This is a genomic window from Mycobacteroides franklinii (assembly GCF_002013895.1).
In the GTDB taxonomy this organism is placed as follows: domain Bacteria; phylum Actinomycetota; class Actinomycetes; order Mycobacteriales; family Mycobacteriaceae; genus Mycobacterium; species Mycobacterium franklinii.
In genome coordinates this window covers 171,070-228,740 of sequence record NZ_MAFQ01000005.1, presented here as the reverse complement: position 1 = coordinate 228,740, position 57,671 = coordinate 171,070, and the positions used below count along the sequence as shown (strand labels likewise).

57 protein-coding genes and 1 pseudogene (2 of these 58 only partly in view) are annotated in these 57,671 nt (G+C 63.5%); 29 read left to right on the top strand and 29 right to left on the bottom strand.

What is annotated here, in order from left to right; genetic code table 11:
- Positions 1-367 carry the final stretch of an NAD(P)H-dependent amine dehydrogenase family protein gene (locus B4393_RS08010; protein ID WP_078333671.1) on the top strand. 707 nt of this gene lie to the left of the window's left edge, so only the last 367 of its 1,074 coding nucleotides appear in the window; its start codon lies beyond the left edge, outside the window; it ends in the stop codon at positions 365-367.
- On the opposite strand, the gene B4393_RS08005 is transcribed toward B4393_RS08010, so the two are convergent.
- On the bottom strand, positions 364-954 hold the full coding sequence (locus B4393_RS08005) for a TetR/AcrR family transcriptional regulator (RefSeq protein WP_078281007.1): 591 nt from the start codon (positions 952-954) through the stop codon (positions 364-366). The two genes, B4393_RS08010 and B4393_RS08005, sit on opposite strands and share 4 nt — an antisense overlap.
- 117 nt (positions 955-1,071) lie before the next feature.
- Between B4393_RS08005 and B4393_RS08000 the strand changes: the two genes are divergently transcribed.
- The 9 genes from B4393_RS08000 to B4393_RS07960 all read left to right on the top strand — a co-directional run bounded on the left by B4393_RS08000 (position 1,072) and on the right by B4393_RS07960 (position 9,201).
- Positions 1,072-2,325: an NADH:flavin oxidoreductase/NADH oxidase family protein gene (locus tag B4393_RS08000; RefSeq protein WP_078333670.1), complete on the top strand. Its 1,254-nt coding sequence runs from the start codon at positions 1,072-1,074 to the stop codon at positions 2,323-2,325.
- A complete protein-coding gene (locus B4393_RS07995) occupies positions 2,322-2,738 on the top strand; it encodes a nitroreductase family deazaflavin-dependent oxidoreductase (protein WP_078281005.1) in 417 nt (138 codons plus the stop codon). The genes B4393_RS08000 and B4393_RS07995 overlap by 4 nt, the downstream gene beginning before the upstream one ends.
- 86 nt (positions 2,739-2,824) lie before the next feature.
- A complete protein-coding gene (galT, locus tag B4393_RS07990; protein WP_078333969.1) occupies positions 2,825-3,868 on the top strand; it encodes a galactose-1-phosphate uridylyltransferase in 1,044 nt (347 codons plus the stop codon).
- Positions 3,865-4,959 (top strand): galactokinase, encoded by a 1,095-nt coding sequence (galK, locus tag B4393_RS07985; protein WP_078333669.1) that lies wholly within the window; start codon positions 3,865-3,867, stop codon positions 4,957-4,959. Before galT ends, galK begins: the two co-directional genes overlap by 4 nt.
- The gene (locus B4393_RS07980; protein ID WP_078333668.1) at positions 4,956-6,611 is read left to right on the top strand and encodes a sodium:solute symporter family protein; all 1,656 of its coding nucleotides are present in this window, start codon (positions 4,956-4,958) and stop codon (positions 6,609-6,611) included. Before galK ends, B4393_RS07980 begins: the two co-directional genes overlap by 4 nt.
- 19 nt (positions 6,612-6,630) lie before the next feature.
- Complete coding sequence (locus B4393_RS07975) at positions 6,631-6,855, top strand: hypothetical protein (protein WP_078333667.1); 225 nt, start codon at positions 6,631-6,633, stop codon at positions 6,853-6,855.
- Positions 6,856-6,956: 101 nt separating this feature from the next.
- A complete protein-coding gene (locus B4393_RS07970) occupies positions 6,957-7,886 on the top strand; it encodes an oxygenase MpaB family protein (RefSeq protein ID WP_078333968.1) in 930 nt (309 codons plus the stop codon).
- Between the two features lie 11 nt (positions 7,887-7,897).
- The gene (locus B4393_RS07965) at positions 7,898-8,500 is read left to right on the top strand and encodes a TetR/AcrR family transcriptional regulator (protein ID WP_078333666.1); all 603 of its coding nucleotides are present in this window, start codon (positions 7,898-7,900) and stop codon (positions 8,498-8,500) included.
- 80 nt (positions 8,501-8,580) lie between these two features.
- Complete coding sequence (locus tag B4393_RS07960) at positions 8,581-9,201, top strand: TetR/AcrR family transcriptional regulator (RefSeq protein WP_078333665.1); 621 nt, start codon at positions 8,581-8,583, stop codon at positions 9,199-9,201.
- Here the strand turns inward: B4393_RS07960 and B4393_RS07955 are convergent.
- From B4393_RS07955 to B4393_RS07945, 3 genes are all read right to left on the bottom strand, one after another.
- Positions 9,191-9,745, bottom strand: coding sequence for an SRPBCC family protein (locus tag B4393_RS07955; RefSeq protein ID WP_078333664.1), 555 nt, complete (start codon positions 9,743-9,745; stop codon positions 9,191-9,193). The genes B4393_RS07960 and B4393_RS07955 overlap by 11 nt on opposite strands.
- A 159-nt stretch (positions 9,746-9,904) precedes the next feature.
- Positions 9,905-10,807: a hydroxymethylglutaryl-CoA lyase gene (locus B4393_RS07950; protein ID WP_109558217.1), complete on the bottom strand. Its 903-nt coding sequence runs from the start codon at positions 10,805-10,807 to the stop codon at positions 9,905-9,907.
- Between the two features lie 29 nt (positions 10,808-10,836).
- On the bottom strand, positions 10,837-12,036 hold the full coding sequence (locus B4393_RS07945; RefSeq protein ID WP_078333662.1) for a CaiB/BaiF CoA transferase family protein: 1,200 nt from the start codon (positions 12,034-12,036) through the stop codon (positions 10,837-10,839).
- Between the two features lie 140 nt (positions 12,037-12,176).
- Here B4393_RS07945 and B4393_RS07940 point away from each other — a divergent pair, with 140 nt between their 5' ends.
- The 5 genes from B4393_RS07940 to B4393_RS07920 all read left to right on the top strand — a co-directional run bounded on the left by B4393_RS07940 (position 12,177) and on the right by B4393_RS07920 (position 15,307).
- Entirely contained in the window at positions 12,177-12,731 is a 555-nt protein-coding gene (locus B4393_RS07940) for an RNA polymerase sigma factor (protein ID WP_078333661.1), read from the top strand.
- Positions 12,728-13,423: a Rieske (2Fe-2S) protein gene (locus B4393_RS07935; protein WP_078333660.1), complete on the top strand. Its 696-nt coding sequence runs from the start codon at positions 12,728-12,730 to the stop codon at positions 13,421-13,423. Before B4393_RS07940 ends, B4393_RS07935 begins: the two co-directional genes overlap by 4 nt.
- A 353-nt stretch (positions 13,424-13,776) precedes the next feature.
- Positions 13,777-13,971: a plastocyanin/azurin family copper-binding protein gene (locus B4393_RS28050; RefSeq protein WP_236737595.1), complete on the top strand. Its 195-nt coding sequence runs from the start codon at positions 13,777-13,779 to the stop codon at positions 13,969-13,971.
- The gene (locus B4393_RS07925; RefSeq protein WP_078333658.1) at positions 13,968-14,897 is read left to right on the top strand and encodes a metallophosphoesterase family protein; all 930 of its coding nucleotides are present in this window, start codon (positions 13,968-13,970) and stop codon (positions 14,895-14,897) included. The genes B4393_RS28050 and B4393_RS07925 overlap by 4 nt, the downstream gene beginning before the upstream one ends.
- Positions 14,894-15,307, top strand: coding sequence for a hypothetical protein (locus B4393_RS07920; protein ID WP_078333657.1), 414 nt, complete (start codon positions 14,894-14,896; stop codon positions 15,305-15,307). Before B4393_RS07925 ends, B4393_RS07920 begins: the two co-directional genes overlap by 4 nt.
- Here the strand turns inward: B4393_RS07920 and B4393_RS07915 are convergent, their stop codons facing one another.
- Positions 15,308-16,081, bottom strand: coding sequence for an SDR family oxidoreductase (locus B4393_RS07915; protein WP_043080237.1), 774 nt, complete (start codon positions 16,079-16,081; stop codon positions 15,308-15,310).
- Between the two features lie 148 nt (positions 16,082-16,229).
- On the opposite strand from B4393_RS07915, the gene B4393_RS07910 reads away from it, so the two are divergent.
- The 3 genes from B4393_RS07910 (at position 16,230) to B4393_RS07900 (ending at position 18,611) form a co-directional block, all read left to right on the top strand.
- Positions 16,230-17,234 carry a LysR family transcriptional regulator gene (locus B4393_RS07910; protein ID WP_078333656.1) on the top strand — a complete coding sequence of 335 codons (1,005 nt, stop codon included), beginning with the start codon at positions 16,230-16,232 and terminating at the stop codon, positions 17,232-17,234.
- The gene (locus tag B4393_RS07905) at positions 17,224-17,856 is read left to right on the top strand and encodes a phosphoribosyltransferase (protein ID WP_078333655.1); all 633 of its coding nucleotides are present in this window, start codon (positions 17,224-17,226) and stop codon (positions 17,854-17,856) included. Before B4393_RS07910 ends, B4393_RS07905 begins: the two co-directional genes overlap by 11 nt.
- Positions 17,857-17,951: 95 nt before the next feature.
- Positions 17,952-18,611, top strand: a complete 660-nt coding sequence (locus tag B4393_RS07900; protein ID WP_070937883.1) for a DedA family protein — start codon at positions 17,952-17,954, stop codon at positions 18,609-18,611.
- Between the two features lie 3 nt (positions 18,612-18,614).
- On the opposite strand, the gene B4393_RS07895 is transcribed toward B4393_RS07900, so the two are convergent.
- On the bottom strand, positions 18,615-19,235 hold the full coding sequence (locus B4393_RS07895) for a CGNR zinc finger domain-containing protein (protein WP_078333654.1): 621 nt from the start codon (positions 19,233-19,235) through the stop codon (positions 18,615-18,617).
- Positions 19,236-19,381: 146 nt separating this feature from the next.
- Between B4393_RS07895 and B4393_RS07890 the strand changes: the two genes are divergently transcribed.
- Both B4393_RS07890 and B4393_RS07885 read left to right on the top strand, forming a co-directional pair.
- Positions 19,382-19,696, top strand: a complete 315-nt coding sequence (locus B4393_RS07890; RefSeq protein ID WP_078333653.1) for a hypothetical protein — start codon at positions 19,382-19,384, stop codon at positions 19,694-19,696.
- A 219-nt stretch (positions 19,697-19,915) separates the two neighbouring features.
- Positions 19,916-20,200, top strand: a complete 285-nt coding sequence (locus B4393_RS07885) for a hypothetical protein (protein WP_078333652.1) — start codon at positions 19,916-19,918, stop codon at positions 20,198-20,200.
- Between the two features lie 73 nt (positions 20,201-20,273).
- On the opposite strand, the gene B4393_RS07880 is transcribed toward B4393_RS07885, so the two are convergent.
- The 3 genes from B4393_RS07880 to B4393_RS07870 form a co-directional block, all read right to left on the bottom strand.
- A complete protein-coding gene (locus tag B4393_RS07880) occupies positions 20,274-21,062 on the bottom strand; it encodes an SDR family NAD(P)-dependent oxidoreductase (protein WP_078333651.1) in 789 nt (262 codons plus the stop codon).
- A gap of 55 nt (positions 21,063-21,117) precedes the next feature.
- Positions 21,118-21,540 (bottom strand): PPOX class F420-dependent oxidoreductase, encoded by a 423-nt coding sequence (locus B4393_RS07875; RefSeq protein WP_078333650.1) that lies wholly within the window; start codon positions 21,538-21,540, stop codon positions 21,118-21,120.
- A gap of 98 nt (positions 21,541-21,638) precedes the next feature.
- On the bottom strand, positions 21,639-22,352 hold the full coding sequence (locus B4393_RS07870; RefSeq protein WP_078333649.1) for a DUF1326 domain-containing protein: 714 nt from the start codon (positions 22,350-22,352) through the stop codon (positions 21,639-21,641).
- A gap of 143 nt (positions 22,353-22,495) precedes the next feature.
- Here B4393_RS07870 and B4393_RS07865 point away from each other — a divergent pair, with 143 nt between their 5' ends.
- A complete protein-coding gene (locus B4393_RS07865) occupies positions 22,496-23,389 on the top strand; it encodes an amidohydrolase family protein (RefSeq protein WP_078333648.1) in 894 nt (297 codons plus the stop codon).
- Here B4393_RS07865 and B4393_RS07860 read toward each other — a convergent pair.
- Genes B4393_RS07860 through B4393_RS07825 form a run of 8 tightly spaced genes read right to left on the bottom strand, consistent with a single transcriptional unit; the run spans position 23,350 to position 30,966 of the window.
- Entirely contained in the window at positions 23,350-24,435 is a 1,086-nt protein-coding gene (locus B4393_RS07860) for a flavin-containing monooxygenase (protein WP_078333647.1), read from the bottom strand. The two genes, B4393_RS07865 and B4393_RS07860, sit on opposite strands and share 40 nt — an antisense overlap.
- 10 nt (positions 24,436-24,445) lie before the next feature.
- Complete coding sequence (locus B4393_RS07855) at positions 24,446-26,092, bottom strand: AMP-binding protein (RefSeq protein ID WP_078333967.1); 1,647 nt, start codon at positions 26,090-26,092, stop codon at positions 24,446-24,448.
- Positions 26,093-26,115: 23 nt separating this feature from the next.
- Positions 26,116-26,421, bottom strand: coding sequence for an acyl carrier protein (locus B4393_RS07850; RefSeq protein WP_070937874.1), 306 nt, complete (start codon positions 26,419-26,421; stop codon positions 26,116-26,118).
- On the bottom strand, positions 26,418-27,134 hold the full coding sequence (locus B4393_RS07845; RefSeq protein WP_078333646.1) for an ABC transporter ATP-binding protein: 717 nt from the start codon (positions 27,132-27,134) through the stop codon (positions 26,418-26,420). The genes B4393_RS07850 and B4393_RS07845 overlap by 4 nt, the downstream gene beginning before the upstream one ends.
- Positions 27,135-27,139: 5 nt before the next feature.
- A complete protein-coding gene (locus tag B4393_RS07840; protein WP_070937872.1) occupies positions 27,140-28,246 on the bottom strand; it encodes an ABC transporter permease in 1,107 nt (368 codons plus the stop codon).
- Positions 28,243-29,433, bottom strand: coding sequence for a cysteine desulfurase family protein (locus B4393_RS07835; protein WP_078333645.1), 1,191 nt, complete (start codon positions 29,431-29,433; stop codon positions 28,243-28,245). The genes B4393_RS07840 and B4393_RS07835 overlap by 4 nt, the downstream gene beginning before the upstream one ends.
- Positions 29,408-29,809 (bottom strand): iron-sulfur cluster assembly scaffold protein, encoded by a 402-nt coding sequence (locus tag B4393_RS07830; RefSeq protein ID WP_070937870.1) that lies wholly within the window; start codon positions 29,807-29,809, stop codon positions 29,408-29,410. The genes B4393_RS07835 and B4393_RS07830 overlap by 26 nt, the downstream gene beginning before the upstream one ends.
- Positions 29,809-30,966 (bottom strand): LuxE/PaaK family acyltransferase, encoded by a 1,158-nt coding sequence (locus B4393_RS07825; protein ID WP_078333644.1) that lies wholly within the window; start codon positions 30,964-30,966, stop codon positions 29,809-29,811. Before B4393_RS07825 ends, B4393_RS07830 begins: the two co-directional genes overlap by 1 nt.
- Positions 30,967-31,076: 110 nt before the next feature.
- On the opposite strand from B4393_RS07825, the gene B4393_RS07820 reads away from it, so the two are divergent.
- From B4393_RS07820 to B4393_RS07810, 3 genes are all read left to right on the top strand, one after another.
- Positions 31,077-32,642 carry an acyl-CoA carboxylase subunit beta gene (locus B4393_RS07820; RefSeq protein ID WP_078333643.1) on the top strand — a complete coding sequence of 522 codons (1,566 nt, stop codon included), beginning with the start codon at positions 31,077-31,079 and terminating at the stop codon, positions 32,640-32,642.
- Positions 32,643-32,715: 73 nt separating this feature from the next.
- A complete protein-coding gene (locus B4393_RS07815) occupies positions 32,716-33,135 on the top strand; it encodes a TIGR03618 family F420-dependent PPOX class oxidoreductase (RefSeq protein ID WP_078333642.1) in 420 nt (139 codons plus the stop codon).
- 11 nt (positions 33,136-33,146) lie between these two features.
- Positions 33,147-33,956 carry an alpha/beta fold hydrolase gene (locus tag B4393_RS07810; RefSeq protein WP_078333641.1) on the top strand — a complete coding sequence of 270 codons (810 nt, stop codon included), beginning with the start codon at positions 33,147-33,149 and terminating at the stop codon, positions 33,954-33,956.
- Here B4393_RS07810 and B4393_RS07805 read toward each other — a convergent pair.
- The 6 genes from B4393_RS07805 to B4393_RS07780 all read right to left on the bottom strand — a co-directional run bounded on the left by B4393_RS07805 (position 33,950) and on the right by B4393_RS07780 (position 38,729).
- Positions 33,950-34,726 (bottom strand): glucose 1-dehydrogenase, encoded by a 777-nt coding sequence (locus B4393_RS07805; protein ID WP_078333640.1) that lies wholly within the window; start codon positions 34,724-34,726, stop codon positions 33,950-33,952. The two genes, B4393_RS07810 and B4393_RS07805, sit on opposite strands and share 7 nt — an antisense overlap.
- A gap of 122 nt (positions 34,727-34,848) precedes the next feature.
- Positions 34,849-35,364: a hypothetical protein gene (locus B4393_RS07800; RefSeq protein ID WP_070937864.1), complete on the bottom strand. Its 516-nt coding sequence runs from the start codon at positions 35,362-35,364 to the stop codon at positions 34,849-34,851.
- A 408-nt stretch (positions 35,365-35,772) separates the two neighbouring features.
- A complete protein-coding gene (locus tag B4393_RS07795; protein WP_078333966.1) occupies positions 35,773-36,801 on the bottom strand; it encodes a nitronate monooxygenase in 1,029 nt (342 codons plus the stop codon).
- A gap of 8 nt (positions 36,802-36,809) precedes the next feature.
- Complete coding sequence (locus B4393_RS07790; RefSeq protein WP_109558198.1) at positions 36,810-37,826, bottom strand: alcohol dehydrogenase catalytic domain-containing protein; 1,017 nt, start codon at positions 37,824-37,826, stop codon at positions 36,810-36,812.
- Positions 37,827-38,071: 245 nt separating this feature from the next.
- Positions 38,072-38,377, bottom strand: coding sequence for a hypothetical protein (locus B4393_RS07785; protein ID WP_078333638.1), 306 nt, complete (start codon positions 38,375-38,377; stop codon positions 38,072-38,074).
- Between the two features lie 46 nt (positions 38,378-38,423).
- Positions 38,424-38,729: a hypothetical protein gene (locus B4393_RS07780; protein ID WP_078280969.1), complete on the bottom strand. Its 306-nt coding sequence runs from the start codon at positions 38,727-38,729 to the stop codon at positions 38,424-38,426.
- Between the two features lie 252 nt (positions 38,730-38,981).
- Between B4393_RS07780 and B4393_RS07775 the strand changes: the two genes are divergently transcribed.
- From B4393_RS07775 to B4393_RS07765, 3 genes are all read left to right on the top strand, one after another.
- A complete protein-coding gene (locus tag B4393_RS07775) occupies positions 38,982-39,626 on the top strand; it encodes a TetR/AcrR family transcriptional regulator (RefSeq protein ID WP_078333637.1) in 645 nt (214 codons plus the stop codon).
- Complete coding sequence (locus tag B4393_RS07770; RefSeq protein ID WP_078333636.1) at positions 39,626-40,858, top strand: glycosyltransferase; 1,233 nt, start codon at positions 39,626-39,628, stop codon at positions 40,856-40,858. Before B4393_RS07775 ends, B4393_RS07770 begins: the two co-directional genes overlap by 1 nt.
- 225 nt (positions 40,859-41,083) lie before the next feature.
- The gene (locus tag B4393_RS07765; RefSeq protein WP_078333635.1) at positions 41,084-41,704 is read left to right on the top strand and encodes a TetR/AcrR family transcriptional regulator; all 621 of its coding nucleotides are present in this window, start codon (positions 41,084-41,086) and stop codon (positions 41,702-41,704) included.
- Positions 41,705-41,720: 16 nt separating this feature from the next.
- Here B4393_RS07765 and B4393_RS07760 read toward each other — a convergent pair whose 3' ends face one another.
- From B4393_RS07760 to B4393_RS07750, 3 genes are read right to left on the bottom strand one after another with little or no spacing between them, the layout of a single operon-like run.
- Positions 41,721-42,242, bottom strand: a complete 522-nt coding sequence (locus B4393_RS07760) for an ester cyclase (protein WP_078333634.1) — start codon at positions 42,240-42,242, stop codon at positions 41,721-41,723.
- Positions 42,243-42,269: 27 nt separating this feature from the next.
- Complete coding sequence (locus B4393_RS07755; protein WP_078333633.1) at positions 42,270-43,205, bottom strand: alpha/beta hydrolase; 936 nt, start codon at positions 43,203-43,205, stop codon at positions 42,270-42,272.
- A gap of 5 nt (positions 43,206-43,210) precedes the next feature.
- Entirely contained in the window at positions 43,211-44,092 is an 882-nt protein-coding gene (locus tag B4393_RS07750) for an alpha/beta hydrolase (RefSeq protein WP_078333632.1), read from the bottom strand.
- 186 nt (positions 44,093-44,278) lie between these two features.
- On the opposite strand from B4393_RS07750, the gene B4393_RS07745 reads away from it, so the two are divergent.
- Together B4393_RS07745 and B4393_RS07740 are read left to right on the top strand one after the other, a co-directional pair.
- Positions 44,279-45,154, top strand: a complete 876-nt coding sequence (locus B4393_RS07745; RefSeq protein WP_078280962.1) for a helix-turn-helix transcriptional regulator — start codon at positions 44,279-44,281, stop codon at positions 45,152-45,154.
- A 26-nt stretch (positions 45,155-45,180) separates the two neighbouring features.
- A complete protein-coding gene (locus B4393_RS07740; RefSeq protein WP_413816140.1) occupies positions 45,181-45,603 on the top strand; it encodes a hypothetical protein in 423 nt (140 codons plus the stop codon).
- Between the two features lie 17 nt (positions 45,604-45,620).
- Here the strand turns inward: B4393_RS07740 and B4393_RS07735 are convergent, their stop codons facing one another.
- From B4393_RS07735 to B4393_RS07725, 3 genes and pseudogenes are all read right to left on the bottom strand, one after another.
- Positions 45,621-46,295 carry a methyltransferase family protein gene (locus B4393_RS07735; RefSeq protein ID WP_078333965.1) on the bottom strand — a complete coding sequence of 225 codons (675 nt, stop codon included), beginning with the start codon at positions 46,293-46,295 and terminating at the stop codon, positions 45,621-45,623.
- 14 nt (positions 46,296-46,309) lie between these two features.
- A pseudogene (locus B4393_RS07730) lies at positions 46,310-54,352 on the bottom strand (amino acid adenylation domain-containing protein); the annotation flags it as partial.
- A 116-nt stretch (positions 54,353-54,468) separates the two neighbouring features.
- Positions 54,469-57,671 carry the 3' end of a non-ribosomal peptide synthetase gene (locus tag B4393_RS07725; RefSeq protein WP_078333629.1) on the bottom strand. The gene runs 21,136 nt beyond the window's last position, so the window shows 3,203 of its 24,339 coding nt (coding positions 21,137-24,339); the start codon falls outside the window, past its right edge; the stop codon is at positions 54,469-54,471.

Sequence of the window (57,671 nt, the reverse complement as noted above, 5' to 3'; positions counted from 1 at the left end):
TTTCGATATCGCGTCAGGGCACATCCCCGCGGGCACCATGGCCGCGCTGCATTTCGAGGTGCGCGGCATCAAGGACGGTAAGGCGGTCACGGTCCTGGAGCACTTCACCCGGCTGCGCGAAGATTTGGCACCCGATTGGCCCCAGCCCGCGCATGAAGGCGGCACCTACCGTGTCGAAATCACCGGCGAGCCCAGTTACATTCTGGATCTCGGCTCATTCAGCGCGCACGGCGATCACAACTACGCCAACCTGATCGCGACGGCGATGCGTGTGGTCAACGCGGTACCAGCCGTCGTCGCCGCCGATGCCGGTATCCGCACCACGCTGGACCTACCGCTGATCACCGGCAAGGGTCGCGCGGGCTAGTCAGCGAGCGACTGCGGCTTCGCACCGGCGGGCACGTACAACCGAACCAGCTCCGCGAGCCGCTGTCCGACATCGTCGAGGGCCTCGGTCGACTGGGCCGCAATCGACATGATGACGGCGCCCTCGATCGCTGCGATCATCGTCCTTGCCAACGACCGCGCGGTCGCGCCGTCCACGTCGTAGCGCGCCAATCGGTCGGTGAGAATCTTCTGCCAGCTCTCGAACGCATCTGCTGCCACCGCGGCGGCCTCGGGCGCCTCGGTGCGTCCCAGCACCGCCGCCACCACCGGGCAGCCGGCCTGCATCTCGGTTTCGGCGAGCTGAGCCTTCCACAGTTCGATGAACAGCTGAATCCCGCGCGCGGGATCGACGTCGTCGCCGGCGGCCTTGATGATCGCCGTCAGTTCGTTCCCCGCAAGCTTGGTTGCCTCGGCGACCAATTCTTGCTTTCCGCCCGGGAAGTTCAGGTAGATGGTGCGACGGGAGACACCGCTGTCCTCGAGTAGCGCGTTGAGGCCCGTCCCTGCCACACCCCTGCGCCGCACCAGACCAGTCACGCTGGCGATCAAGGTGTCCCGTGCTGACATCGCGTACTGCCTCCAGATTTCTTTCTTGCTACACCAGTCAGTCTACTAACACTGCCCCGACATGGGGCGATATCCGACATATTGCACTATACCGATCGGTGTACTACCGTCGCCGCCATGCCCGATATTCACGATCCGCTTCCACTCGCAAGCGGTCAGGTGCTGCGCAATCGACTCATGAAATCGGCCCTCAGCGAGGGGCTCGGTGACACATCGCAGGGCCCGGACCATCGACTCGTGGAGTTGTACCGGCGTTGGGGCACCGGCGGATTCGGCCTGGTGGTGACCGGCAATGTCATGGTTGACCGTAGTCACCTCGGCGAACCGGGAAACGTCGTCATCGAAGATGACCGGCACCTCGACGGCCTGTCACGGTGGGCCAAGGCGACCAAGGACGGTGGCGGCCTGATCTGGATGCAGGTGAACCATCCGGGCAGGCAAGCCAACCCACTGGCCACCGCGTCCCAGCCGGTGGCGCCGTCGGCGATCAAGATGAACGTCCCGGGGTGGCAGGCTCCGCGTGAGCTCACTGATGACGAGATCGAGAAGATCATCGACAGGTATGCCACCACGGCATCGATCGCCGATGCCGCCGGGTTTGACGGCGTGCAGATCCACGGTGCGCACGGCTATCTGGTGGCGCAATTCCTGTCGCCGCGTACCAATCTGCGTACCGATCGATGGGGCGGCGACTCCGAACGACGGATGCGCTTCGTCCTCGAAGTCGTGCGCCGCACCCGCGCCGCCGTGAGCCCCGGATTCTCGGTGGCTATCAAGCTCAACTCTGCCGATTTTCAGCGGGGTGGCTTCACCGAGGAGGAATCGCGAGCCGTCATCGCCGCGCTGGTCTCTCAGGAGATCGACCTCATCGAAATCAGTGGCGGTACTTACGAATCGCCGGCGATGGAAGGCCGGCCGCTGGTTCCGTCTGCATCGACGCAGGCCCGCGAGGCCTACTTCCTGGAATACGCCCGCACCGCCCGTGAGGTGGCAGGCGATGTGCCACTGGCCGTCACCGGGGGATTCCGCACGGAGGCCGCCATGTCGGAGGCCATCCGGTCGGGTGATTGCGATGTCGTGGGGCTGGGACGGCCCACCACCGTCAATCCCGAGGCCGCCGACAGCCTGCTCACTGCGCGCCAGAACACACTCACGGTCCCCGATGCCGCCCTGCCCATGCCAGGATGGCTCGCGAGAACAGGTAGGGCGAAGTCGTTCCTCAGCGCGCTGGAACTCCAGTGGCACAACACCCAACTACACCGCTTGGGGGCGGGTGCCGAGCCCGACCCCACTGTCGGGCCGTGGATCACCGCACTACGGCTCCTCAAGAACAACGGTGTCGACGCGTTTCGTAGAAGGAGAAGTGCATGACCGACAAAACCTTGCGCAAGTTCCGCAGGGAGCGCGCGATGGGACGCTACCTGCTCAATCCAGCTGTCGGAGTCTTGACGAAGCTGGGGGTGCGCACCGCCCTGGCATCCGAGCTTGAGACCACCGGGCGCAAGACCGGCCAGCTCAGGCGGGTACCGGTCTCCGCACAGTTCGATTCGGCGGGCGCCTGGGTGATCAGCCAGCACGGCACTCGCTCGGGCTGGGGCAGCAACATCGCCGCCAATCCCAATGTCCGTATACGGCAAGGCAACCGGTGGCGTACCGGCAGCGCGCAGTTCCGGCCCGACGACGATGTCGTCGCGCGCGGGCGTAAGTTCGGCGCTATCGGCGCGCGTGTCGTCAAAGCGCTGGAGACCACCCCCGTCTCCGTGCGCATCGACTTCACCGACTAGGTACCGGTAGCTCGGCCGCGCCGTTTCCCAGCCACCTACCAGACAAAGCCTCTAGGCTCGTCGCCGTGTGGCAAACCCGCAGGGAATTGGCCGACGGCCGGGAGATCGTGTACTTCGACTCCACCCCCACCGAGCGGGTCACCGTAGACCAGCGCGACCTGCCCGCCACGGCCACGCAATCTCAGATACGGTTCGATCCGTTACTGGGAGACTGGGTCACCCTGGCCTCCCATCGGCAGACGCGCACGTTTCTGCCGCCGACCGATCTTTGTCCGCTGTGCCCATCCACACCTGATCGTCACACCGAGATCCCCGAGCACACCTATCAAGTGGTGGCGTTCGAGAACCGCTTCCCGTCTCTGTCGCTACATGCGCAGGCGCCCGGCCCGCCGGCGCGTCCGGGCTTCGGGCGCTGTGAGGTGGTCTGCTTCACCAGCGACCACGACACCTCCTTCGCGCAGCTGACGCCCGAACGAGCTCGCCTTGTTGTCGACGTGTGGGCCCAGCGCACAACAGAATTGAGCGCAATCAGCGGGATTCAGCAGGTGTACTGCTTTGAGAACCACGGCGAGGAGATCGGCGTTACTCTGGCACATCCGCACGGGCAGATCTACGCCTACCCCTTCGTCACCGCCAAAACGGCACGTGTCATGTCCAACGTCGACGACTACCGAAAACGGCATGGCACCAATCTTTTTGGAGAGATTCTCGCCGCAGAACGGGCCGAAGGCACTCGGGTGGTCGCCGCCAACGATGAGTGGACGGCATTTGTGCCGTCCTTTGCGCGGTGGCCGTACGAGGTTTCGCTCTATCCACACCGACAGGTCGCCGACATCCCCGATCTCGATGATCCGGCCCGTGACGCCTTCGCCGATCTGTATCTGAATATGTTGCGACGCTTCGCTTGTCGTTTCGATACCCCGATGCCGTACATCGCGGCATGGAATCAGGCGCCCACCGTCATGTCCGGCGCCAACCGCGACGATTGGTGGCTAAACCTGCAGCTGTTCTCCTTTCGCCGCGCACCCGGAAAGCTCAAGTACCTGGCGGGGTCCGAAAGCGGTATGGGTGCGTTCATCAGCGACACCACCCCTGAGCAGGTCGCTGCCGAACTGCGGGACGTCACATGACGGGCACATGGGCGGCGCCCGGGCGGGTGAACGTCATCGGTGAGCACACCGATTACAACGGCGGCCTATCACTGCCTGTCGCCATCCCCCAGCACGTTTCCTGCACGCTGACGGCGCGTGATGGCGGGACCATACGTGTTGCCTCGCAACAACACGGACGAGACTGGATCGCGATACCACTGGACTGGTTGGCCGACACCGATATCGCGGGCTGGGCCCGATACCCGCTCGGGGTCGCGCACGAATTCCGCAAGCGCGGTCACAACATCGGCGGTATGGACCTCTGGCTCGACGGCAACGTACCGGCCGGAGCCGGGCTGTCGTCCTCGGCCGCCGTGGAATGCGCTGTGGCGGTCGCCATCCGGGATACCTTCGCACCCACCGTCTCCGACGTCGAGCTTGTCGAAATCACTCACCGGGCCGAGAACGATTTCGTGGGTGCGCCCACCGGGGTACTCGACCAGTCCGCATCCATCCTGTGCACGGCCGGACACGCCCTATTTCTCGACGCGGCGACGGGCGCGCACACACAGGTCCCGTTCGATCTTGCGACGGCAGGACTTGAGCTCGTGGTCATCGACACCGGTACCCCGCACAACCATGCCACCAGCGAGTACGCCACCCGTCGACAGCAATGCGAGGCAGCAGCGCGCGCGTTGGGTGTTCATTGTCTTGGCGCCATCGCCGCGACCGGAGCCGTTGACGCGCTCACCGATCCGGTCCTGCGGGCACGCGCCAGACATGTGGTCACCGAGGACGCCCGCGTTCGAGAGGTTGTCGCGCTGCTTCAGGCGGGCGATGATCCCCGTCCGATCGGTCCGATACTGACGCGTGGACATGTCTCGCTGCGCGACGACTTCGCGGTTTCCACACCACAGCTCGACGCCGCCGTCGCGGCCTCCTGCGGGGCGGGCGCATACGGTGCGCGGATGACGGGCGGCGGGTTCGGCGGCAGTGTCATCGCACTCGCTGACACCGGCTCGTCGGTGCGAATCGGTGAAGCTGCGAGACAACACTTCTCGGTAGCCGGCTGGACCCCGCCACAGGTCTTCGTGGTGGCCCCCTCCGATGGTGCGCGGCGAGTGCGATGACCGGCTCACTTCGCCTGGATGCAGGCGCCGTCGACTACGTCCTCATCGCGATCTACTTCGTGTTCGTTCTCGGCATCGGCCTGCTTGCGCGGCGCGGAGTCTCCTCCAGCATCGACTTCTTCCTCTCGGGACGTTCCTTACCCGCCTGGGTGACGGGCCTGGCCTTTGTAACGGCCAACCTGGGCGCCGTCGAGATCATGGGTATGTCTGCCAACGGGGCTCAGTTCGGCATGGTTGGCATGCACTACTTCTGGATTGGCGCGGTACCGGCCATGCTGTTCCTCGGCATCATCATGATGCCGTTCTTCTACGGCTCACAGGTGCGCAGTGTGCCCGAATTCATGCTGCGCCGCTTCGGCGTTGGCGCACACCTTGTCAACGCCATCAGCTTTGCCATCGCACAGGTACTCATCGCCGGGGTCAATCTGTATCTACTGGGAACCATCGTGAATGTGCTGCTGGGCTGGCCACTATGGGTATCTGTCATTGCGGCGGCGGCGATCGTGTTGTGCTACATCACCCTTGGTGGTCTTTCGGCTGCCATCTACAACGAGGTGCTGCAGTTCTTCGTCATCGTGGCGGCACTGCTGCCGCTGACCATTGTTGGTCTCAACAAGGTGGGTGGTTGGGATGGGCTGCGCGAGAAGGTGTCCGCCGGGCAGATGTCCTCCTGGCCCGGCAATGAACTCAGCGGCTTCTCCGACAATCTGCTCTCGGTCATCGGCATTGTGTTCGGCCTCGGATTCGTGCTCTCGTTCGGCTACTGGACCACCAATTTCGTCGAGGTACAGCGCGCACTGGCCTCCGAGTCCTTGTCGGCCGCGCGGCGCACCCCGATTATCGGCGCCTTCCCGAAGATGTTCATCCCCTTCATCGTGGTGATCCCCGGGATGATCTGCGCGGTGCTGGTGCCGCAGATGGCCGCCTACAAGGCGGGGCAGCCCACCAACGACCCCAACCTGACGTACAGCAATTCGCTGCTGTATCTGATGAAAGAGGTTCTGCCGACCGGTGTTCTGGGGGTCGCCATTACCGGCCTGCTGGCGTCGTTCATGGCGGGGATGGCGGCCAACGTCTCGGCCTTCAACACGGTCTTCAGCTATGACCTGTGGCAGCGCTATATCCGTAAGGACCGTCCCGACGGTTACTACTTGCGCGTCGGTCAACTGGCCACCGTCGGTGCCACCGTCATCGCCATCGGTACCGCCTTCATCGCGGCCAACTACAACAACGTCATGAACTACCTGCAGACATTGTTCGCCTTCTTCAACGCACCGCTGTTCGCAACGTTCATTTTGGGTATGTTCTGGAAGCGGATGACCGCCACCGCGGGCTGGGCCGGTTTGGTCTCCGGAACGTTTGCGGCCGTGGGTGTGTGGTCGCTGTTTGAGGCGGGTGTGTTCACCCTCTCCGGGCAGGGTTCCAACTTCATCGAGGCAGGTGTCGCCTTCACCGTGGACATCGTGGTGAGTGTGGCGGTCAGCCTGGTGACAGAACCCAAGCCCGTCGCCGAGCTGGCGGGTTTGGTGTATTCCGAGACGCCCCATGCCTTCTCCGGCGACGACCCCACGTCGGCCTGGTACCGGCAACCGGCCAAGCTGGCGACGGTGGTGCTGGTGCTGGTAGTCGCCCTGAACCTGATCTTCCACTGACCACCATCGAAGGACGGCCATGCGCAACGTTTTTGACATACGCAACGTCATCGCCGCGCTGCTGGGTATCTTCGGCCTGATCCTCGTAGGTGTCGGTATCCACGACGCGTCGGCGCACAACCTCGCCAAGGCGGGCGGCAACGTCAATCTGTGGACCGGGATCGCCATGACACTCGTCGCGGCCGTCTTCGTGGCATGGGCGCTGCGGCAACCCGCGCAGACCGACTCGTCGGACGAGAACTAGTCCTACCCGGGCGGCCGCATCCAGATCTTGCATCAAGGGCACGCCATGGGTACTGTTTGGCACAAGTTCACAACTTTGTGCCAACGAGCCAGGAGGCGACCGTGGTCGATCAGAGTGCCCTCACGCTGGACGAAGGGCTCCGCGAGGCAATACCCATGCCCGTCGACGAGGAAATCACCCCGGAAACGCCACGCCTGGGTGCCGATTCCCTGGTGTGGAAGTTCTACGGCGACATTCGCGGAGTCCTCGGATTCCAGCGGCTGGCCGGCACCGAAAACTGCATCGAGCAGCTGGGCAAGGCCGTCGAGGACCATTCGGTGATCTTCACCGACACCATCGGCAGGGCGCGCCGCTCCGGTCCGCCGATCATGAAGACCATCTACTCGGCCGACCCGCAGAAGTGGGGCCGGATGGTGCGTGATTTCCACAAGCCCATCGCCGGAACCATCAGCGACGGCACTCGCTACCACGCCCTCAATCCGGAGCTTTTCTATTGGGCCCATGCAACATTCGTCGACCAGGTGCTGTACATCACCGACACATTCATCCGCCGGCTTTCCTACGAAGAGAAGGTGCGGATCTTCGAAGAGAGCAAGGTCTGGTACAGCCTCTACGGCGTCAGTGCCCGCAATCAGCCGCAGACATACGACGAGTTCGTGACCTATATGGAGGGCATGTTCGACCGGTTCGTGCCGACCAAGACCATCCTCTACGCCACCGGCTACATCCGTCAGGGGATGCCCGGCCCCAAGCAGATACCGAAGCCGGTGTGGCGAGTGCTCTCGGCGCCGCTGAATGCCTTCATCCGGACGGTGATCGTCGGGACACTGCCACCACAGATGCAGAACGTCTGCCGCCTGGAGTGGAACGACAAGAAGGAACGCAACTTCCAACGTTTCGCGAGGGTGATGCGCGCGTTGAACCCGGTGTTCAACAGGCTGCCGGTGCGCTGGCTGTACCTGCCGTGGGCGGCAGAGGGCTGGAAGCGCGAGGCAGTGGATCCCCGCCCGTTGCACAACAGGGCGGCATAGAGCAGACACCGATGGGTATCTCGTGCGAAGAGGCGAATACTCAGGGGGTGACGACCAGCGCCCCGCCCACCGACGCCGTGCTCGATGCCGCACGCACCGAGTTTGAGCGGCACGGGATGCGCCGGGCCAACATGGATGCCATCGCCCGACGCGCCGGGGTGAGCCGCCGCACTCTGTATCGCCGCTTCCCCACCAAGGAAGCACTGTTCGAGCACCTCATCGAGGCAGAGAGCCTGGTCATATTCGGTCAGCTCGCCATCGTCGCCAACGGCCAGGATGCACAAGGCGCGATCGTTGAATGCTTCACCCTGGCCATGCGACTGATCACCGAAAGCCGACTGGCGGGCACCATCATCGAGAACGAGCCGGAGCTGGTCATCGGGCTCAACACCCCCTCCGGGGAGAAAGCCATCGTGCGCGCGAGTGCGCTGGTGGCGACCTCACTTCGACACAGCGGCGTCAGCATGCCCGACGATGCCGTCCTGGCCGTCTCGGAAATCCTCGTCCGCTTGGTTGGTTCATTACTCACCAATCGCGCCGGTGTTCTCGATATCACCGACACCGCGGCGGTGCGGCGCTACGCACGGACGTACCTGGCCCGCCTGGTGTGGTGAGCGGACGTCCGGCCGGGAGTGCAGAAACTGACCATGGGTCGGGATCTGACTAGACTGCCTGCATGGCTACCCGGCGGCAGATGTACGCAGAACAGACCCGCTCCGATCTTCTGAACTCCGCACGCCGGCACTTCACCACCACCGGCTACAACAGTGTGACCGTCGATGACATCGTCAGCAGCATCGAGGTCAGCAAGGGTACGTTCTACTACCACTTCTCCGACAAGCAGGCGATGTTCACCGCGTTGCTCACCGAATGCCTGACCGAGACCGCCGACACCGTCACCACCGCCATCCGCCGACTGGACAAGCCCGGCCCAAGCGGCCCACAAGTCGCGGCGGCCTCCGCATGGGTCTATCTGTCTCGATCGCTGCGCGACAGAACATATCGGGAGCTCATGCGCCAGGCACCGATGGTTCTCGGCGAGGAAACCTACCGCCATATCGACGAGACCATCGTGCTACCGCCCCTGGTGACCCTCATGGAAACCCTCGCCGCCCGTGGCGAGCTGAAGGCCGGTGTGCACACGCACATGGCAGCCCGCATGCTCATGACGATGTTCGTCACCGCCAACAGCATCATCGCCGAATCCGATAATCCCGCAACGACAATGACGGAGGTCGCCGACACGATCGCCACCATGTTCAGCGGGATCGTGCTCGGCGACGTCCCGCTGTCACGCGCGGCCGCTAACGGATAGCCAAGAACAACAAGGTCCGCAGGAAGGGGCGAACCGCGAACGCCGTCCAGCGCATCGGGAACCAGCCGACCCATTTCGGGGTGATTCCCACCGTCCAGCGCACCTGCACCTTGTTTCCCTCGGCCGCAAGTTCCCAACGTTCGCCAAATGCATTGAGCACCAACGGAACCGAAATACCCGCCCCGATCGCCACCAGCTTGCGGCCCTCCTCGCTGTGGACCACCTTCTCAGTGAAGGCCAACAGTGGAGTGCGGGTGACAATCCGGTCGCCCGACCTCACCGGGCCGGACACAAACGGAATGCTCTCCAGATAGCCGCCCTCTGAGACCTGGGTCCACACCCGCTCGACGGGCCCGGGCACGCTGATCTCCGCGGTGACCGCGAACGATGCCGTCTTGTCGAAGAAGTCGGTTCCCGGTGTCGTCACCCCGAACCGGCGCGGCCCGTTGTCGCCGGAAGCCAGGGCGAAAAGCACGGCTGCCCCTAGCAAGCCTCCTAGGGCCAACACTCCCACGATGATCCCGATCAGCACCGGTGTGGACATACTCCTCCTTGAGTAAGAATCAGCGCTAACTGACTCGCGAGTCAGTTAGCAAGCTAGACCACCTAACAGCACCCACAGAAGGGAAAGCGGGGAAGTTAGTGACGGTGCCCAGCCCGGACACCGAATTCCTGGGGCCCAACCCCGTACGACCGCAACGGTCTAGCTCGACAACCGATCACCCGCGCGCAGCAAAGCGCTGGGAACCTCGTGTCCGACCACCGACTGCACCGCCCGCGCGGCCTCGATCGCGGCGTCAAGATCGACGTCGACGTCGACACCGCTATCCCGCAACAGATACACCAAATCCTCGGTGGCGATATTGCCGGTTGCCCCCGGCGCGAACGGGCAGCCTCCCAACCCGCCGATCGAGGAATCCAGTCGCCTCACTCCGGCTTGCACAGCCGCATAGGCACTGGCCAGACCGGATCCGCGGGTGTTGTGGAAATGCGCACCTAGGGGTGCATCGCCGACGATCGGGCTCACCGCCGCAACGAGATTCGCTACGCGGCGCGGGGTGGTGGTGCCGATGGTGTCGGCCAGGGCGTAGCGGTCGACGCCCCAGTCCCGGGCGCGCTGCACGATGTCGAGCACCCGATGTTCCGGGGTGGGACCATCGAACGGGCAGTCCCATGAGCACGCGACGATCACCTCCACCGTCGCAGCAGCATCACGTGCCAGCGCCACGATCTCCTCGATGCGTGCGGTGGCCTCGGCACTGCTGGTTCCGACATTGGCACGGCTGTGTCCGTCCGCGGCCGAGACCACGTACTCCAGTGAGGTGAATCCCGCCGCCAGAGCACGCTTGGCGCCGTTGGGGCTGGCGACGAGTGCCGAGAACTCGATATCCGGGTAATGATGCAGCTGCGCCGCAAGTTCGGCCGCGTCGGCCAGCGCCGGCATCTTGGTGGGTGACACAAACGCGGTGGCCTCGACCTCCCGCACACCCGTCGCCGCGATGGCGTCGAGCAACTTGAGCTTGTCCGCCAACGAGATCGGCGCCTCGAGCTGTAGTCCATCCCGCAACAACACCTCGCGGATGGTGACGTGCGCGGGCTGCTGCACATGCTCCGTGCCCAACAGGCTCGTCGCCATCACAGCACCCCCTGCACCCGTAGCGACTCGATTTCCGCGGCGCTCCTGCCCAACAGCCGCACATAGACGTCCTCGTTGTGCTGACCCGGCCGGGCCGGGCCGGCGCTGCGGACACCGCCCGGCGATTCGGACAGCACCGGGACCACGCCCGGCCCCAGCACCGAGCGGCCGAGGCGTTCATCGAAATGCTCGACGAGCATTTCCCGCGCCTTGAGTTGCGGGTCCTGCACCACATCGGCGACGGTGTTGATGGGACCCGCGATCACCCCGGCGGCGCTGAGCACATCGATGATGTCCGCGGGTACGCGCCGTGCCGCCCACCCGGCGATGATCGCATCCAGCTCGTCCTGATTACGCCCGCGGGCAATATGATCGGCGAAACGTTCATCGGAGCTCAGTTCCGGTTGGTCCATCGCCTCGCACAGTCTGCGAAAGACGGTGTCCTGGTTGGCGGCGATGACCACCCAGCTGCCATCGGCGCTCTGATAGATGTTCGACGGCGCGATGCCCTCCAGCCGGGTGCCCGACGGCCCCCGCACCACCCCACCTACGTCATAGTCGGGGATGGTCGATTCCTGTACGGCCAAACAACTCTCGGTGAGCGCCGTGTCGACGATCTGCCCCCGGCCGGTGACGGTCCGCCGGTACAGCGCGGCAAGCGCCCCTTGAGCCGCGAACATGCCGGCGAGAGTATCGCCGATCGAGAGCGCCATCCGGGGCGGCGGACCACCGGGAAAACCGTTGAGATGCCGCAGACCACTGGCGGCCTCGGCCACCGATGCGTATCCGGCCTTGTGCGCGTCCGGGCCTGTCTGCCCGTACCCGGAGACACGAACCAGGATGATGCCCTCGTTGCGTTCGGCCAGGACGTCATAGCCCAGACCCCATTTCTCCAACGTGCCGGGCCGGAAGTTTTCGACGATCACATCCGACTGTCCGACGAGATCGAGAAACAGTGCGCGCCCGGCCTCGATCCGCAGATCCAGGGTGATGGCCTTCTTGTTGCGTGCGTGCACCGTCCAGAACACGTGGTGTCCGTCGACCTCGGCCTGCCCCCATGTCCGCAGCGGGTCCGGCGCACCGGGCGGCTCGATCTTGAGCACCTCGGCACCCATATCCCCGAGTAAGCGGCCCGCGAAAGGCCCGGCGATCAGAGTGCCCAGTTCCAGCACCCGGATCCCATCGAGAGCACCCGTCATCCCCGTGACGCTACCCCGAACCAAATGGCCGTCGGCATCGTGTAACCACCGGCACTACTTCTTCAGGGGTAGATATCCAACTGCCCTCGAGGACCTACAGGACTCGACGGACACTGCGGGGACGGGACCAACCGACGGTGATGACGCAACGTGATCCCACCGCCCGGCGCGGCCTACGGGCCGTTCCGACGGGCGGCGATCACTATGCCAACTGGCAGTCCGTATACGAAGACAATGTCGTCTGGGTCTACCGCACCATCTACGCGCGGGTGGGTAACAGACCTGACGCCGAGGACCTGACGGCCGAGGTGTTTCTTGCCGCCCTGCGCCCGCTACGCCTCACCGTAACCAAGGCCGAGGTACGGGCTTACCTGCGGACGACCGCGCGCACAGTCCTGGCCGCACATTGGCGCGAGACGCTGGGGCGCGAGATCACCTCGATCCCCGACATGCAGGACATCGCCGACCGACCTCCCGAGGCCGAGGAGTCCATCAGCACCGCGCCGCAACATGCGCGAGCGGTACTGGACGCACTACCGGACAACTATCGTCGAATTCTGGAACTGCGTTTCCTGCAAAGCTGTTCGATCAAGGAGTCCGCCGCGAAGATGGGTGTCACCGTCGCCAACGCCAAGGTGCTGCAGCATCGGGCATTGCGTCTGGCCGCCCAGATCAACGAACAGGACCTGTCATGAATCCGCGTGGGCTGCGCCGCTATGTCGACGACCTGCTCCGGGGTCGCCGGCCCAAGGCCTTCCGTCCCGATGATTTCGAGGCAGCACAGATCCGGACCGCGATCGAGCTGCGCGCCAGCCAACCCGGCGATGACGCACCGAGCCAAGATTTCCTCGCCGATCTACAGAGCCGCCTAGCCGAACAGATGGGTGATACCCCAGCGCCTTCCGGGCAAAACCGGTGGCAGGTGCCAAACCGGCGGACCGTCCTCGTCGGCACCTCCGCTGCCGCAGCCGCCGCCGCGGTCGCCGTCACCACCGACCGTCTGATCAACCCCAAGCCCGAGACCGACCCACAGCAGGAATCGGGCGAGATCGTCCCCAACACCGGCAGTTGGCAACGTGTGGCGGCCAGCAGTGCTGTCCCGGACGGTGCGGTGCATCCCTTCGACCTCGGGTTTGTCAACGGGTTCGTGCGCCGGGTAGGCGGCCGGGTCGAGGCGGTCTCCGGTGTCTGCACCCACCAGGGCTGCAAACTCTGGTTCGACGGGGCCCACGACCGGCTGCAATGCCCGTGTCACACCACATCGTTCACCACCGATGGACGGGTCATCACGCACCAATTGCCCATCGCACCAAAGCCGCTGCCCACGTTGGAGGTACGTGAGGCCGACGGTCACATCGAGGTGTTCGCACCGGACCGTCCGGTGTAGTTCGGCTGTAACCCCCGCCCCTATCTCTGTGCGGTGGTCCGCGACTCACCGCGGACTCGTTCATGGAAAGGGGCACCATGTCTTTGTCTTCGTTGCGCTGTGCCGCGGTCGCCGCGGCGATAGCGATCCCGCTCGCGGCGTGTTCCAGTGGTGCCGGCACGACACCGGATGCACCGCTGTCCATCACGGTCGCCTCCGATGCCAGTGGGACGCCGGGCATGCAGGGTCACGCCATGTCGGGAATGCCGGGCATGACTTCTATGCCGACAACCACAGGCGCTCCCTCAGCCCCGGCCCCGACGGGACCCGCGGTCAACATCGAGAACTTCGCCTTCAATCCCCCCACGTTGACCGTGCCCGCGGGCACCACCGTCACCTGGACCAACAAAGACGAAGAGCCCCACAACGTGGTGTCCGAGGACGGCGCGTTCCGCTCACCCGGGATGGACGCGCAGGGCACGTTCTCCTACCAGTTCACCAAGGCGGGCACCTACAAGTACGTGTGCGGGATTCATCCATTCATGAAGGCGACGGTGGTAGTGCAATGACCGACGAACAAGATCCGCAACACATGTCCCGCCGCCAGCTGATTCGGCACACCGCCTGGTTCGGTGCCGCCGTCGCGTTGACAGTGGCTGGTGGGGAGGTGATCTCGCATGTGGCGGGTTCGCAAGCTGCCGCGACCACACGCCCAACACTGCGCTTCGCGCAGATCAGTGACAGTCATATCGGATTCAACGGGACGGCCAACTCGAACGTCGTCGATTCCTTTGGCCATGCGATCAACCAGATCAACAATCTGGGCTACACCCCGGATTTCGTGATTCACACCGGCGATCTCACGCATCTGGCCACCGATGCACAGTTCGATCAGGTCAAACAGATGCTGTCCGGACTCAGCACACCACACGTGTTCACGGTTCCGGGAGAACATGATTCGGTCGACGATGCCGGGCAGAAGTATCGCAACGTATTCGGCAATGGCACCCGCGGCGACGGGTGGTACAGCTTCGACATCGCGGGGGTGCACGTCATCGGACTGGTCAACACCCTCAACCTGAAGAAGCTCGGGCATCTGGGCAACGACCAGCTGGAGTTCATCGAAAGGGACCTTGCTTCCCTTTCCTCGGACACCCCGATCATCGTGTTCAGCCACATCCCACTGTTCGCCATGTATCCCGAATGGGGCTGGGGTACCGACGATTCCGCGCAGGCCCTGAGCTACATGAAGCGGTTCGCATCGGTGACATGCCTGAACGGCCATGTGCACCAATTGTTTACCAAGACCGAAGGAAACATCACCTTCTACAGCGGGACCACAACGGCGTACCCCCTGCCCAAACCGGGCGACGGCCCGGCCCCCAAGCCGGTGACGCTGCCCGCCGGTCAACTGCACGACATCCTCGGCATCCGCGAGGTGAGCTACCTGAAGGGCAGCCAGGCCCTTGCCATCAAGGAGGACAAGCTGACATGAACATCACGTATCGTCTCGCGCTGGCCATGGCGTTGGCCGTCAGCGGATATGCTCACGCATACCTGTATATGCATGGTTACCAACATATTCCGACCATCGGCCCCGCGTTCCTGGTGCAGGCCGCCGCCTTCTTCGCGATGGCCGTCCTGATCGTGGTGGGTGCACCCGATTGGACGGTCGCGGCGGCAGGTCTGGGCTCGGCCGGGGCACTCGTGGCGTTCGCGCTGTCCCGCACCGTCGGCCTGTTCGGCTTCTCCGAACGCGGTTGGACCCCGGCTCCGTATGCGGTGATCAGTGTGCTGACAGAACTGGCCGCCGTCGCATTGGCGAGTGTCTTACTCACCAAGTACGTACGGCGGCCAGCTCCAGCGACTCCGACGTCCCGGACGGAGTCGCTATCGCAACAGTGACTACTTGGTGGTGTAGCCGCCGTTGATCAGGATGGTCTGCCCGGTGATCCACCAGCCGTCGCTGACCAGGAACCGGATGAACGGGGCGATGTCCTCGATATCGGTGAGTCCGGTTTTGGAGAACGGAGACAGCGCGGCGGCAGTCTTGTGGTACGCCACGGCATCTTCACCCTCCGCGGGGTAGAAGAAGGGCGTGTCCATCGGGCCCGGCCCTACCGCTGTCACCGAAATACCGCGCTCCCCATATTCCTTCGAGGCGGCACGGGTGAAGTGTTCGACGGGTGCCTTGGTTCCCGCGTATGCCGCATAGAAGGGGGTGTAGGCGCCCAGCAGTGATGTCACGAGCGTGACGATCTTGCCGTTGTCGTTGACATGTTTCCCCGCCTCCTTGAGGAACAGGAACGCCGATTTGGCATTGACCGCACTGGCCGAGTCGTACTCTTCCTCGGTGATTTCGGTGAACGGCTTCTTGATCACCTTGCCGACCGTGTTGATCGCAATATCGGGCCGGCCCACCGCGGCAACGGTATCCGCGAAGAGTTTGCTTACCGCGTCTCCAGTGGTCAGGTCGCCCTGGAACGCCACCGCCTTGGCGCCGGTCGCCTGGATGGCGGCCACGGTTTCGTCCGCGGCATCCTTGCTCGACGGGCTGTTGTAGTGGATCGCGACTGCCCCGGCTCCGTTGGCGGCGAGATCCCGAGCGATCAGCCCACCCAGATTCTTGCCACCACCTGTGATGAGTACTGTCTTACCATTTAGTGAATGATCCGTCACTCGATTATCTCCCTTTTCCTGCGTGGAGTCGTCCTTTGCGAGTGGGCTCCATGGTTACCCACATCTCCATACAAAATCGTAGGTTTAGCTAGCACAAGGGCAAACCACATTATTCTTGTATAAACACAAGTAGGAGTTGTCATTGCAGATGAGCGGGATGGCCGAGGGTAGTTCGCTGGCAGACTTGCTGGATTCCCGGCGATTGTTTCAGTTCGTGGTGGCCGCAGAGGCCCCGACGCTGGCGGCCGCCGCGGCGCAGCTATTCATCACCCAGCAGGCGTTATCGTCGGCAATACGTCAACTGGAACGAGATCTCGGTGTCGCGCTGTTTTCGCGTGCGCAACGCAGCCTGCAGCTGACCGACGCCGGTCACGAGCTGTATACCGGCGCAAAACCGCTTCTCGCCGGGATACGCGTGCTGGCCAACGCCACACGCAACCTCTCAGATCCACAGCGGGCCTTTGTCATTGGGCATTCGCCCGCCATTTCCGGAGAAGAGGTCTACCGGATCATCGAGCCGGCGGTCACCAGCGACCCCGCGGTGTCGATCACCGTGCGACAGGTCTTTCCGAGCACCATGCGCGATGGTCTGCTCGATGGCTCGCTTGACCTGGCGTTACGCCGCGGGATCGATATGCCCACCGACTTGGCCACCGACACTCTGCTCTACCAACCACTGCGTATCGCCGTCGTGCAGTCGCACCCGCTCGCCGCACAGGAGCGTGTCAACATTGCCGAAATCGCCGAGTACCCCATCGTGGTGTGGGCTCCGCCGCGTCATTCCTTTTACACCGACCTATTGGTTTCACACTGCCGCCGAAGCGGTTTCGAGCCCCGCCTGCTGATCAATCCGGTACAAGGCACTCCACCGCACACGGCTGTGCTCGCGCACCCCGATCACTGCGCCTTCGTCACCGACGACCCCGGGGACCTCTATCACCGCAAGGTGCGGGTGATCGAGATCGTCAATCCTCCTTTGGTTCCCATTCAAGCCGTCTGGCTTCCGCACTCCGTGTCGACCATTCGCACCAAGTTGTTCGAGGGCGTCCAGAGATCAACGGTTGTCAGCACACTGGCCCAGCCGGAAGATGGAGATATCCAGGCAACCAGCCAGGAACGTTCCCATGTCACACACACATCGGATGTTCAGTGATCGCCAGGACGCCGGCCGCGTGCTGGCGGGCATCCTTGCGCCCTACAAGACGCAAGACGTGGTGGTCCTCGCATTGCCGCGTGGCGGAATACCCGTCGGGCGAGAGATCGCAACAGCTCTGAGAGTCCCGCTTGAGGTGCTGGTCGTACGCAAGCTCGGGGTACCGGGACACGACGAGTATGCGATGGGGGCCATTGCCAGCGGAGGCGAAGTGGTCGTCGACGACGACATCGTGCGCACCATGGACATCACTCCGGAACAACTCCGCGACGTCACCGCCCGCGAGTGGCGCGAACTGGCCCGCCGCGAACGGCTGTACCTGACCCATCACGGCACCGAAATCAAAGACAAGACGGTGATTCTCGTCGATGACGGGATCGCTACCGGCGCGACCATGCGCGTGGCGTTGTTGACCATCAGGAGGGCATTACCGGCACGAGTGGTGGCGGCGGTTCCGGTAGCCCCGCGCTCGGCGTTCCGCCGATTCGGTTCCCTGGTGGATGATTTCGTCGTCGCGTCGTGCCCGTCCCGATTTCAGGCCGTGGGCGACGCCTATCAAGACTTTCACCAGGTCTCCGATGAGGAGGTGCGCGCGCTGTTATCACCACCGGCGGTCCGGTAACCCGTGAGCGCTCAAAGTGCCGTGACGGGCACTTCGCCAGGTGGGGTTCTCGTGTTGTTTCCTGTCCAGCAATGTTCCGTAGCTAGCTTCCAGCCATGGACATGGGTCTGGCGCCCGCGGACGTCATGGATCCGATGTACTGGCTGGGCGAGGGCGGTCTGTTCGGTGGCGCCGTGCTGGCCGGTGTCATGGTCATCGTCTTCATCGAGACGGGCCTGCTCTTCCCGTTCCTGCCCGGAGACACCCTGCTGTTCTCCGCGGGACTGATTGCCGCTCAGCCCAACTCCCCCGTCGCGATCCAGGTGTTGGCTCCGTGTGCCGCAGTGGCCGCGCTGCTGGGCAGCCAGTGCGGGTACTTCATCGGACGTCGACTCGGTCCGGCGCTGTTCAAGAAGGAAGACGCGCGCTTCTTCAAACAGCGCTATCTGACCGCCTCCCGCGAGTTCTTCGACAAACACGGACCCAAGACGCTTCTGGTTGCACAGTTCATCGGCGTGGTGCGGACCTTCACCCCCGTGATCGCGGGCATGTCGGGCATGCGTTATCCAATATTCCTGCTGTACAACGCCATTGGCAGCGCCGCCTGGGGTATCGGCCTGACGATGATCGGCTACTTTCTGGGCAATATCGCCTTCGTCGGCGAACACCTGGACATCATCATCCTGATCATCGCCATCTTGTCGACCCTGCCCGCAGCGGCCACGGCCGCCAAGGTGTACCTGGAGAAGCGGCGCGCGGTCCCCGAGAACGGCTGACCATCAGGACCCGGCCGCGGCGTGGCGGTCATAGTGCCGCTTGACCCGCGCCCGGTTGCCGCATTTCGGCGTGCACCATTCCCGCCTGGGGTGTTCCTTGACGAAGAACAGCACGCAGTGCGGGCCTAGGCAAGCACGCAACTGGTGGCGTGTTGGGCCACCCAAGAAGTCGATCGCCTGACGCGCTATCAGCCCCACGGCCAGCCGCGCCTGCGACCCGCGTACAGTCGCCGCCCGGATCGGCTCTCCATCGACGGGCCACACCAACTCGGCGCGGGCATTCGCGAGCATGTTGACCGTCGCCACAGCCTGGGTGTGTGTCATCGCGGATGTCGACGGCCGCGGATCCTCGGTGATTTCGGCAGCCAGACTCCGCAGCGCGTCACGCAGTGCCCTGAGATCATCGGCAACCAACCGCGCGTCCTCCAGCGAGAAGGCAATGGTGTGCGCGCCCGATTCGGCAAGGATTCGATCCGCCATCACTTCGAGCCATTCGTACACAGCCTCGTCGGTGTCCAGGGCATCCCGAACATCCCCCCGACCACCACGAATGGTGTTCATCAGCTCGACGGGAAGCGGCTCACCCAATATGGCGGCGATCGTGCCCGACGTGCTCGTATCCATCCCCCGACTCTAGCTCTCCTAATGGATAGCGCCACTTGTAACCATGTGGCCTATCTAACAGTGCGGAGAGAAATACTCGCTAATGGATAGAAGTTGCCTCAAGCGTTAGCACTTAATTGCTCTACCTCACGACAAAGGAAACTGCCATGAACACCCGCATCGCCTCCCTCACTCGATCGGCCATCCGGTCGGCAGTTTCCTTCCTGGTGGCACTGGCCGCACTCGGCGCCATGGCCGTGGCCTCAGTCACCTTCGGCGCTCAGGCCTCTGCTGCCGGCGGCGGCGGATCGTCGGCATCGGACACCGTGGACAAGTTGCAGGCACAGGGCTACACGGTCCAGCTGAATGGAATTCCGACGGCGCCGTTGTCTGAATGTGTGGTGACCGGAATCGAAGGGCTGCGCGGGGCAACCGCCTTCTCGACGGTGTACGTCGACATCTCGTGCCCCTCATACAACTGAGCCATCACACGCCAACGCGGACCCGCCCGGTCACACGACCGAGCCAGGGTTCGCGTTGGCGTATTCGACTGTCTTGCAATGCCCAGCGGTCCGGCCGACGCGTTTATTCCGCATCGGACTGACTGAGTTATCACAGGCACTTCAGGATGGCACCAGACGGCGCTCATGTTGTTAGAGGCATCGCAAGAGGATCTTCAAAAGCATTGGAGCGCAGAGAAAATGACCGCTATCGCCGGAACCTCGCAAGCAATATCAACCAACGTTCGCCGGGTTGTCGCCGTGGTCGGTATCGGTCTGGCGATCCTGGTGCCCACCCACGCCGCCATCGAACTGACGAGCAGCCCCACCTCAGCTGTCGTCGCCGGTGCCGGTAACAACGGCAGCGGGGGCGGCAACCGGGATCATGCTCGGCTGGGCACCGGGCAGTACGCGATGAACAACTCGGGTCCGCAGATGCGCTTCACCCCGCCGCCCAGCGGCCAGTACATCGGTGGCATCAACTAAGACGCAAAGACCAAGGGCCGCTTCCGGATCAGCCTACGGAAGCGGCCCTTCTTTGTGATGCAAGCCTGAATGGCTAGGGCAGGATCGAGTCGACGTAGCCGCCGTCGGCACGAACCGCAGCGCCGGTGGTCGCAGATGCCAATGGAGAACTGAGATAAACCACAAGATTGGCAATCTCCACCGGCTCGATCAAACGCTGCAACAGCGATTGCGGCCGATGCTTCTTCATGAATTCACGCTGTGCCTCGTCCCACGGCAGCGACTTGTCGACGAGCTGATACACGAAGTCTTCCACGCCCGCGGTGTGTGTGGGCCCAGCGATCACCGAGTTGACCGTGACACCCGAGCCCGCGGCGTCCTTCGCGAATCCACGCGTCACTCCCAGCAGTGCTGTCTTGGAGACGCCGTAGTGGATCATTTCCTGCGGAATGACGATCGCCGAATCACTGGCGATCTGGATGATGCGACCCCAGGCTGCGTCGACCATCCCCGGCAGGTATGCCCGAATGAGACGTACCGCGGACAACACATTCACTTCGAAGTAGTTCCGCCATTGCTCATCGGTGATCTCGCGCGCCGGTATGGCGCCGAATATGCCCAGATTGTTGACCAGAATGTCCACCTCGGGGAGCTGCTCGCGGAGCAGGTCAACGCCCTCAGCGGTGGAAACGTCGGCGGCCACGCCGATGACGCTCCCGTGCTGAAGCCCAACCTCGGCGACCGCCGCGTCGACACGCTCTTGAGAGCGCCCGTTCACCACCGCACGTGCGCCGCTGGCCGCGAGCTGCCGGACGATCTCGAGTCCGATGCCCTGCGTGGATCCCGTTACTAGCGCTGTCTTACCGGTCAAGTCGATGTTCACGTATCCATTGAAGACCTAACGCCCCTACTTCATTCCCGGGGTGCGACGGGTGCCCTTAGGCATCGCGGTTGTCGACTGCGAGCAGGTGCGGATCCGTGTCGGGGTCGTCGATACCGAAGCTGATGATCCGGCTGGGGGTGATGCGGATGATCGCGGTATCCAGCTCGTCGCCGGCGGCACCGCGAGCCACTGGGCCTACGGCGGATTGGGCCGTCCCGCGTATCTCCAAACAGCGCACCCGCCAGGGGTCTCGGGACGGGATGTCATCCACAACGAACGCGACCTTGTCGTTGTGGATGATGTTGCGGTACTTACGGCTTCGACTCATGTTGTATCCGGATACGTCTATCGTCCCGAGTTGCTCGTTGTACGAGAATCCAACCGGACTCACCTGGGGTGTGCCGTCGGGTTGAATCGTGGCAAGCCTGCCGAGGTCGGCTTGCCTCATGAATGCGATCTCATCAGGTCTAAAGGTCATACCCGCGACGCTAAATCCTCAACTGGACTTGAGATCAAGCTCTGCTGGACGGCGTGGACCGCACCCGAAATCCGATATCGGGTGCGGTCCGGCTTCGCTCAGTGTGAACAGCAGCAGCCGCCCTGCTGGGCCTCGGCCAATTCCTCGCTGACCTGTGGCGCCGTGCCGTCGGGGCGCCAGTCGAACGGGAAGTGCTTACTGGATCCGCCACGGTGCTCGTGCGACCATTCGAACCCGACGGAGTGATCCTTCGTGACTACACCCCAGGTCGCGACCTGACCCGGTCCAACTTCCGCACCCGGCGCGTTCGCGGTGGTGACCCGCCGACTGGGGTCGGCGGTCGGGCCGGTCAACGCCTCGACGTGCAGATCCACCTTGCCCGGAATCTGTGCACTCCAGCTCGTGAGATCGTCAGCCTTGTCGAAGTTGATCGGAACGTATTCGATACCGCGCAACTCCTCGATGAGACTCGCGAACTCGGCCGGCCAGCCGCCTTCCTTGCCGGTGAAGATGCGTTCAAGCGCGATGCGCTGCCGGGCGTCGGCATCCTCGTCGATGTAGAACATCAGCTTCATGGTCGCGTCCGGATCGCCGATCCACATGTTCCCCTGAAACTCTCCCTGGGCGATCACGCCCAGGCCGGTCAAATCCACATCGCCCCAGTGCCCCTCGCTGACATGCCACACCAGGGTGAACAGGCAGTCACCGTGGGTGGGTTCCTGCGCGAAGCTGCACGGGCACGGCAGCTTGCAACTGCACACATCGAACCAGTCACCCTTCAGGTTCCAGTCGTAGGTTTCCGACGCTGTCATTTGTCCATTCCTTTCCATACCCCATGGGGGTATCTGACCAGACCGAACGTAGCATCGGGTCGTCCGGATTGGCAAGTACCCATAGGGGGTATATTTCGTCGGGCCTGGTTCAGCGGCGTCGATCGATTGATATAGATAGGCGCATGCCCGTTTCAGCCTTCGACCCGACGCCCGTCAGACAGATCTGGCAGCAGCTGGAAATTCCCGGCATCGTGGACGTGCACACCCACTTCATGCCGAAATCCGTCATGGACAAGGTGTGGGCGTACTTCGACTCGGCCGGCCCACTGGTTGGGCGCCCCTGGCCCATCACCTACCGTGCCGAGGAGTCCCAGCGGGTCGCGACGTTGCGCGAGTTCGGAGTACTGCGCTTCACCTCGTTGGTCTATCCGCACAAGCCTCAGATGGCGGCCTGGTTGAACCAATGGGCCGGCCAGTTCGCGGAGCAGACACCGGACTGCGTCCACACCGCCACCCTGTTCCCCGAGCCCGAGGCCGCCGACTACGTGCGCGACGCCATCGAAGCGGGTGCCGGCGTATTCAAGGTCCACATTCAAGTGGGGGCCTTCTCCCCCACTGATCCTCTACTTGTTCCGGCATGGGGTCTCATCGAGGACGCCGGCGTTCCCGTCGTGATCCATTGCGGGTCGGGTCCAGCACCGGGTGAATTCACCGGCCCCGATCGAATCAGGGCCCTTCTCACACAATTCCCTCGCTTGCGCCTGATCGTCGCCCACATGGGAATGCCCGAGTACAGCGATTTCCTCGATCTCGCCCAGCAGTACGACGAAGTTCGGCTCGATACCACCATGGCCTTCACCGCCTTCTCCAACGAGAAGGCGCCCTTCCCACCCGCCGACTACCCCCGGCTTGTCGATCTGGGCCACAAGATCTACTTCGGCAGCGACTTCCCCAACATCCCCTACGGATATGCCGAGGCCATTACCGCAATGCAGTCCATGCCGGGCATCGACGAGGACTGGATGCGGGACGTCCTCTACCGCAATGGCGCCAAGCTATTCGGTGTGGACGGATAGCGTCGGGACTGTTGACGCAGCAAGCGGTCGACGACGAAGACGGCGTCTCGCCCGACTCCTCGCAGTGTCGCTGAGGACAGCGATCGCTGCCACTCCAGCCCGACGTATCCCAAACCCTGGCGCGAGATCGCTATCCCGTTCCGATGGCGCGGAACACCTTTGGTGTCGAGCACGCCCAAGCCTGCCAGATAGCCGACGTCTGGCCGATATCCCGTCGCCCATACGATCGTGTCGACAGATTCGACTGTGCCGTCGGCCCAGACCACCGCATCATTGTCGAAGCGTATGAACATCTTTCGGCGATCGGGGCATCTCGCACCGATCGCCGCCCGATACCGGCCGTCATCGAACACCGGCGCGTTGGGCCGACGGGGTAGCCAAGACCCGACAGGGGCGGTATCCAAACCCGTTCTGGCATACCAGAAATGCATATCGAACCCCAGTGGACGTTGTGGTACCACGCGTGGGCGACCGCGGGTAGCCAGCGTGACCGCCGCCGTTTCTGCAAGTTCCACCGCGATCTGCACTGCCGAGTTTCCCGCTCCTACCACCACCACGCGCTCACCGGCGAACGGTGCCGCCGCTCGATACTGTCCGGCATGTAACTGACGTCCCGAAAATGATTCGGCCCCGGAAACCGGGGGAACATACGGGTTTCCGTACGTACCGGTAGCCACGATCAAGATCGGCGACACGAGTACGTCACCGTCATCGGTCAGTACCGAGTAACCGTGTACATCCGCGCCGACTCGCACCACGCGGCATTCCGACCGAATCTCGGCATCAAGCCGCGTCGCGTAGTCACGCAGATACGCGATGACCTCGTCTCGCACCGGATAACGATCGGGATCGCCCGGGAACGGCATACCCATCATGCCGGAGTACCGCGCCGGACTGAACAGGGCGAGGCTGTCGTAGTAGTGCTTCCACGCGCCTCCCAGCCCGTTATCCGCCTCCAAAAGGATCGGGTGTAAGCCCCTGTCAAGCAATGCTTTCCCGGCTGCCAGGCCCGATTGCCCCGCGCCAATCACCACGGCGTCACACATTTGTGACACGTCAACCTCCAGTCTGTACCAGCTGCCCCGTCCGATACGCCTCACGCACCTTGAGCCGCTGGCGCTTGCCGCTGGTGGTCCGCGGGATCGTGCGGGCCGGGACCACCAGAACCTCATCAAGGGAGAACCCGAAAGCGGCACGGACACCGCCGGCGATACGTGCCCGAAGCTCGTCATACTCGTCGGCCGCCGCCCGGGTTCCCACGACGGCAATCACCGATTCGCGGGCACGCTGCTCATCGTGCAGGGAGAACACCACGGAAACCCCTCCCGCGCCGGATAAACCGTCGATCTCCCGCTCCACGTCATAGGGCGGGAAGTTGCGTCCCCGCACGATGAGCATCTCTTTGCGACGGCCCACGACGAACAGCTCACCCTCGGCGAGGAAGCCGCGGTCTCCGGTGTCGTGCCATCCACCCTCGGGCGCGACCACCCCACCGCCGGGGCTCAAGTAGCCCAACATCACCGACGGCCCACTCACCTGAACATCGCCGACGGCCCCGTCGGGAAGCAATTCTCCTTCGGGCGAAAGGATTTGCAGCCGCAGGCCGTCGACCACCCGCCCGCAGGACACCACGAGCTGATCGTCCTCCGGATTCTGTTCGCCGCGCACCCTACCGAAGGACGTTCCTTCTGGCGAATGCGACTGCAGTGCAATACTTGTCGCAAGCACGGTTTCCGCCATGCCGTAGCACGGCACCAAGGCATCTGACCGCATTCCCAGCGGAGCAAGTCGTTCGGTGACCTCACGCAGCACCGCGTACGGAATGGGCTCGGCACCCACGTAGGCGTGACGCAGTGCGGACAAGTCCACGTCGGCGGGCACGCCGCCACGTCCGATCGCATCCGACACGGCCCGATACGCGAACGGTGGACCTGCGGTGTGGGTCGATCCGTGGTGGGACATGTGCCGTATCCATGACGTCGGATCGCGCAAGAATCCCATCGGGGTCATCACCCCCACCCGAAGACCGTAGAGAAGTGCGGCCAGCACTTGGATGAAGCCCATATCGTGATAGAGGGGCAGCCAGCTGAATACCCGATCTTGGCCACGCAATGCTCTTGTGCCGTAGGCGATTGCGCATGAATTATGGACCACGTTGCCATGGGTCAGCAGCACTGCCTTTGGTGCGGACGTGGAACCTGAGGTGAGCTGGATGTGATGAGCATCCGCGGGAGAAGCTGACGAAAGCAATTGCCAATCAATAGGATCCGCATCGACAAGGTCGCCGTACGCCAACACGTTCGGATGCGCAACAGCCACGGCCACCCGCGGTTGCGCAATGACCATGACCGGATTCAACACCTCGAGCGCCGCACGCACGTGCGCCACTCCCGCCGATTCCGGTCGCGAAGGTGTGGGCGGCGGCGCGACCGCGCACGGTACCGCGCCCAACGACAGCACCGCCAGCAGTGTGGCCAGGTACTCTTCATCACTCGCCGCGATCATGGCCACCCGGTCACCGCGCCGCAGGCCACTTTCCGCCAGCGCCGCGGCACGAATCCGGATGGCGTTCACCAGATCTTTCCCCGAAAGCGTATGCAGATGACTTCGCGAATCATAGAAGTCGATCTGCTCAAGATCTGAGCGAAGCAGCGCGGGATAGTCGATCGCACCCGTGGCCGTGGCCGGGGCGTTGACCGTCATGTGCTCGCGAATCGCGCGATCGCTCATGCCTGTTCGCGGCGTTTCGCCTTATCGCGCAGGCGCTGACGGATGAACGTGCCGACATCACCCACCACAGTGAACGCAAACGCTTCTTCTTCCGGGATGAACACCGTGAACCGGTCTTCCAACTCGTTCATCAGCGCCATCAGTACCACCGAGTCGATGGGAAGGCTCAGCAGCGCAGTTTCGGCACCCACGGCATCGAGATCGACCTGAGCCAGATCTTCCTCGGGGAGCAGCTTGGTCAGTGCCTCTCGCAGCGCGCCGATGATTTCCGCATCTTCGGGAAGCGCCAGGGTTTCGGTCATTGGTCCTCTTTCTCTAGCAGCACACCGTCTTCAAGATGCAGCACACGATCCGCGATATCCGTCAGGCGCAGGTCGTGAGTCACGATCACCACCGCCGCCCCTTGGCTCTTGGCCGCATCGGCAAGCTGCTCGGCCACCTTCTTTCCGGTGGCCGAATCCAGGTTCGCGGTTGGTTCGTCAGCCAGGACCAGACCCGGACGCGCGGCCAGCGCCCGCGCGGCAGCGACGCGTTGCTTCTCCCCGCCTGAGAGCGCGGGGGGACGGTGATCGGTCCGATGCGCCAGCCCGAGCTCCGCCAGAAGTTCCCGGGCACGTGACGCGGCCGCCGCCTTGCCCACCCCGGCGTAACGCAACGGCAGCGCCACGTTCTCCGCACTCGTCAACGCATTCAGGAGGTTGTACTCCTGGAACAGGAATCCCAGTTTTTCCAATCGGATTCGGGCGCGTTCACGCTCGCTCAGGTCACCCACGTTCTGGCCGCCGATCCTGACCACACCCGCCGCCGGGGTCAGCAGCAACCCCATGACCAAAAGTGCGGTGGTCTTACCGCCGCCCGAGGGGCCGACAACCAGCACGACCTCACCGGGGTTGACCGTCAGGTCCAGGCCCCGCAGTGCATGCACGGCCGCATCGCCGGTTCCGTACTTGTGCTCGATGCCCGTGAGCTGCAGAACCGGCTCATGCGAAACATTCGGTTTTTCAGAACTGGTCATTGCACTCACCTCCGGAACGCCTGAGCGGGATCAATCCGTGTTACCCGTCGGACCGGTATGAGTGATCCGATGACCGCCATCACACCGGTGGCTGCGGCCATCGCGGCGAGCATGATGGGAGTCACTTGCACCGTGACATCTCCCAGTCGGTCCTTCACCAGGAACTGCACTCCGTAGGTGATCCCGGCACCCAACAGATATCCGAGCCCGGCGATCAGCGCAGCTTGAGTAATCACGATGCGGCACAACTGTCCTGGGCGAACACCCAATGCCCGCAGCACCCCGAAATCACTCATCTGCTCGGTGGTGACAGCCAGCACGGTCAAGCCCACCAGCGCAACCCCGACCAGTGCAGCGATCCCAATCATCGTCTTGAGCGGTCGCCCGATCATCGAGATCACAATGGCACGGCTGTTCGCGGCGAAGGTCTCCGACGTCAGCGCATCCATTCCTGGCACCGTCTTTCTCACCGAATCCGCCACCTGGTCATCGGTGACCCCCTCTGCGGGCTGAACGAGGAAGTAGGACACCCGATTTCCGGCCCGTAGTAAGTGCGCGGCATCCGGCAGGGAGATGAACGCGTAGAAATTTCCTACGGCGGCAGTCTGATTGGACAGCCCCACAACCGTAAAGTCGCCGTCCACAAGCTGGACGGTGTCCCCGACATGAATCTTGTTCTTCTTCGCCAGCACCCGGTCCAACACCACCTCCCCGGAACCGGCGACATTGCGTCCTTCGGACAGCGACCACGGGCCACCCACTCCGGTGGCGGTGTCGTATCCGACAACGAAGTACGCGGTGTGCCCACCGTTGTGCACGAAATCTGATGGCAGACCAAGGATTGGCTCCGCCGACTGCACACCGGGCACCTTAAGTAGCCGGTCCTTGCCGTCACCGGGCAGCCACGACACTGCCCGGAACATCTGCGACACACCCGGCTGAACCACCCAGACCGCTCCCTTGGAGTGATCGATGTAGGTGGTCACCTGATTGGTGGTGCCGACGAAGATTCCCGACATCACCAATACCAGGATCACCGCGACGGCCACCCCGATCACCGACAGCACGAATCGGGCTCGCTCGGCCACAAGGTTCTTGACGGCGACGATCATCGGACCATCCCGCCTGCCATGGCGCGCAGCCTTCGCACCGCACGCGCGGTGACTTCGACAACCCTGTCCACATCTGCCGGTGACACACTCGGGCCCAGAGAGAACCGAACGGTCCCGCGTGCCTGGTCCTCGGTCAGTCGCATCGCCTGCAGCACATGAGAAACGGTGTCTTCGCCGGCATGGCATGCCGATCCGGTGGATACGTAGATGCCATGCATGTCGAGATCGTCGGCGAGGGTATCGGCCCGGATTCCGTCGAATCGCAGACTCACCGTCTCCTCCAAGACCGGTTCGCTCACGTTCAGATGCACGCCGCCCACCGCACGCAGCCCCTCGATCAGCTGCTCACGCCGGTCCCGCATACCCAGCCGGTAGCCCATCGCCACGGTGCGCAGACACACTTCGGCCGCGGCGGCCATGCCGAGGGCGCCGGGCACATTCTCGGTGCCCGCACGCAGCCGGTTCTCCTGTGGTCCTCCCCGCATCACCGGCAACAGCCGATGCCCACCGCGGACAAACAGCGCACCCATTCCGCGTGGCCCGCCGAACTTATGCGCAGACACCGAGATCATGGTCGCACCAACGCCTGTCAGGTCCAATTTGCCCGCGGTATGCACCGCGTCGGTGTGGAACGCGGTACCCGATTGCGAGGCGATATCGGCGATCTCCCGGACCGGCTGGATCGCACCGGTCTCGTTGTTGGCGTGCATCACCGACACCAACTCGGTATCGGGGCGCAGCGCGCGGGCCACATCCATGGAATCGAGGTGTCCAGTCGGTGCTGGATCCACGAAGGTCACCTCCACGCCCAGATCCCGCAGTGCGTGAGCGTTCGCGAGAACAGCCGGGTGCTCGATGGATGAAGTCACCAAATGGCCCTGGAAACCCACGGCTGCAAAGGTTCCCCATAAGGCCAGGGTGTTCGCCTCGCTTCCGCCAGAAGTGAGCACCACCTCATCGGCATCCGCTCCGAGCATCTGCGCGACGGTCTTCCTCGCATCGGTGAGGGCATCCGCGGCGTCACGTCCGGCACTGTGGCGGCTGGACGGATTACCCAGCAGCCGGTGCCCGTTCAGGACGGCTTGCGCCGCGCGCGGATGCAGCGGCGCGGTGGCGGCGTAGTCCAGATATATCTCGGCAGGGGCAACCAGTGTGGGCGGGCTAAGAACCGGGGATGGTGCTGACATCTTCGTGAATTCCGTTGCGGTAGTTGTTGGCTAGGCGTTGCGCGACATCGGCGCCGAGCGCCGCGACGTGCTGCTGTTCGGGCGAGAGGCCACCCGACCATTCGGTGACCTGAGTCGCTTCGATCGCCGCGATGTCTCCCACCGGCATCCCACTGAGACGCTCGGTGAGAATGGACGCCACGGCCAACGACGCCGAACACCCGTAGGCCTCAAAACCGATCTCACTGACGGCGTCATCGCGAACCTGAGCACTCAACAAAATCTGGTCCCCACACACCGGATTTCCGATGAAGGCGGTGACATCGGCATGTGCCAAGCGGCCCGAGTTACGAGGGTTGGTGAAGTGGTCGACCACGGTGGGGCTGAACCGGGGCACTAGGCGCCCACCGCTTCCGTCACCCCAGCGGAAACCAGCTCGCACTCGGCGACGACTTCTTGTGAGTCGATGTACTTTTCGATACTCACGGCGCAGCAGCCCAGTTCGGCACCCTGGCGCCGCCGCCGGAACTTGACGGTCTGGCCGGTGCGGCCGCAGGGGCAGTCGCTCTCGTCCACCTCACCGATGTCGTCGGAAAGCAGAAAGCCGGGATACGCGGTGTTCAGTGCATCGAGGATCGCTATCCCGCCGGTCTTTCCGGGCTGCAGTTCGATGGAGGCGTCGGTGACGTCCCGGATGGAGATGTAGCACCACGGCGGCACATGCTTGCGCTGATGCTCGCACTCGATGGCGAGCATGTTCGACTCGATCATCCCGTACATGTCGCGGATGCGGGTGCGGTCGATTCCCAGTACGCGCTGTGCCTTCTCGTTGAAGTCGTCGCGGCTGATCGAATTCCCGGTGTACTGCTTCCAGCCGCCGAGCATGATGATCAGCGAGTCGGGGTCAAGTGTGAGCGGAATATCCTCCAATTCCAGGTATTTCAGGAACCTGGCAATGATGAACGGCGGACCGATGAGGTGGCGAGTCATCCGCCCCTCCCAGCTCCGCAGATGCGCCAACGCCTCTTCGGGGTCGAAGGAGTACTCACGCACCACGTAGCGGTGATCGTCGAGCATCCCGGTGAGGAGATTGAAGATCTTCACCATGCCCATCTCGGGCACCTCGGCGGTGGACGGGCATAGGAACAGGCCCGCGCCCTGGGAGATACCGAAGAAGTCGCGGTACCCACCGAAGATTCCAACCGATGCCCTGGTCACCGTCCTCGAATCACGCCGTGCGACCGACGGCACACCGCTGGTACCGGTGGACCGGATCTCGATCTCGACTTCCTCTAGCCCACAGGTCATGAGCACATGTGCCCCAGCCTGTTTGAACATGCTGACCGGAAGCAAGGGGATGCGATGCAGGTCTTCGACGTCGCGAATGTCACCCGGGGTGAGGCCGGCGGCGTCACACTGGGCACGGTAGAAGCCGTTGCCTTCGAAGTGCACTGCGAAGGTTTCGCGCACCACATCGGTAAGCGATGCCCGCCAGTCGTCTCGTGTCATCCGGAGGGCTTCCCCCGGCATCCCGAGCATGGTGACCAAATCCACTGCACATCTCCTTTGACTGCCTAGCCCACACAGGGCACCGGTGGAGTGGTCGAATCATCGTGAGGAAAAGTTCCCGCAGACTTCCAATACCTTGTGGAAGAGTGCGACCTGTGCCGGACGATGATCTACGCGACGACCATGCCGAGCTACTACAGAGACGTGCGCTCACCGAGGACGCGGCCCGCCCTGAGGCCGTTGCGCGCCGCCACGCCGCCGGCGGTCGTACCGCCCGGGAGAACATCGCCGATCTGGTAGATGCCGGATCGTTGGTGGAGTACGGCCGATTCGCCATCGCCGCGCAGCGCGGCCGTCGCGACATCGCCGACTTGATCGCCCGCACACCCGCGGACGGGCTCGTCGCCGGAACCGCACGGATCAACGGCGAACTGTTCGGCCCCGGCCGCAGCGCCTGCGCCGTGCTGTCCTACGACTACACCGTGCTGGCCGGGACGCAAGGTGCACTCGGGCACCAGAAGAAGGACCGGCTCTTCGATCTCATCGAACGCATGAAGCTCCCGACGGTGTTCTTCGCCGAGGGCGGCGGCGGTCGCCCGGGCGATACCGATTACCCCGTGGTCTCGATGCTTGATGTCCGTGCGTTCAAGTTATGGGCGGCCTTGTCGGGGGTCGTGCCGCGGATCTCTGTGGTCAAGGGCAGGTGCTTCGCGGGCAATGCCGTCATCGCGGGCTGCTCTGACCTGATCGTGGCGACCAGGGACACGTCGATCGGCATGGGCGGTCCCGCCATGATCGCAGGCGGTGGACTCGGCGATGTGCATCCGGACGAGGTCGGGCCACTTGCGGTCCAGTCCCCAAACGGTGTCGTCGACGTGGTGGTGGATGACGAGCAGCAGGCTGTCGCCGTGGCCAAACGGCTTATCGGCTACTTCCAGGGCACGGTAGAGCCCGGCGACTCGGCCGACCAAACCACCTTGCGGACAATGATTCCCGAACGTGCCCGACGCGCGTATCCGGTGGGACCTATTATCGAGACGCTCGCCGACGCGGGCTCTGCGACCTTTCTGCGAGAGAAGTTCGCCCCCGAGATGGTGACCGCGCTCGCCCGCATCGAAGGCCGGCCGATCGGCATCCTGGCCAACAATTCGATGGTGATGGCGGGGGCGATCACCGCCGCCGCGGCGGACAAGGCCGCGCGGTTCTTGCAGCTCTGCGATGCCTTCGGATTGCCGGTACTCTCACTGGTCGACTGCCCGGGGTACATGGTGGGTCCGGCCGCGGAGGCCGACGCGTTGGTTCGACGCGCATCACGCATGCTCGTCGCCGGGGCTGCATTGCGCGTTCCACTGGTCGCGGTCATCCTGCGCCGCGGGTATGGCCTTGGCGCACAAGCCATGACCGGCGGCAGCCTGCACGAACCACTACTCACGGTGGCATGGCCGAACGCGCATCTGGGTCCGATGGGCCTGGAGGGCGCGGTTCGCCTGGGGCTACGCAAGGAATTGGAGGCAATTCCCGACGAGGCCGCCCGAGAGGAGGCGGTGCGTCACGCGACCGCCGCGGCGCAGGAGAATGCCAAGGCACTCAACGCCGCTCAGATCTTCGAGATCGACGACGTGATCGACCCGGCTGAGACGCGTGCACTGGTCGCCTCGACTTTCGCCGCCGCCATGCGGGAACCGCTGCCGCCGCGCCGCCCCGTCGTCGATACCTGGTAGCAGCTCGGCCACATCGATCCGGTTTCTTCGGGATTTGCTCTCAAGTGGACTTGAGATTCTAGGTTGTGGACCCATGACCTCGATCCATGATCCGGCCGTCCGTCTGTTTCTCGACTCCAATCCTGCCCTGATCGGGCAACTTGGGTACCTCGCAGTCGGCGGACGGCCGCTGATCCTCCCCATTTGGTATCGGCTGGCCGATGATCATCTCCAGTTCATCACACATCGAAACACTCTGAAAGTCAAGGCTTTACAACGTGATCCGCGTGCCGTGATCGCTGTGGCGACGCAGGCGGAGCCATTTCTCTACGTACAGATCCAGGGCGAGGCAACGATCGAACCCGACGAGTCCGGAGTGCGCGCCGCCCTACTGGACATCACCGCCCGATATCTGGGCGCCGATCGCGCCGAAGCCTATGTAGAAGAGCATCACAGCGCACCCGGCGAAGCAATCGTGCGCGTGCGCCCTTCCCGCGTCCACGCCTCTCTCTAGGGAGACCGACGATGCACACCATCACCATCGACGGCACACCGATCACCTTCGACGATCAGGGCCTGGACGACGGGCCCGCCCTCCTGCTGCTCACCGGGTGGGGGCACGATCACCGCGCCTATGACGAGCTGCTGCCCCATCTCGTCCCTCGTCACCGTGTCATCCGCATGGATTGGCGCGGCCATGGCATCGATCGCACTCCCGTGGCTGAATTCGGTCTTGCGGAACAAGTTTCGGACGTCGTCGGATTGCTCGATGCCCTGAGCGTGGACTCGTTCGTCCCCGTGGCGCACGCTCACGCCGGCTGGACGGCGCTGCAGCTCGCCGATCGGCTCGGCGCCGCGCGGGTACCGGCCGTCATGATCATCGACCTCATCATGACGGCCGCTCCCCGGGAATTCCTCAACGGCATCAGGGCATTTCGTGACCCCGTGCGGTGGCAGTCCAGCCGACTGGAGTTCCTCCGGACCTGGCTGGCCGGTAGCCACAACGAGGCCGTCAACCGGCACATCCGCACCGAGATGGGCGGATTCGGATTCGAGGTATGGGCGCAGGCGGGACGCGTCATCGACGATGCGTACGCCACCTGGGGCTCACCGATGTCCCGGATGGAGAAAATCATCGAGCCGCCGCGCGTTCACCACATCTTCTGCAGGCCCGAGCGCACCGCCTACGACGATCTGCACGACAAGTTCCGGGCGCGCAATCCCTGGTTCAGCTACGCCCGTCTGGACGGCACGACACATTTCCCGCAGCTGGAACTGCCGCTGCGGGTGGCAGAGGAGCTCCGGGATCTACTTGCCACCGACCGAGATCACTGACCCGTGATTGTTTTCAGAGTGGGGCCGGCGGTCCAGCCACCGTCTACGGCAAGCTCAGCGCCGGTGACGTAACTCGCGGCGTCCGACAAGAGGTAGGTTACGGCGCCCGCCACCTCATCGGCGGTGCCCACGCGGCCCATGGCAGTGATCGGCATGTTGCCCTCCCCCTGCTGGAAGCCCTCTTTGGCCGTCATCGGGGTGTACACGACACCGGGATGCACGGAGTTGACCCGAATCCGCTCGGGCCCAAGTTCAATCGCCGCAACCTTGGACAGGCCCCGTACGCCCCATTTCGACGCACCGTACCCGGAGGTGAGCGCCAGCCCGACCAGACCGGCAGCCGACGAGATATTCACGATCGAACCGCCACCATGTGCCCGCATGGGCGCTATGACGGCTTGCATGCCGATGAAGACACCGATCAGATTGACCTCGATCACCTTGCGAAAGTGTTCGAGCGCCTCATCGGCGACCAAGGCGGCACTGGAGATCCCCGCGTTGTTCGCCAACCCGCTGATGGAGCCGAACTCCGCCAGCGTGGTCTGGACAACCGTCTGCCACTGTTCGGCATCCGTCACGTCCAACTGTGCGAATCGCGCGGCACCACCGAGTTCGTCCGCCAAGTGGCGTCCCTCTTCTACGAGCACATCAGCGATGACGACGTTGCCGCCTTGCGACACGATCCGGTGTGCGAAGGCCGCGCCGAGCCCGCGAGCTCCACCGGTAACGATGACGTTCTTTCCTTGCAGCAGAGCAGAATTGCCATTCATGACTCCAGGCAAACCACAGCACTACCAGCAGGTAGCGAGTTCCTCCCGCCCATCGGGAGGAGTGAGCGATAACACCAGCGCACCCCAATTGTGGGGTGTCACCCAAGGTTTTTCAGATCTAGCTATGCCTCGACCGAGTCCGCCTCCGCGGGCCCATCCCCGGCGGGTGCCGGTCCGGGATGGGGCGCGAGCACCGACGCGGGAATCACCTCGGGACCGTCGCCATCGGCAGGCACATCCAAGGGCGCGGACCCCGCCGCCTCATCGTTGTCCATCGGTAGGTACATGTGACGCTGGAACTGGGGCTGGTAAGCACCGCCACCACCGATCTTCACGCCACCTCCCTCACCACTGGAGACGGCGGTGCCGTCGGGCAGCGTGACAGCGGTGTGACCGCCGTTCCAGCCGATCACCAGCGCACCGGGAGCGGTGCCGTACTTGAAACCACGGGCGAGCAGCGCGCGCTCCTGGTTCCCGGTGTTGAACCGAGAACCGAACGCGGGGCGATCGGTGGCGACGTTGGACACCCAGGAGGCCAGGCCGGAGCAGTCAGTGCCCCGAGGGGTGTCCCCACCCGAGACATACGGCGTACCCGAGACCTGATGGATAAACGCCAGCAAAGCAGCGAGATCAGACATGGGACGCGACGCTAACAACCAGCTTGATGGCCTACCAAAATATGTGGCTTGCGTCATATTTGCTGAAGATTATGACGGAAATTACTGTCCGCCAACGCGATACTGATTACGGTAGTCCATGTTCGAACGTTCGTCCACTCGGACAAACATGCAGGACACAGTCGGTTTGTCCGATGTTTGTCGCCGTTGACTCGAAATTTGCTGTGTACTAGCCGCATTGATCACTTTTCCTGCACATTGACGCATCTCTTGTATTAACGCACAAAATTTTCTGTTACCTATCCCACCTTTTGGCCGATGCCCGTCTCACTCCGTGGGATGGCTTGCGCGCTACCTCATTCGAAGATTCACGCCGCCTCACCGTGTCAAAAATCGACATTCCGGCCGTATTTTCCGTGTGCTTGCCGGTCAGCGCCGTGACTCGGCCAACTCGCTCATGATGTCGGCCACCGAGCCGACTCTGATCTTCTTGAATCCGCTTCCCGCCCAAACGTTTGTGGCCTGCGGATCTCCTGCGCGGACTGCGGCCGCCCGCACCGGGCTCGTCAGATAGTGCACCTCGGTGTATCCCAGCGGGGCCCGCTCTTCATGCTCGTCGATGAACCTGTTGCGTAAGCCGCGTGCGTATCGACCCGAAAATGACTTAGTTACAACAGTTTCAGAGAAATCCGGGTTCCGCAACGCGGCCCGATGGACGGGGCTGCTGCCCGCCTCATCGGCCAGGAGAAATGCCGTACCCAACTGTGCGGCAACAGCTCCCGCCGCTATTGCGGCGTTGACGTCCTCACCGGTGACCAACCCACCCGCAGCAACGGCCGGCACATCAAATTCTTCGCGCAGTCCGGCCAGCAGATCTGCCAATGGTTGCGTTGCCGGTGCGGCGGCCGGATCATAAGTACCGCGATGCCCGCCTGCCTCCGGTCCCTGCGCGGCCAGAACATCGACACCGGCTCCCACCGCTAACGCCGCCTCATGCATCGTGGTCACGGTGGCAACGGTCGCAATGCCCAGTTCCGTCAAGCTCCGGCGCTCCTCGGAACTCGGAGCACCAAATGTGAACGACACGACCTCCGGACACATCGCACGAACAACATCCAGCTTGGCGGCCCAGTCGTCATCGCTGAACCGAGGCGCCCCCAGCTCCACCCCATACCGCTGCGCCTCGCCGGCAAGCTCCCTGACGTATTGCTGGATCGCCTCGGCCGTTGCCACACTTGGTTGCGGGACAAAAAGATTCACGCCAAGGGCACCCGAGGTAAGGGCGCGTGCCGCGGCGATGCGTTCGGCCAGCACATCGGCGGTCAAATATCCCGCGGCCAGAAACCCCAACCCGCCGGCATTCGTCCCGGCGGCGGCGAGTTCGGGGGTACTCGGGCCGCCCGCCATCGGCGCCACGATCACACGGCGGGAAAGCTCGCGGAGATCAAAGCGGCCCACCGCCATGATCAGGCCGACATGTCGAGGACGACGCGGAACCTCGCAGCGCCGGAAAGCATGTGTTCGTACGCTTTTGGTGCATCCGCCAATGGCACGATCTCGTTCATCGAGCGAATGCCATGGTGCTGAGCGAGATTCAGATTGTCTTCGTTCTCTATTGCACTACCCGTCAGGGATCCGACGATCGAGCGGGTGCCGAAGATCAGCTCGGGGATACTCGCCTCAATGGGCTCGGAGTCCGCACCCACGACAACCAACTTGCCGTTGGGTGCCAACCCTGCGATCAAGGGCGACATCGACGACCCACTGGATGCCGTCGCGATGATCGCGGTGGCACCCCCCAACGCCTGCAAGACCTTCGCGGGATCGCCCGCCGTGCTGTCGATGTACTCGTCAGCGCCGAGTTTTCTTGCCAGCTCGGCCTTTCCGGTACCACGAGCGATGGCGGCGACGCGAAAGCCCAATGCCTTGGCGTACTGAATACCCAGGTGACCCAGCCCTCCGATGCCCTGGATGGCGATAAGGGAACCTGGTCGGGCATTCGCGGTCAAGAGCGCCCGGTACACGGTAAGACCGGCGCACAGCAGCGGCGCCGCATCGACCGGATCAACCCCGGCGGGGACTCGGACCAGACCGCTGGCCCGCGCGTACGCGACCTCGCTGTATCCACCGTCGACTGTGGTGCCGGTCGTGTTCTGATTGGAGCAGTTCACGAAATCGCCACGGCGACACTGCTCACACTCGCCACAGTGCCCATTCAGATACCCGATACCGACTCTTTCGCCGATCTGCCACGCACGTACACCCGCGCCGACGGCGTCGATCACGCCCACAATTTCATGACCGGGGACAATCGGTTTCGACGGATCCGCCCGCATTCCCTCGGCCGCGAACGCATCGGTGTGGCACACCCCGCACGCCTCTACCCGGACTCTCACCTCGCCGGGCTGGGGTTCAGTGAGCTCCCGCTCCACCAGACGAAAGTCCCGGCGGCCTGTTACCTCGAATGCACGATATGTGGACACGATTCCTCCTCCGGTGCGTGCTCAGCCCGTCCAGCGGCGATAGCGGGACTCAAACACTGGCACATATCGCCGAAGCGCGATACGTGCATACCACCGGGAACTACCGCCCGTGATCAACCATTCCCCGGAGCGGAGAGGAGTCGGCCGTCGTCGCGGCCCGGTCTCACTTTTCATCGGGCTGGTGACGACACGGAGCGAGCGTCATTCACTCACTACCAAGTGCCGCCACCGCCCGGCGGGAACAGCTAGCAGGCCAGCGTGACGTACGCGACCTTTTGGCCCACGGAAGGAACCGTCGTCGGCTGGTTGCGCATGTTGCGCCCCGGCTGCACATTCTGAACGCCGGATTGCTGTGACACTCCCTGAACAGTGCATTCCGACGGATGTTCGGAGCCCACTTTGGTGATGATCACCCGGTACCCGTTGGACTTGAGGTCGCTGATGACGGATTCCGGATCTGAGGCGGGGCTGGCGAACGCGGCGGCCGCTGTCACCAGCGACAGCCCGGCGGCGCCGAGCGCCGCCGCTGCCGATATCACGATCTTCTTCATTGCTTGCGCTCCTTCTACATCGTTGAAGACGAAGCCGCCCTAATGGTTACGCGTTGTCAGGCGATGGCGACTGGCTCGGGTTGATCTTGAAGGTGCCATACGGAACCTGCGGGTTGGTTCCCAGCGGAACATGCGGGTTGGCACCCTCGTAGGTCGGCTGGTGAGCACCCTGCTCATAGGCCACGCCGCCCGGTGTCACACAGGCACCCTGCTGGGCGTTGTTGACGCTGTTCTTGTTGGCGTAGCAGCCAGGGGGAGGCGTCGGGCCTGCCGCGGCGATTGGTGCGCCCAGGACCGCGACTGTTGCCGCGACGCCGACTCCACCAAGGATTGCAACGAGTGACTTCTTCATCTGATGTTTCCTTTCCGCTCGGTCAACTTGCTAATGGCCCGGGAAGTGAAACCACTTGCCTAAGACATCAACGTTGATGCATTCACCCAGTTCAACGGCTTCTAGGTTCACCCAGTTCCCAATTTATGAGATGTTCGATTGATTCTCAGCTAAATCTCAGAGTACCCCATGGGGGTTGGGGTCATAGAAAAATGGTATATAGCCGTTAACCGTCCGTTAACCAGGTGAAACGGCCCCATTTTCATAGATCATCTGATCTATACTTCGATCATGCGATCTAAAACCAACCGCGAGCGGACTTTTACCGAAACCGCTCGCCGCGAGCAGATCGTTGCGTGCGCGATGGACGTCATCGCGGAGGTGGGTTACCCGCAGACCTCGATCCGAAAGATCGCCGACCGCGCCGGCATCGCGATGAGCGTCGTCCTGTACCACTTCGGCACCAAGGACGGACTCATCGAGGCGGTCATCGCCTCCATGTACCAGACGGCTCTCGAGACTGTGCCCCCGGCAATAGACCGGGCACGTACGCAGAACGACAAGCTTGCGGCCTACATCCATTCCAGCATCGACTATTTCGATACCCATCGCGCGCAGCTGGCGGCACTGGCACAACTGGGTACGAGTTACAAACCCAGCGGGGGGAAGCATCTCGGCGACCTGGGATTGACACCCGAATTGTCCGAACAACTTACCGAGCTCGATCCGTCGACCATTCTGCGCGCCGGCCAGAAGTCGGGCGAATTCTGCTATTTTCCAGTCGATTCCACCGCTACCGCCCTGCAGGGTGCCGTGAACGCGGTGGTCGAGAAGATTCTGCGGGACCCGAAGTTCGACGCGCACCGCTATTCGGAGGACCTCGTGAAAATGTTCGGTCGCGTAGTAAGGAACGCGTGATGACGAATGTCGTTATCGCCGCCCTCGGCAGCCACGGCGACGTCGCTCCGTTGACCGGCGTAGGCACCCGTCTCCGCGAGGCGGGGTATCACGTGACCCTCGCCGCGTACGAGCGCTTCGAATCCTTGACATCCCACTGCGGCCTGGACTTTCGCGGCATCGCCGGGCCGGACACGCCGTCCGACGAGACCGATGTCAACGTCGCGAAGGCGCTCACGGAGTTCCTCTCGCCGCGAGGGATGCGATCGCTCGGCAGCGCACTGCTGGCGGCCCTGCATGACACGCCTGCCGACATACTGCTGCTGTCACCGTTCTCCGAACTGGCCGGGCATCCCCTCGCCGAGGCGAAAAGGATTCCGTCCGTTGGAATCCGGTTTCAGCCGTTTTCTGCCACCACGGAGTTTCCACCGGCCGCACTCGGGGCCTGGTCAGCCGGAGCGGTAGTTAATCGTCTGGCATCCCAGGTCGGGGCCCGGCTTGTCGATCGTCTCTACAGCGGCGTGGTGGCCGACTTTCGCCGAGACCTCGGCCTTCCGAAGATATCTGCCAGACAACTGCGCCGCGGCCGAACGGAATCGGAATGGACTGTTCTGCATGGTTTCTCGCCGCATATTGTCCCGAGACCATCGGACTGGCGGCCGGGCCTGGAAGTCTGCGGCTACTGGTGGCCGCACGCCGATCTGCACTGGCGTCCCACCGCCGAACTCGTCGATTTCCTCGCAGCGGGCGCACCCCCGGTGTACATCGGATTCGGAAGCACAATGACCTCCGCCAAGCAGGCCGAGCATATTTCGGAGCTCGCGCGAAACGCACTACGTAAGGCGGGCATGCGGGGCATCGTGCAATCCGGGTGGGCGGGAATCAACGCCGGTGACGATGATGTCCTGACCGTGGACGAGGTACCGCACAGCTGGCTTTTCCCGCGACTGGCAGCCGTCGCACATCATTGCGGCGCAGGAACAACCGCAGCCGCGTTGCGCGCCGGGGTCCCCGCGATTGCCGTACCGGGACTGGGCGATCAACCCTTCTGGGCTCGACGGCTCCGCGATCTCGGGCTCAGCGCCGACACCATCCCGCAACGTGCTCTCACCGTTGAACACCTAGCCGCTGCCATCCGCACCGCCGTGACCGACCGCGAGCTCAAGGATCGGACCCGCCGGATCGCGGACATCCTCACTATCGAAGACGGCGCGGCGCAGGTTGTGTCGACCGTCGACCAATTGCTGCGCTGAGCGGGCTATCAACAGACCGTGTCAGAGTGACCGAGGAAGTCCGCGACACCCCTCGTGAGTCAGTTCCCGGCATGCGCGCGGTGTGAACTCGGTCGCGGTCTCCTGGTCGTATCTGCTAGCGGAATTACGGCTACAGTGTTGCCGTAATTGCCCCGCGCTGTCAAGACAGACATACTGGCCGCTATGACAGACGAGCGACGAACACGTGGTCGCCCGCCCCTCCCTATGGAGTCAATCGTCGATGCGGCGTTGCGGATCGTTGACGAGGAGGGCGGCGAAGCACTGTCCATGCGCGCGCTGGCCCGCCGCCTCGATTCCGGGACCGCGACCATCTATCGGCATTTCGCGAATCGCACCGAGGTCGTCGCGCACGTCGTCGATCGGGTCTTCGGCGAGGTGCGGTTCGATGATGCAGAACTCGCGGAAATGTCCTGGCAACGCGCGTGCATCGTCAGTTCACGTGCACTATTCGACGCCCTGCGCCGCCATCCGAACGTGGCCCTGCTGCTGGCCGACCAGATTCCCGTCGGGCCCAATGTCTTCATGATTCGCGAGCACACCTTGACGCTCTGCCTCAGGGCTGGATTCTCACCGGTCGAGGCCGTCCGCATCTACATGACGCTCGGACGCTATGTATTGGGATACGCCAACCAAATAGGCGTAGAACACCGGGCCAGCGAGGCCGACATTGCGATGATGACCCGATTCGTCGAAAGCATCGACATCACTGATTTCCCGTCAACCCTCGCCACCGCCGGCGCCACCCTGGTACCGCTCGACGAGGAGTTTGATTTCGGGTTGGGGCTCATCGTGGCAGGACTTGAGGACCTTCGCCACGGGAAATGACCGTCGCCGCGGTGCTTCAGTCCGCAATGCGATGGACCTCATCGCCGGACACGGCCGACGACAGCGTCCGCACGCCCCACAAAGCCTTCGCCAAGACCAAGTAACTGGCCGGACTGGCGAAGTTCAGGCCACCAAGAAGTTGCTTGATCATGGTCAGCACATCCCAATAGATGCGCTCGCAGACCAGGGTGGTGCCGTCGAAGATGAAGTATGCGGTCATGCGGACCTTGAAGCTGCTGCCCGTCGCGGGCACCGCGCCGAATGGCCCCTTGTGCGTCCCCAGGAGATAGAACTCGCAGACCACCGCGTCATCGGTGTGGCGCAGCCGGATCATTTCGTGGCGCTGGTCCGGGAAGGCGATCCGGGTGTCGATGTAGTACTGCCGCACCTCGTCGCGACCGTCGTACACGACACCGAGCGGGATCAGCTCGTATCGCGGATGCGGGAAGGTGGCCAACACCGCATCCCAATCCTGTTCCACCTCATCATGGAAGTGAGCGAGGACTAGCTTCTCCCGCTCGGCGCGGACGGATTCCATGCCGACATCATTCCCCGGCGGCTGCTCCTATAGATGCTTCTTGAAGAACGGGATCACCCCGGCCAACGCCAGTGCCACCGGCTCCGGCTTGTCGTAGAGGTCGTAGTGCGACCAGCCCTCGGCCACGACGAGTTCCTTGTTCTTGGAGGCCGCCCGGCGGTACGCCTCCAGACCGTCACGGTAGGCACCGAACGCACCCGGCTTGTCACCGACCACAATCACGACCGGCTGCGTCAGCAGAACTTCCAGCCGGTTGAAGGCATCCCAACCCACGGCAGCCGCCTGATGCGAGAACAACGAGCTGGTCGCGCCGTGCGGCTGCTCACCGCGCGGGGTGCGGTAATACTCGGTGGCCTCCACGACGTCGATCTCGGTGATGCCCTGCTTCTGCGCATCGGCGGGATCGGCGGGCAACAGGTTGTTGACCTTGAGCGCTGCACCCTGCGCCTCGGCGGTGCGCTGCGCGGCAATGGCTTCGAGGGTGCCGATCGGGTCGTAGCCAGAGAAGGCCTCGTGCATCAGACGGCCGAAATTCACGCCGGTGATGGACGCAACGGCCTTGATGCGGCGCTCGGTGGTCGCCGCATTGATCGAGTAGGCACCACCGCCGCAGACACCGATGATGCCGATCCGATTCTGGTCGACATACGGCAGCGTCACCAGATGGTCGACTACGTGGCTGATGTCCTTGACCCGCTGCGCCGGGTCCTCGATGAAGCGTGGTTGGCCACCGCTGGCACCCTGGAAACTGGCGTCAAAGGCAATGACGACGAAGCCCTCATCCGCCAAAGCAGTCCCGTAGATGTTGCCGGAGGTCTGCTCCTTGCAACTACCGATCGGATGCACACTGACGATCGCCGGATACGTGGCGGACTCGTCGAAGCCCGGTGGCAGGTAGATGTCGGCTGCGATATCCCAATACCGCGTCTTGATCGCGACGTGCTCAATCTTGTCCAGTGCCATGGTGCTTATGCCTTCCTTGCCAAATTCGTTCGGAAAAACGGAACAGCTTGCCCCACAGCGAGATCGACGTACTTCGGGACGTCGTAGAAGTCCATGTGCGTGGCACCGTCCACGACCACCAGTTTCTTGTCACTGCGGACACGCGCGTGCAACTCAGTGGACGCCCACAATGATCCCGCCTCACTACCCGCAACGATCAAGACGGGGGCGGTGAAGAGCTCCTCCACAAGGTGGAAGGCGTCGTACGCGATGATCTTCGGCAGACTCTTCGCCATCACGTACTTGTTCTCGGCGTTGGGATGGTGCGCGCGAGCCGTCAGGTAGTACTCACTGGCCTGCGCCAGATCGTGGGGCGTGTCTTCGTCGACGTGCGCCGGTACATAGGCGGCAAACGCGGTATCTGCGCCAGCGGCCTCGGCGGTGCGCTGGCGCGCCGCGGCATCGAGCACCGCCACCGCATCCGCATCGGTTCCCGTGCCGTACCAACCACGACGCCATGACGCACCGATATTGGCGGCGCTCACCGTGCCGAGCGCCTTGATCCGGTGATCAGTCATGGTGGCAGTGACGGCATATCCGCCACCTGCACAGATACCCCACACACCGATGCGCTCGCCGTCCACATAGTCCAGGGACTGCAGGTAGTCCACAGCGGCCCGGATGTCTTCGACGCGTGCGTCCGGATCCTCGAGATGGTGCGGATCTCCCCCACTTTCACCCTGATAGGACGCGTCGAACGCCAGGGTGACAAACCCGTGCTCGGCCAGTCTCGCCGCATAGAGACCGGCGGTTTGTTCCTTGACCCCACCGCCGGGATGCACCGTCACCAGCGCCGCATAACTACCTGTGACATCGAAGTCAGGGGGTAGGAACACATTGCCCGCCATAATGATTGGACCATTCGGGAAAGTAACCGGGCTCACAAGAACTCCTCGTCTCGTCACGTTGATCGGATGGTTCCCCCATCTGTGCTTGCCACTCAACACCGAACGACGATCGTCATCCAGGGCGGACTCAACCCCGGTACTGGCAAACCCCCCTTGAACCCGCACACTCGCCTTACGGTGGAGGGCATGGATAAGCGTGCGGAGATCCGAGACTTCCTGACATCACGCCGGGCCCGGATCACCCCACAGCAGGCGGGCATTCCCGTGTATGGAGCCCAGCGGCGCGTGCCGGGTCTGCGCCGCGAAGAGGTGGCATTGCTCGCCGGGGTCAGCGCCGATTACTACACCCGGTTGGAACGAGGCAATCTGGCGGGCGTTTCCGACTCCATACTGAGTGCGGTGGCCAGGGTTCTCCAGTTCGATGAGGCAGAGCGCGCACATCTCTTCGATCTGGCCCGGTCAACCCAGGCATCCCGCCGCACCCCGCGCAGGCCCGCCGCGCATCAGGTCCGGCCGAACATCCTGCATATTCTCGATGCCGTCGTCGGCGCACCCGCGTGGGTCAGCAATGAACGCCTGGACATCCTGGCTGCCAATGACTTGTGCCGAGCGCTCTACCACGACGCGTTCACTCAGCAGGATCGCCCCGCGAACCTAGCTCGGTTCGTCTTCCTGGCCACGCCGTCACGTGACTTCTTCCTGAACTGGGATCGGCATGCCGACGACTGCGTGGCCATGCTGCGCACCGCCGCGGGCCGAGACCCCTACGACGAAGGGCTCACTCAACTCGTCGGGGAACTGTCCACCCGCAGTGACGATTTCCGCGTGCGCTGGGGCGCACACGACGTGCGCTTCCACCGCACCGGCCCCAAGAAACTCCATCACCCCGCGGTCGGGCAACTTGACCTCACCTACGAGCGCATGGACGTGGCCGCAGATCCCGGGATCATGCTGTATGTCATGACTGCCGAGCCGAATTCCACTACAGCGGAACGGCTCAAGCTTCTTGGCAGCTGGGCGGCCACCCAGCGAGAACAGGCGGCCGAGACCACGGCAGAATGACGAAGGTGACCACAACCGGATATGTAGTGAGTTCCGACACCGCGGTGACGCTGCTCGCGGCGGGGCTCATCTTCCTACTCTCGTTGCTACTTGGCGTATGGAAGTACCGCCAGATGGTCACCAGTCCCAACCATCTCGCGCACCCGTATGTCGACACCGCGCATCGGGCAGCATTGCTCTATTCGTTCGCGACCTTACTCACGGCCGTGTTCGTCGAACTGAGTGCGTGGCCCAGCTGGGTAAACCTCACCGCCGCAATGGTCTTAGTCTTCTTCTTCGTCGCGGCCATCGCCAGTTACATCGCCCACGGCGCACTTCGCGATACCACCAATCAGTTTGAAAAGCCCAGCGCCGGCATGTACCTGGCGATGGTGTTGCTCATCCTCGGCGAGGTGGGCGGATTTGGGGTTCTCCTGACTGGGTTCCTACGCGCCCAATGGTTTTCGTGACTCTCGACGACTGACAGTCACCACATGTAGGGCATCAGGCGATAGCGCGCGGTCTGGGTGTAGGCGCGGTATCCATCCAGCTGATCCACGAGCAGCTTCTCCTCGTCGACGATGCGCACGATGAGCACGAGCAGGCCGGGCACGACGGATGCCAGACCCCAGTACGACCCGAGGGCCAGCGGAAACCCGATGATGGTGATGACATTGCCGGTGTACATCGGGTGGCGCACAAGCCCATACAAACCGGTGGTAACCAGGGTCTGGCCCGCCTCCACCCGAACAGTGGAGGCCGCGAAGCTGTTCTGAATGACCACCAGGCTCGTCACACCCAGCCCAATCGCCACCAAAACGTCGCCAAGCACACAGATCACCAGGGGCACCGAGGACCACCCAAAGCGATGGTCGAGGGCGCTGATCACGACCATCGCCGCCAGTGAGAAATACCATCCGCCGATGAGTACCTTTTGCAGCACTCGGGTTTCCGCCGCCGGACCCGCGCGCTTGCGCCGCTGGTGCGCCGCGGGGTCCGCCCGCTGCAAATATATGGTGGGGATCCAGGTCGACAGTGCGAACACCACCAAAAAAGCCCATGCCTGCCAATAGTGGATTGTCCCGGCCAGCAGGAACAGCACCGAGCCGAACACGGCCAGCTCAACGAGCCCGAACGCGAGAACTCTCGCAACGGCTTTCACGAATCCTCCAGTCTTCACCGCGCCGGGGTGTTTTCTAACTGCTGTGCCAGGCTTCTCACCGATGGCGCGTCGAACAACGCCAACATCGTCAGATTGGCATCCAGTGCCGTGTTGATCGCCGCGACCACACGCATCGCCCCCAGCGAGTTGCCGCCCAGATCGAAGAAAGACTCGTCGACGCCGACTCGATCCATGCCCAGCACATGGGCGAAGATGCTGGACAGGATCTGCTCATTCAAGCTGGCCGGGGGGCAATAGACACCGTTGGTATCGCGGACTTCGTTGGCCTGCACCGCGGCCTGATTGCTCCAGTCGCTCCAGCGGTCTCGCCCAGCACCATTCACCAGATCCAGAGACGACAGCTGGCGATTGGGGTGCGCGGTCATGGCCATCAGCACCTGCTTGAACCGCTCGATCAACTCCCCGATGCTTTCCGCATCGAACACATCCGTGTCGTATTGGACGCGAAGTTCCAACTCACGACCCGGCCCTGCCTGCACGGCAATCGGATAGTGGTAGTAGTCGCGACTGCTGAATCCGGTGATCGCCAACCCGTTGATATCAGAGGACGTACCCGTGTCGGTCGGGTAGTTCTCGTACACGAAGACGGTGTCGAACAGTCTTTCCTGGCCGCTGATGCGGTGGATGTCACTGAGCGCCAGGTGCTGATGTTCCAGGGTGTTGTTGTGGGCACTTTGCAGCTGGCGCAACAACTCCACCGTGGTGGTGGTCGGGGCAAAGGTGGCCCGCACCGGCACGGTGTTGATCAGCAGACCCACCATTGATTCGGCACCGAGCACCTCGGCCGGACGACCCGAAACCGTCGTACCGAACGCGACATCAGCCTGACCGGTCAACGAGCTCAACAACAATGCCCACGCGCCCTGCAACACGATGTTGACAGTGGTCTGATGCGAACGCGCCAACTTCGTAAGGGCCCTCGTGGTTTTCGCCGGCACCCGGAACCGGTCGACGCTGCGTCGACCGAACTGCAACTTCTGCTGCGGGCCAACGAGAATGGGCGTCTCGAATCCGGCCAACTCCGCACGCCACACGGCATGGGCAGCGTCGTGATCTCGTTCGGAAAGCCAGGTGACAAAGCTGCGATACGACGTCGCCGCAGGCAGCCGCACCCCGTGGTAGCAGGCGAAGATCTCCTGCATGAGAATAGGCATCGACCAACCGTCGAGCACGATGTGATGGTTCGTGAGCACGAACCGGTAGCTGTCGTCGGCGACGCGGATCAGTGCAGCCCGGAACGCCGGCTCCTCGGCGAGATCACAGACGGCGGCGCGTTCGACGATACAGATCTGTTCGATCTGTTCCTCGACATCGCAATCCATTGCTGCGGTGGATAGTTCGACGTAGCTCCAGGGTGCCACAGGCTCGGCGGGGATGATCTGTAGTGGGTGCTCGAACTGGTCACTGAAACGAGCCGCCAGGTGAGGATGGCGGGCCACCACGGCCTGCACCGCGTCGCGCAGGCGGTCCACGTCGAGCGTGCCACTCAGCGCGATATCGAACTGCACCGCGTACACGTCATCACCGGAACTGTTCGCGATGCCGGCGTGGAAGAGCAACCCCTGCTGTAACGGGGTCAGCGGCAACACATCGGCGACCGGGAATCGACTCTGCAACCCGTCAATCTGCTGCTGGCTGAGCCTGGCCGGGACGATATCCGACGGGGTCAATCCGCCCCCGCCCCTGCGCACATGCGCGCAAATCCCCGCCAGTGCGTCGAACCACAGCCGGTTGATCCGGGAGACAGCCATGCGGTCCAGCGCGGTGGGCGCCCATGTCCAGGTGGCGTTCAGGTGTGGCCCGGTGTCGCTGTCGATGGTCACCGCGTTGAGTTCGACGGTGTGTGGCAGCGCGATGGGCATGGCCCCGGCAGCGCCGGTCAACGACAGACCATCCTGGCTGAAACGCCACACATCTCCGGATGCGTAGGCCGCCGGAGAGCCCAGTCGGCCCAGATAGTTGAATCCGATCGCCGGATCGGATTCCGGCAGATCCACGTCCGGGTTGAGGTAGCGCAGCAGACCGTAGGTCAGGCCGTCGGGCAGAGCCCGCAGTTGTTCCTTGGCCTCCTTGATCACCGCACCCAGGGCCGCGTCTCCGGCCACCACCTGTGTCCAACGCAGCCCCCCGACTGCCAAAGACACCGGATATTTGGTGGTGAACCAACCGACCGTGCGCGACAGATCGACACTGCGATCGCCAGCTCCATCCCGACCTGTCAGTTCCTCTTGGCGCCCGTGGCCCTCCACATCGATGGCGATCGGGGCGCCACCGGTCCCCAGGTGTTGCGCCCAGGCCAACGCAAAGGCAATCAACAGGATCTCGTGCACACCGGCATGGAACGCAGCCGGCACCTCGCCGAGCAACATGTGCGTGGTCTCGGCATCCAGAAATTCCGTCAGGTATCCGGCTGTGGCGAACGTGTCCTCGTCGGGCTGCGGTGCCGCCAAGCTCGAAGCGATCGACCCCACCTGCCGCCAGGCACCAGCCTGGCTGACCACATCCGGGTGACGTGCATGTTCGGCCAACCGTTCGGACCACCGCTGGAACGACGTTCCCGCGGGCGGCAACAACACCTCCTGTCCCCCACGGAGCTGTGTCGACGCTATGGTCAAGTCCTCCAAGAGAATCCGCCACGATACTCCGTCAACCGCCAAATGGTGGACGATCAGCACGAGCTGGCTTGTCGAGGTCACCCATAGTCCGCTCAGCATCATCCCGGCCGCTGGATTCAACCGCGACCGCGCCGCCACCACTGCCTCATCGGACAGAACGTCGACCGTCTGTAGACACTCAGCAGCGTTGACGGTCCCCGGCTCGGGCACCGTCAACGACCATCCGCCGGTGTCATCGGCGGCGGCCCGCAGCCGCAGCATCGCATGCCTATCCAGCAGGGCCTGCAACATGATGACAACCGCGGCCTCGGTGACACCCGTGGGCGCTTGCAGGACCACCGTCTGATTGAACTCGCCAATCGGGCCTTCAATTTCCTTCAGCCACCGCATGATCGGGGTCGCGATCATCGGGCCAATGCCCTCATCGATCACGCCATCGGCGCTATCGGCCATCCTGACCACCCGCGCCAGCCGGGCGACAGTCTGCTGCACGAAGATATCCCGTGGTCGCCCGAGCAACCCGGCACCGTGGGCCCGCCACACCACTTGGATCGCCGAAATGCTGTCGCCCCCCAGGTCGAAGAATGAATCGTCGACGCCGACCCGTTCCAGGCCCAAAACTTGGGCATAGATGCCTGCCAGTATTTCCTCCACCAGGGTGGCCGGTGCCCGGTAGTGATCAATATCGGTGTATTCCGGTGCAGGCAAAGCTTTCTTGTCGAGTTTCCCATTGACCGTCAACGGCAACGCCGTCAAGGAGACCACCGCGGCCGGCACCATGTAGCTGGGGAGACACTCGGCCAGCTGGGCGCGGATCTTGCCCGCATCGGCGACGCCGGTGATGTAGCCGACCAGGCGCTTGTCACCGGGCCGGTCCTCACGCGCGATCACCGCTGCCTGCTCGACGCCTGGCAGAGCGGTCAACGCCGAATGAATCTCACCCAGCTCGATGCGATGTCCACGGATCTTGACCTGTTCATCGGCACGCCCCGCGTACTGCAGTTGCCCATCGATGCCCCAACTCGCCAGATCGCCGGTGCGATACATCCGTTGGCCCGCCGCACCCGCGCCCAGGAACGGGCACGCCACAAATCGTGAGGCCGTCAAACCCGTGCGGCCCACATATCCATAGCCCAATCCCGCACCGGCCACATACAACTCGCCGATCACACCGGCGGGTACGGGGTGTAGGGACCCGTCGAGCACGAAGAACCCCAGGTGAGCGAGCGGCGAACCGATGGGACTCACCGAGCCCTCCACATCGGTGGCCACGATCTCGCGGAACGAGGCATGCACCGTTGTCTCGGTGATCCCGTACATGTTCACCAACCGGGGCATCACCGGATGACGGTCCAACCACGGCTTCAAACGCTGCGGCTCCAGGGCTTCCCCACCGAACACCACAACCTCGATACCGAGCTGACCGGCGTGTTCGGTGCCCATTGCGTCCACAGTTTGCAGGGCGTAGAACGCCGACGGCGTCTGGCTCAACACATTGACCTGCTCATCCACCAGCAAGGCATGGAACTCTTCGGGAGACCGCACTACCGCTTCGGGCACGACCACCAGCCGACCACCATGCAAGAGCGCGCCAAAGATCTCCCACACGGAGAAGTCAAAGGCCAGTGAATGACTCTGTGCCCACACCTGACCTGCCGACAACTCCAGGGCATCGTCGAGGGCCAGCAGTAAACGGGTCACGTTCCGATGCGGAATGGCAACACCTTTGGGCACACCGGTGGTACCCGAGGTGTAGATCAGATACGCGATGTCGTCGGCGGTCAGGCCCGCCTGCGGGGTGCTCGCGGGCCGCGCATTGACAGCCTGATCATCGATATCGATAACCACCACGCCACACCCGTCCAACCGCTCCGCCAGATCGGTGGTGGTCACCGCAACGACCGGCTCCGCATCGGACAGCACGAATTCCAGCCGCGCATCCGGCACTGTGGGGTCAATGGGCACGTAGGCCGCGCCGGTCTTGAGTACCCCCATGATCGCGACGACGGCCTCCATCGATCGCGGGAACAGCAGCGCGACCCGCTCGCCGGGACCAACTCCATATTCAATAAGCAGGTGCGCCAGCCTGTTCGATGACTCATCCAATTCCTGGTACGACATATGACCGTCGCCGAAGCTGACCGCGACCGCGGCGGGGACGCGGGATACCTGCCGAGCGAACAACGCGGGAATCGACACCGAGGCCACGTGTCGCGCCAACTCCGCGCGATTACCCCATTCGTCCAACTGCGCCAGCTCGTCCACGTCCAACACCTGGATCGCCGACAAAGGCCGGGCCGGATCGGATGTCATCGTCTCGAGCACCCGGTAGAGCCGATCGATCAGGGTCTGCACACTTCCCGCGTCGAACACGTCGGTGCGGAACTCGACTGTCCCCGAAATCCCCGCGGCCTCACCCGCTTCCGTCCAGGACTCGGCCAACGAGAACGACAGATCCATACGAGCCGAGTGCGTATCCAGCGGCAGCTGGGTGAGCTGCAGATCCGCCAGCGCCATCCCGCCGCGCGCATCACCGATCTGCCCGGGGACGTTTTGCCAAGCGAACATCACCTGCACCAGCGGATGATGGGTCAGCGACCGAGCCGGGTTCAGGCGCTCGACCAGCGCCTCAAACGGCACATCCTGGTTATCGAAGGCACCCAAACTGCGCGCCCGCACCTGAGCCAGCACGTCGGCAACGGTGGGGTCTCCGGCGAGGTCAACCCGCAGCACCAAGGTATTGACGAAGAATCCGATCAGCTCGTCCAGCGCCGGATCACGGCGACCAGCTATCGGGAAGCCCACCGCGACATCGGAACTCGCGCTGAGCTTGGAGAACAGCACCGCCAGGGCGGCCTGCATGACCATGAAGCTGGTCGCGTTGTGTTGGCGCGCCAGACGATTGACTCGCTGCTGCATCTCGGGCGGCCATGCCACGTCTACCCTGGAGCCATGTTGGTCAGCCACCAACGGATAAGGCCGGTCGGTCGGGATCGCCAAACGTTCGGGCATCCCGGCCAGCATGTCCTCCCAGTACGCCAGTTGCCGGGAGATACGGCTGTCGCTGTCCTCGAGATCGCCCAGTTGCGCACGCTGCCAAAGCGTGTAGTCCGCATACTGCACCGCCAACGGCTTGCGGTCGGGGGCCTGGCCCGCGCATCGGCTGGCGTAGGCGACCCCTAGATCGGCGACCAGCGGCGTGATGGACCAACCGTCGGCGGCGATGTGGTGCACCACCGCCACCAACACATGATCATCTTCGGAGATGCGAAAAAGCCGCGCTCTCATCGGGATCTCGGAGGACAGATCGAAACTGTGCTGAGCGGATTCGGCGACCGCCGTGTCCAGGCGGCCGGTCGGCCATTCCGAGGCATCGACGACGTCCCAGCCGAATTCGGCCCGCTCCGCGGGAACGATCAGCTGCTGCGCTACCCCGTCGACCGACGGGAACATGGTGCGCAGGCTCTCATGACGATCCAGCACATCCGCGAATGCCACGCCCAGCGCATCGACATCGAGCAGCCCCTGCAGGCGCAGTCCCACTGCCAAGTTGTACACCGCCGATGGGCCATGCAATTGGTCGATGAACCACAGCCGGCTTTGCGCATACGACAGGGGCATCACCGCGGGCCGCTCGCCGGCGATCAACGGCTCCAGCCGACCTTCGTCACCACCGATACGAAGCATCAACTGAGCGACCGTCGGGGCGTCGAACACGGCACGTTCCTCAAGGCCCGCGTCCATGGACCGGTTGAGCGCGGCAACCAGACGCATCGCCAGCAGTGAATCCCCGCCCAGGTCGAAGAATGAATCGTCCACGCCCACACGGTCCAAGCCCAATACCTGGGCATAGATTCCGGCCAGTATTTCCTCGGTCGGATTGGCCGGGGCCCGGTACTGATCGATGGATTGATACTCCGGAGCCGGCAGAGCCTTCTTGTCGAGCTTGCCGTTGACCGTCAACGGAAGGTCCGGCAGAGCTACCACTGCGACGGGCACCATATAAGGCGGCAACCTATCCGCCAGCGCGGCCCGTAACTGCACGGGATCAGCGCTTCCGGTGATGTAACCCACCAGCCGCTTGTCCCCGGGGCGATCCTCGCGGGCGATTACGACCGCCCGTCCGACACCATCCAAACCATTGAGTACCGACTGGATTTCACCAAGTTCGATGCGGTGTCCCCGTATTTTGACCTGTTCGTCGGCGCGCCCCAGATATTGCAGCTGACCGTCGGAGCTCCAGCTCACCAAGTCTCCGGTGCGGTACATCCGGGTGCCCGGTTCCCCGAACGGGCAGGCCACAAATCGGGCGGCGTTCAACGGCGCCCGCCCCAGATAGCCGTAACCCAAACCCGCACCGGCCACGTACAACTCGCCGACCACATCCACCGAGACCGGCTGCAGCCACTCGTCAAGAACCGCAAAGGCCAGGTGGCTCAACGGGACCCCGATCGGGCTGCCCGCATCGTCCACGTCGGCAGCGGCTATCTCGCGGAACGAGGCATGCACTGTTGTCTCGGTGATCCCGTACATGTTGATCAATCGCGGAGAATCCGGGTGGTCACGGAACCAGCCGCTCAAACGTTGAGGGTCCAGCGCCTCCCCGCCGAACACCACCGCTTCCAATGCGAGCTGCTCACCTTGGGGCCGGGTTTCGTCCACAGACAACAGCGCATAGAACGCGGACGGCGTCTGGCTCAGCACACTGACGCGCTCATCGACCAACAGGGTATGGAACTGGTCGGGCGACCGCACCACCGAATCCGAGACCACCACCAGTCGTCCCCCGTGGAGCAGCGCGCCGAAGATCTCCCACACCGAGAAGTCGAATGCCAACGAATGGCACTGTGACCACGCCTGCCCGGGCACGAGCTCGAGATCGGCGTCGATTGCCTCCAATAGCCGCGTCACATTGTGATGCGGAATGGCAACACCTTTCGGCGCACCGGTGGTACCCGAGGTGTAGATCACGTACGCGACATCATCGCCTCGCGGCGCCGCCACGTTCAGCGAGCCGTCACGGACCGCAGTGTCGGCCCCGGTCGGCACATCGCCGACGTCGATGATCACCAACTCGTGCCCACCCAGCCGGTCCACCAGATCAGCGGTGGTCACCGCGACCAACGGCGCGGCATCAGACAGGACAAACTGCAACCGCGCATCAGGCACCGACGGATCGATCGGCACATAAGCCGCACCGGTCTTGAGCACACCCATGATCGCCACCACGGCCTCAACCGACCGCGAGAACAACAACGCCACCCGCTGCCCCGCACCGACACCGTGAGCAATCAGCAAGTGAGCCAATCGGTTCGATGCCTCATCCAACCCGCGATAGGTCACCGCACTGTCACCGAAACTGACCGCGACCGCCTCCGGATCACGAACCACCTGCTCGGCGAACAACTCCGGAATCGACACCGAAGTGGTGGGCAGCGCCAGGGTGGCCCGATTACCCCACTCTTCCCACTCCGCGCGCTCATCGATATCGCCCAGATCCATCGACAACAGTCGCCTGGTCGCATCGGCTTTCACTGTCACTGCACCTCCCCCGTCATGGCCTCCAGCACGCGCTGGAACCGCTCGACGACTTTCCGCACCCGACTCACACCGAATAGACCGGTATCGAATTCGACCCGTAAAACAAGTTCATTCCCGGGCATGGCTTGCAGGGTCAGCGGGTAATGGTTGTACTCGCGGCCGCTCACCGTAGTGATGGCCAGCCCGTCTGCCATGGACGACGCCACCGTTTCCACCGGATAGTTCTGGTAGACGAACAGCGTGTCGAATAGCTGGTCATGACCCACGGCATGCTGGATCTCACTGAGTGCCAGATGTTGGTGATCCAGGGTGTCGTTGTGCTGGCGCTGTAGGTCCTCGAGCAGGTCGGCGATGGTGGTGTCCGGCGTGACGGTGGCGCGCACCGGCACGGTGTTGATCAGCAGACCTACCATCGAATCCGCACCCACCACCTCGGCCGATCGGCCCGAGACCGCCACGCCGAATGCGACGTCATGCCGGCCTGTCAGCCACATCAGTACCTGCGCCCAGGCAGCTTGCAGCACGGTGTTGGCGGTGGTGTGTTGTGCGCGGGCCAGTTCGCGAACGGCACAAGAGATTTCGGCCGGCACGCGGAATGTCTCGGTAGCGCGCCGGCCCGCTTTCCGGCCCTTGGGAGCGACCAGTGCCGGGGTATCGAATCCCTCCAGGACCGCACGCCAGGCCGTGCGCGCGCCATCGACATCACGTTCGGTCAACCAGGTCACAAACCTGCGATAGGACCCGGCGGCAGGCAGGCGCTCGCCGTAGTAGCTGGCGAAGATCTCTTGGAGCAGGATCGGCAGTGACCAGCCATCGAGCACAATGTGGTGGTAGGTCATGACGAACCGGTGCTCGTTGTCGGCGGTGCGGATCAGTGCGGCACGGAACGCCGATTGGTGGACCACGTCACAGACCGCCGCACGCTCGGCAGCGCACAACTGCGCGAATCGTTCATCAACGTCACCGGCATCGCCGTTTTCGAAAGAGATTTCAACCTGCTGCCAAGGCACCGTCGGATAGGCCGGAATGATCTGCACCGGCTCGTCGAAACGCTTGTCGAATCGGGCCGCCAGGTTGGGGTGACGGTTGATCACCGTACCTAACGCCTCGCGCAGCCGGTAAGTGTCCAGTGGACCGGTGACCGTGACATCGAGTTGCATGGCGTACAGGTCGTCGTTGTTACCGCGACTTGCATTGGCCTGGAACAACAGTCCATGTTGCAGCGGAGTCAAGGGCAGCACGTCGTGGATCGGATGTTCCCGGCTCAGCTCGTCGAGCTCGTTCTGGGTAAGCCGGGCCGGGACGATGTCCGACGGCGTCAGACCGCCGCCGCCCCCGCGCACATGCGCGCAGATCCCGGTGAGGGCGTCGAACCACAGTCGGCCGAGCCGGCCTACCTCAGCCTCATCCAGTACCGAAGGCGCCCACGTCCACGCAGCGTAAAGGCTTGGACCATCGTCTGTTTCGGCGGTGCTGGCGTTGAGTTCAACGGCGTGCCCCAGTGGCATCGATATTGCCGTGGCAGTTGTGGCCACCGCCGCCGTGTCGGGGCTGACCTGCCAGAGTTCCGCGAAGGCCTCCGATGGAACGGCACCCGTCCCGCCCAGCCTGCCAAGGTAATTGAACCCGACGGTCGGCTCGGCGCCGGACAGGTCGATATCGGAGTTGAGATACCGCATCAGTCCGTAGGTCGTGCCTTCGGGCAGCGCACGCAGTTGTTCTTTGGCGTCCTTGATCACACGGCCGAGTGCCGGATCACCGGAAACCACCCGGTCCCAGGACAGCCTGCTCTCAGCTCGTCCGGCACGTCCTGAAACTTTCAATGCCACCGGATATTTCGTGGTGAACCAACCCACAGTCCGCGATAGATCAATGCCGGCGGGAAGGTCTCTCAGGTCTTCCACACGACCATGTCCCTCGACATCCACACCGACCGGCACCGTGACACCCAGGAACTCGGTCAGTGCCAACGCGTAAGCGATCAACAGAATGTCTTGAATTCCAGCGTGGAACGCGGCCGGGACCTCACCGAGCAGCGCGCGGGTGGTCTCGACATCCAGCGACGCCGTGAGGTGGCCGGCACTGGCATAGGTGTCCACCCCGGGGCGCGGGGCGGGCAGGGTGGATGGGGTTGCCAACACTCGTCGCCAGCGGTCTGCCTGATCGACGATGGACGCGTGGCGCGCGTGCTCCCCAAGCAGCGCCGCCCACCGGGAGAATGAGGTGCCTGTCGTCGGCAGCGCCACGGGCTGCCCATGACGGTGCTGGGCCCAGGCGATATTGAGATCTTCGAGCAGAATCCGCCAGGACACCGCGTCGACGGACAGGTGGTGGACCGCCAGCACCAGCTGGCTCGTCGACGTCACCCACAGCGCGCTGACCATCTCCCCGGCCGCCGGATTCAACCGCGACCGGGCAGCCACCAGCTCCTCTTCGGTCAGCGTATCGACCGACTTCAGATGTGCTGTGGTCGAGCCTTTCTCCGGCACCAGAAGCGACCCATCTGCGTTGCGCAGCCGCAGCATCGCATGTCGGTCGAGCAGCGCGCCCAGGACCACCGCCACACCGGACTCTGTCACTCCCGACGGAGCCTGAATCACCACGGTCTGGTTGAACTGGTCGATCGGGCTGCCGGTGGCTTCGACCTCACGCAGCCATCGCATGATCGGGGTGGCCACCACTGGCCCTGTGCCTTCATCGACCGGGCCGGCCTCATCGCCGAGGACTCCGACGACTTGAGCCAGTCGGGCCACGGTCTGTTCCACGAAGATGTCACGCGGCCGACACGTCACACCGCACGCCCGGGCCCGCGCCACCACCTGCATGGACAGAATGCTGTCTCCGCCAAGGTCGAAGAACGAGTCGTCGACCCCGACCCGATCGAGCCCCAGCACCTGCGCGTAAATGCCGGCCAATGTCTCCTCGATCGCGTCCGCCGGGGCGCGGTACTGCTCGGCATCCTGATACTCCGGAGCCGGTAATGCGCGGGTGTCGAGCTTCCCGTTCACCGTCAACGGCAACGCATCCAGCACGACGATCGCGCTCGGGACCATGTATCCGGGTACCCGTTCTGCCAACGCATTCCGAATCCCGGACGGATCCACTGCGCCAGTGGAGGATTCCGTGACATAGCCGACCAGGCGCGTAACACCGGGTGGATCCTCGCGAGCGATCACCACTGCCTGAGCCACCTCGTCCA

Bases quoted from the DNA above. Each gene is read 5' to 3' on its own strand.
- B4393_RS07870 (WP_078333649.1), bottom strand. From the start codon at position 22,352: ATGACAGCGTCGGAAACCTACGACTGGAACCTGAAGGGTGACTGGTTC.
- B4393_RS07765 (WP_078333635.1), top strand. From the start codon at position 41,084: ATGGAGTCAATCGTCGATGCGGCGTTGCGGATCGTTGACGAGGAGGGC.
- B4393_RS07920 (WP_078333657.1), top strand. From the start codon at position 14,894: ATGAACATCACGTATCGTCTCGCGCTGGCCATGGCGTTGGCCGTCAGC.
- B4393_RS07940 (WP_078333661.1), top strand. From the start codon at position 12,177: ATGACGCAACGTGATCCCACCGCCCGGCGCGGCCTACGGGCCGTTCCG.
- B4393_RS07770 (WP_078333636.1), top strand. From the start codon at position 39,626: ATGACGAATGTCGTTATCGCCGCCCTCGGCAGCCACGGCGACGTCGCT.
- B4393_RS07910 (WP_078333656.1), top strand. From the start codon at position 16,230: ATGAGCGGGATGGCCGAGGGTAGTTCGCTGGCAGACTTGCTGGATTCC.
- B4393_RS07900 (WP_070937883.1), top strand. From the start codon at position 17,952: ATGGACATGGGTCTGGCGCCCGCGGACGTCATGGATCCGATGTACTGG.
- B4393_RS07995 (WP_078281005.1), top strand. From the start codon at position 2,322: ATGACCGACAAAACCTTGCGCAAGTTCCGCAGGGAGCGCGCGATGGGA.
- B4393_RS07890 (WP_078333653.1), top strand. From the start codon at position 19,382: ATGAACACCCGCATCGCCTCCCTCACTCGATCGGCCATCCGGTCGGCA.
- B4393_RS07750 (WP_078333632.1), bottom strand. From the start codon at position 44,092: ATGGCGGGCAATGTGTTCCTACCCCCTGACTTCGATGTCACAGGTAGT.
- B4393_RS07865 (WP_078333648.1), top strand. From the start codon at position 22,496: ATGCCCGTTTCAGCCTTCGACCCGACGCCCGTCAGACAGATCTGGCAG.
- B4393_RS07980 (WP_078333668.1), top strand. From the start codon at position 4,956: ATGACCGGCTCACTTCGCCTGGATGCAGGCGCCGTCGACTACGTCCTC.
- B4393_RS07800 (WP_070937864.1), bottom strand. From the start codon at position 35,364: ATGTCTGATCTCGCTGCTTTGCTGGCGTTTATCCATCAGGTCTCGGGT.
- B4393_RS07810 (WP_078333641.1), top strand. From the start codon at position 33,147: ATGCACACCATCACCATCGACGGCACACCGATCACCTTCGACGATCAG.
- B4393_RS07885 (WP_078333652.1), top strand. From the start codon at position 19,916: ATGACCGCTATCGCCGGAACCTCGCAAGCAATATCAACCAACGTTCGC.
- galK (WP_078333669.1), top strand. From the start codon at position 3,865: ATGACGGGCACATGGGCGGCGCCCGGGCGGGTGAACGTCATCGGTGAG.
- B4393_RS07855 (WP_078333967.1), bottom strand. From the start codon at position 26,092: ATGACGGTCAACGCCCCGGCCACGGCCACGGGTGCGATCGACTATCCC.
- B4393_RS07905 (WP_078333655.1), top strand. From the start codon at position 17,224: ATGTTCAGTGATCGCCAGGACGCCGGCCGCGTGCTGGCGGGCATCCTT.
- B4393_RS07815 (WP_078333642.1), top strand. From the start codon at position 32,716: ATGACCTCGATCCATGATCCGGCCGTCCGTCTGTTTCTCGACTCCAAT.
- B4393_RS07975 (WP_078333667.1), top strand. From the start codon at position 6,631: ATGCGCAACGTTTTTGACATACGCAACGTCATCGCCGCGCTGCTGGGT.
- B4393_RS07845 (WP_078333646.1), bottom strand. From the start codon at position 27,134: ATGACCAGTTCTGAAAAACCGAATGTTTCGCATGAGCCGGTTCTGCAG.
- B4393_RS08000 (WP_078333670.1), top strand. From the start codon at position 1,072: ATGCCCGATATTCACGATCCGCTTCCACTCGCAAGCGGTCAGGTGCTG.
- B4393_RS07850 (WP_070937874.1), bottom strand. From the start codon at position 26,421: ATGACCGAAACCCTGGCGCTTCCCGAAGATGCGGAAATCATCGGCGCG.
- B4393_RS07840 (WP_070937872.1), bottom strand. From the start codon at position 28,246: ATGATCGTCGCCGTCAAGAACCTTGTGGCCGAGCGAGCCCGATTCGTG.
- B4393_RS07805 (WP_078333640.1), bottom strand. From the start codon at position 34,726: ATGAATGGCAATTCTGCTCTGCTGCAAGGAAAGAACGTCATCGTTACC.
- B4393_RS07875 (WP_078333650.1), bottom strand. From the start codon at position 21,540: ATGACCTTTAGACCTGATGAGATCGCATTCATGAGGCAAGCCGACCTC.
- B4393_RS07755 (WP_078333633.1), bottom strand. From the start codon at position 43,205: ATGGCACTGGACAAGATTGAGCACGTCGCGATCAAGACGCGGTATTGG.
- B4393_RS07955 (WP_078333664.1), bottom strand. From the start codon at position 9,745: ATGTCCACACCGGTGCTGATCGGGATCATCGTGGGAGTGTTGGCCCTA.
- B4393_RS07960 (WP_078333665.1), top strand. From the start codon at position 8,581: ATGTACGCAGAACAGACCCGCTCCGATCTTCTGAACTCCGCACGCCGG.
- B4393_RS07760 (WP_078333634.1), bottom strand. From the start codon at position 42,242: ATGGAATCCGTCCGCGCCGAGCGGGAGAAGCTAGTCCTCGCTCACTTC.
- B4393_RS07780 (WP_078280969.1), bottom strand. From the start codon at position 38,729: ATGAAGAAGTCACTCGTTGCAATCCTTGGTGGAGTCGGCGTCGCGGCA.
- B4393_RS07895 (WP_078333654.1), bottom strand. From the start codon at position 19,235: ATGGATACGAGCACGTCGGGCACGATCGCCGCCATATTGGGTGAGCCG.
- B4393_RS07945 (WP_078333662.1), bottom strand. From the start codon at position 12,036: ATGACGGGTGCTCTCGATGGGATCCGGGTGCTGGAACTGGGCACTCTG.
- B4393_RS07965 (WP_078333666.1), top strand. From the start codon at position 7,898: ATGGGTATCTCGTGCGAAGAGGCGAATACTCAGGGGGTGACGACCAGC.
- B4393_RS07785 (WP_078333638.1), bottom strand. From the start codon at position 38,377: ATGAAGAAGATCGTGATATCGGCAGCGGCGGCGCTCGGCGCCGCCGGG.
- B4393_RS07745 (WP_078280962.1), top strand. From the start codon at position 44,279: ATGGATAAGCGTGCGGAGATCCGAGACTTCCTGACATCACGCCGGGCC.
- B4393_RS08005 (WP_078281007.1), bottom strand. From the start codon at position 954: ATGTCAGCACGGGACACCTTGATCGCCAGCGTGACTGGTCTGGTGCGG.
- B4393_RS07925 (WP_078333658.1), top strand. From the start codon at position 13,968: ATGACCGACGAACAAGATCCGCAACACATGTCCCGCCGCCAGCTGATT.
- B4393_RS07860 (WP_078333647.1), bottom strand. From the start codon at position 24,435: ATGTGTGACGCCGTGGTGATTGGCGCGGGGCAATCGGGCCTGGCAGCC.
- B4393_RS07835 (WP_078333645.1), bottom strand. From the start codon at position 29,433: ATGTCAGCACCATCCCCGGTTCTTAGCCCGCCCACACTGGTTGCCCCT.
- B4393_RS07935 (WP_078333660.1), top strand. From the start codon at position 12,728: ATGAATCCGCGTGGGCTGCGCCGCTATGTCGACGACCTGCTCCGGGGT.